The sequence below is a fragment of the Streptomyces sp. NPDC090077 genome (assembly GCF_044747545.1).
Taxonomy (GTDB): Bacteria; Actinomycetota; Actinomycetes; order Streptomycetales; family Streptomycetaceae; genus Streptomyces.
In genome coordinates, this window is the sequence record NZ_JBIVEG010000015.1 from 1 (window position 1) to 41,558 (window position 41,558).

Genomic DNA, 41,558 nt, shown 5'->3' on the forward strand with positions numbered 1-41,558 from the left:
AGCCCGCGTCGTCCGGTGCCGTGCATCGGCGCGTTGGCGGGGCGCCCTTGTACTGGACGTACTCGGGTGCTCCGCCAACGCGGCGAGGTGCGGTGTCGGGCGGCGCGGGTCAGGCAAGATCCGAAAGAGACGACCTAGGCCTTCGGGCGGCGGCGCAGCAGCCGCTTGCCCGCCAGGACCAGGGCCGTGCCGGCCGCGAGGACCAGCGCGCCCTTGGCGAAGCTGTCGGAGTCCTGCCCTGCGGGCGCGCCCTGAGCCCCGGAGGCGCCCGTCGGGGTGCCGCCCGGCTGCTCGGGGGAGCCGGTGCGGGCCGGCCCGGACGGCGCCGCCGCCGGGGCCACCGGTACCGCCACCACCTTGCTGTTCGCGCCCTCCGCCCCGAACATCAGCGTCCTGCCGTCCGGCGCGTACGTCACCGACTCCGCCTGCCCCTGCCACGGTGCGTCCACCCGCTCGCCCGCGCCGTCCGGGCGGCCGTCCCTCCAGGCGTACGTACGGGCCGTGAAGTACCCGCGCAGCGTCAGCCGGGTCCCGTCCGGGGAGAACGCCCCGTCGGTCACCCACGGCACCTCCGCGACCCGCCGGAACACGTTGCGTCCGTCCGCCGACAGTCGCTCGGGCCCCTCGTACAGGCCGCCGCCCTGCTCGTTCTTGCTCGCGATGTACACCCGGCCCGTCACCGGATGCACCATCAGGGCCTCGGCGTTGCGCGGCCCGTCGGCGTAGCCCACCGTGAACTGCTCGGCGCCGACGGTCTGGTCGCGGAGCTCCTTGGGCTCCTGGAAGCGGTAGATCCACACGTGGTCCCAGGTGCCGTCCTTGTTGTCGCCGATGTCCCCGACGTACAGCCGCCCGTCCGGCCCGAGGGAGATCGCCTCCACGTCGCGCGGGGTCCCGATCCCGGTCAGCGTCACCCGCGCGACCGTCTTCCCCGTCGCCGAGTCGACCGCGTACACGTACGGGCCGTCGTCGCTGTCGTTGTGCGTCCAGTACACGCCCGGGTGGATCCGGCTGGCCGCGAGCCCGCTCGACTCCTTGATCCGCGGGTCGGTGATGGTGAACCCGGACGCGGTGCCGGGTGCGGCGGGGGTCTCGGCCGCGAGGGCGGCCCCCGGCAGCAGGGCGAGCACGAGAGCGGCGGGAACGGCGGTCGACCGGGGCAGCAGGCGCATCCCACAAGCCTGCCACCAGGCCCGGCGTGTCCGGCATCACAGGGGCTCCCGGCGCGTGATCCGCGATGATGACCGGATGCGTTTCATGTTCGTCGGCGACTCCATGACCATCGGACGCGCCGGCGACTACACCTGGCGCTACCGGATGTGGCAGCACCTCGGCGCCACCCTGGGCGACGGCTCCTTCGAGATCGTCGGCCCGCGCACCGCGCTGTACGACGCCGGCTCCGACGGCCCCGCGGGCGGGGACTACGCGGCCGCGGACTTCCCCGCGGACGCCCGCCGCCACCTGGCCGGCTGGGGCGAGGGCTGGCAGCACATGGCCCCCCTCGTCGGGCCCGCCGCCGCCGACGCCCGCGCGGACGTCCTGCTCGTCTCCCTCGGCCTGATCGACCTCGGCTTCTACACCAACGCCGAGCAGACCGCCGACAACGTGTGCGCCTTCGTCGCCGCCGCCCGCGCGGCCCGCCCGGCGATCCGGATGGTCTTCCTCCCGGTGATCCCCAACGTCCGCGCCGAGGACGAACCGCCCTTCGCGGCGGAGGTGGTCCGCTTCAACGAACTGCTCGCCAAGGCGGTCGCCGACCTGACCACCGACGCCTCGCCGATCCTGCTGGCCGCCCGCCCGGACGGGTACGACATCCACCGCGACACCTATGACGGCACCCACCCCAACGCCTCCGGCGAGCACCGCCTCGCGGGCGAGTTCGCGGCCGTCCTGCACCAGGCCTGGGGTGTCGGCGGCCCTTACCGCCCCACGCTGACCGGGTAAATCCCGTACTGCGAAAGGGTCTTGCCTGGAGTGCACTCCAAGCAGTTGGCTAGGGCCCCATGAAGTACACGCAGCTCGGACGCACCGGTCTCAAAGTCAGCCGCCTCGTACTCGGCACCATGAACTTCGGCCCCCAGACGGGCGAGCCGGAGAGCCACGCGATCATGGACTCGGCCCTCGACGCGGGCATCAACTTCCTCGACACGGCCAACGTGTACGGGTGGGGTGAGAACAAGGGCCGCACCGAGGAGATCATCGGCACCTGGTTCGCACAGGGCGGCGGCCGCCGCGAGAAGACGGTCCTCGCCACCAAGGTCTACGGCTCCATGTCCCGCGAGGGCGAGACCTGGCCCAACTACGACCGCCTCTCCGCCCTGAACATCCGCCGGGCCGTCGAGGACAGCCTGCGCCGCCTGAAGACCGACCACATCGACGTCTACCAGTTCCACCACGTCGACCGGCAGACTCCCTTCGAGGAGATCTGGCAGGCCATCGAGGTCCTGATCCAGCAGGGCAAGATCCTCTACGCGGGCTCCTCCAACTTCCCCGGCTGGAAGATCGCCCAGGCCAACGAGACGGCCGCCCGGCGCGGCATGGTCGGCCTGGTCAGCGAGCAGTGCCTCTACAACCTCTCCGAGCGGCGCGCCGAGATGGAGGTGATCCCGGCCGCCGAGGCGTACGGGCTCGGCGTCATCCCCTGGTCCCCGCTCCACGGCGGCCTGCTGGGCGGCGTCCTCAAGAAGGAGGCCACCGCCGGCCGGCGCGCCTCCGGCCGGTCCGCGGACGCCCTCGCCAACACCGCCGTACGGGCGCAGATCCAGGCCTACGAGGACCTCCTCGACAAGCACGGCCTGGAACCCGGCGAGGCCGCCCTGGCCTGGCTGCTGACCCGCCCCGGCGTCACCGGCCCGATCGTCGGCCCGCGCACCGCCGAGCAGCTGGACGGTGCCCTGCGCGCCGTGGAACTGGAACTCTCCGGCGAGCTCCTGGCCTCCCTCGACGAGATCTTCCCCGGCCCGGGCCCGTCGCCGGAGGCCTTCGCCTGGTAGGCCCGCCGCCCCCGCACGCAACCGCCCCGCCCGCGCTTCGAGCGCGGGCGGGGCGGGCGGGTACGGGCGTACGCGGAACGGCAGGGGTGCGGAGGGCTACTGGCCCACCGCGGCCGCCACCGCGACGACGACGAACATCAGCACGAGCACACCGGCCATGACACGGTTTCTGGTCTTCGGGTCCACCCGTCGAGACTAACGCGAACCTGCCCACACCCCTCGCCAGGGGCTGCGAGACTTGCGTCATGGTCACCGACGCCCTGCCGCCCGCGCCCGGACTCGACGGACTGCGGGCCGCCGCCCGGGTGTACGCCCGCTACCGGGCCGACCTCAGTTGGGGGGCCCTGCTCGCGGCCACGGCACCCGGCATCGACCTCTCCGAGGCCGCGCACCGCACCGCCCTGCACCGCTGGCTCAACGCCTGGGGCTGCCGCCTGCGCTACCCGCGCCGGGGCGAACCCGACCCGCTGGACGCCGGGCTCGCCGCCTGGTGGGCCCGGCACACCCTGCCCCGGACCCCGATCGCGGCCCTCACCGACGCGGAGGTCGGCGCGCTCGCCGCCGCGTACGGGGAACTGGCCGCCCTGCCGGCGGGCCGCCGCACCCTCGGTCCGACGGCCGCCGCCAAGGCCCTGTTCGCGGTGCGGCCGCACACCGTGATGCCGTGGGACGCGGCCATCGCCGTCACCCTGCACGGCGCCCGCGACGAGCGGGCCTTCGCCCGGCACCTGCACACCGGCCGGGCCTGGGCGCGGGCCGCGCTCGCCGAGAGCGGCCTGGAGGAGCACGCACTCACCGCCTACCTGGGCAGGGAGGACGTCAGCCTGGCCAAGCTCCTCGACGAGTACCTGTACGTCACCCTCACCCGCGGCCGGGAAGGGATGACCCCCTAGACCCCCTGGACCCCCCGGCCCCCCTGGACCAGTGCCGGCTCCTCGCTGACCTGGGCCACGCGCGGCCGTGCCAGTGCCAGGTAGCCGGCGGTGCGCAGGGCCACCGACACGTCGAGGCGGCCCGCGTTGAACCAGATCTCCTCGTGCGCCAGCAGCGTCGGGTCGACGACCACCTCCACGGCCGGGTCGAAGCTCACCGGCATGATCGACCCGCTGACGCAGCCCGTCAGCTCCTCGGCGACCTCGCGGACCGCGAAGGAGGCGTTCGTGCCGCCGTACTCGGCCCGCACCGCCTCCAGGTCCACCCGGCAGTGGCCCGGCACCACGGCGATCACGTAGCGGCGCTGTTTGCGCCCCAGCGCGACCCTGATGACCAGGCATTTGGCGGCCTGTTCGAGGCTGTGGCCGCGTATCAGGCTGGCGAGTTCGGTACGCCCCTCCGGAGCGTGGCGCAGCAGCCGGTAGTCGGCTCCGGCGTCCGCCAGGAGGTCGAGCAGGCGGGCGTAGCTGTCCGCGATCGCGGTCGCAGAGGTCACAACGGTCCTTTCCGGAAACTGGGTCGGTGGTGACTCAGCGGTCGCGCAGCTCCAGGGTGCAGCACTTCACGCTGCCGCCCGCCTTGAGGAGCTCGGACAGTCCGACCCCGACGGGCTCGAAGCCGCGCGCGCTGAGCTGGGCCATCAGGCCGGTCGCCGCCTCCGGCAGCAGCACGTGGCGGCCGTCGGAGAAGGCGTTCAGCCCGAAGACCGCGGCGTCCTCGGCGGTGGCGAGGATCGCGTGGGGGAACATCGTGCGGAGCACGGCCCGGCTGCCCTCGGAGAAGGCGGCCGGGTAGTACATGACCTCGTCGTCGGAGAGCACGGCCAGGGCCGTGTCCAGGTGGTAGTACTCCGGGTCGACGAGGGTCAGGCTCGTCACCGGCAGGCCGAAGAACTCCTGGGCCTCGGCGTGCGCACGCGGGTCGGTGCGGAAGCCGGTGCCGGCGAGGAGCCGGCGGCCGACGGTGAGGAAGTCGCCCTCGCCCTCGTTGATGAACTCGGGCCACAGCACGTCGCGGTAGCCGCGGCGCTCGAACCAGCCCAGGTACGCCGGCCCCTCGGCGGTGCGCTGCGCGTGCCGGAACCGCGCGCCGTAGACCTTGCCGTCGACGACGGTGGCGCCGTTCGCGGCGAACACCATGTCGGGCAGGCCCTCGACGGGGTCGATCTCCTCGACGAAGTGGCCGAGTTCGCGGTACAGGTCGCGCAGCCCCTCCCACTGGCGGACGGCGAGGGCGGGATCGGTGCTGTTCTCCGGATGCATCCAGGGGTTGATCGAGTACGTGACGTCGTAGTGCCGGGGTCGGCACATCAGCAGCCTGCGGCGGGTGGCGACGCGCGCGGTCGCCGTCGTGGCGGCGGTTGCGGTCGCAGTCGGCTCGGTGAGCGGCACGGGGACTCCTTCGAGGGTGGCCGGAGGGACTCCGGACCGTCCCGCGGGGTGGTGGCGGGGCGGCCGTCGGTGCGGTGTCAGCGGGCGGGCGGCTTGCCAGGTACTGGTCCGGAGCATGCCGGGACCGCCTCTACTGCTTCTGTTTCACCGGAATCCGGATTCCGTGCCCCGAAGTACGGGCCACCGGGGGATGAACCGTCCCCGAACGCTCAGCCTCGGAGCGGCCAGGCCTCGACGACCTCGTAGCGGGGCTGTTCGCCGGGGACGCCGGAGGAGGGGAGGTTGCTGCGGACCAGGCTGAGGGCGTCGACCCGCCAGGGCGTGCCCTCGAAGCCGGTGAGGGCGTCGAGGCAGGGCCGCAGGTCGGTGCCGTGGCGGCCGCGGGCGAGGGTGAGGTGCGGGGTGTAGCGGCGGTGGTGCTCCATGGCCACCCCGGCCCGGCGGGCGGCGGCCTCCGCCCGCCCGGCGAGCAGCCGCAGCGCGTCGGTCCCGCCGGCGGCGCCGGTCCACAGGGCGCGGTCGCCGAAGTGGCCGGCGCCGTGGAGGCGGAGCGGGAAGGGGGCGCTGCGGTGGGCTGCGCGGGCGAGGCGGGCGTGGAGGTCGGGGAGGAGGGGGTCGGGGACCTCGCCCATGAAGGCGAGCGTGAAGTGCCAGCCCGCTTCCGCGGTCCAGCGCAGGCCCTCGGGGCGCGGCACCGCGGCGAGGGCTTCCCGCAACTCGGCGACGGCCCGGTCCTCGGGCAGCACGGCGGCGAACAGTCTCACGCTTCCGAAGTTACCCGTCGCTGCCGCGGCGCTGCGCGGGGCGAGGTCCCCGCCCCGCCCTTCGCCCGTTCCCTGGGGCTCCGCCCCAGACCCCGCGCCTCAAACGCCGGCGAGGCTGAATCAGCCTCGCCGGCGTTTGAGGCGCGGGCGCGGTAGCGCCGTACGGGGTCAGGGGCGCAGCCCCTGGGAACGGTGGAAGGGCGGGTAGGGGACCTCTGCCCCGCGCAGCGGCCCACCCACCCGCACCCGCCCACCGGCACCGGCCACCCCACCCGGCCCCGGCCCCGGCGCGTCAAGAAAGGGGCCTACGCGGCGCGGGCCAGCTCGCGCCGCGTCACGGCCGGGACGAAGGCGATGCCGTGGCGGTTCAGGCGGAGCCGGAGGTTGCCGACGCGCGAGAGGACCAGGCCGACGGCCACCGCCGCCGCGAGGGAGATCACGCCGCCCGCGGCCATGCCGAGCCGCGCCCCGTAGGTGTCCGTGATCCAGCCGACCAGCGGGGCCCCGACCGGGGTGCCGCCGGTGAAGACCATCATGAACAGGGCCATGACCCGCCCCCGCATCTCGGGGTCGGTGGCCATCTGGACGCTGGAGTTCGCCACGACGTTGACGGTCAGGCCGAACATCCCGATCGGCACCAGCAGCGCGGCGAAGAGCCAGAAGCCCGGCGCGAACGCGGTGACCAGCAGCAGGGCCGAGAAGAGCACGGCCGCCGCCACCAGCAGCCGCAGGCGGGAGTGCCCGCGGCGGGCCGCCAGCAGGGCGCCGGCCAGGGAGCCGGCCGCGATCAGGGTGTTGAACAGCCCGTACGTGCCCGCGTCCCCGTGAAAGACGTCGTCGGTGAAGGCCGACAGCCAGATCGGGAAGTTGAACCCGAAGGTGCCGATGAAGCCGACCAGCACGATCGGCCAGACCAGCTCGGGCCGGCCCGCGACGTACCGCAGGCCCTCTCTCAGCTGGCCCTTGGCGCGCGGCTGCGGGGTGACGGGGTGCAGTTCGTGCGTGCGCATCAGCAGCAGGCCCGCGATGGGCGCGGCGAAGGACAGGCCGTTCAGCAGGAAGGCCCAGCCGGAGCCGACGGCGGTGATGAGCACGCCGGCGATCGCCGGGCCGACCAGCCGCGCGGACTGGAAGTTCGCGGAGTTCAGGCTGACCGCGTTGGCGAGCTGCGCGGGGCCGACCATCTCGGAGACGAACGTCTGCCGGGCCGGGTTGTCCACGACGGTGACCAGGCCGATCAGGAAGGCGGCGAGGTAGACGTGCCACACCTGGACGTGTCCGGCCAGGGTGAGCGCGGCGAGTGCGACGCCGGTGAGGCCCATCGCGCTCTGGGTGGCGATCAGCAGCGGCCGCTTGGGCAGCCGGTCGGCGAGTACGCCTCCGTAGAGCCCGAAGAGCAGCATCGGCAGGAACTGCAGGGCGATGGTGATGCCGACGGCGGACGCGGACCCGGTCAGGGAGAGGACCAGCCAGTCCTGCGCGATCCGCTGCATCCAGGTGCCCGTGTTCGAGACGACCTGGCCGGTGGCGAAGAGCCGGTAGTTCCGGATCTTCAGCGAGCTGAACATGGAGTTCCTGCTCGCGGCGCGGGTAGGGGTGGATGTATGGCCGGGTGCGGAGTCTGCTCCGGTTCCCGTACTCAAAAGCGTTCGCCTCCTGGCGTCGTTCCTATAGGTGGGCGAGCTTCTCCAGGACGGGTGCGGCCGCGCGGAGCTTGGCCCATTCGTCCTCGGTGAGCTCGGCCGCGAGCCCTGCCAGGAAGGCGTTGCGCTTGCGACGGCTCTCTTCGAGCATCGTTTCGGCCTCCTCGGTCTGGCGGACCACCTTCTGGCGGCGGTCCTCGGGGTGCGGTTCGAGCGTGACCAGTCCCTTGGCTTCCAGCAGGGCGACGATGCGCGTCATCGACGGGGGCTGGACGTGCTCGCGGCGGGCCAGCTCACCGGGGGTGGCCTGGCCGCAGCGGGCGAGGGTGCCGAGCACCGACATCTCGGTCGGGCTGAGCGATTCGTCGACGCGCTGGTGCTTCAGGCGCCGGCCCAGCCGCATCACGGCGGAGCGCAGATCGTTCACGGCGGCGGCGTCGTCGCCATGGGAGAGGTCATGCATGTCTTTAGAGTAACTCATTACTCTTCCTAAGGAAAAACGGTTTCGGGGGCCCCGGAAGACCCTGCAGAACGCTGCCGTCTCACTCGTACGGGTGAGTGGGCGGCCGAAAGTGACACGCGTCCGCACCCTCTGCCCCGACCCTGTCGGGCATGGGGACACATGTGCTGAGCATGCGCATAGACGGGGAGCTGCTGGAACGGCTCCGGCACCATGCCGCCAAACGCGGAATGAGCGTCCAGGACTATGTGGTCCGGACGCTCATTCGCGACGACTTCGACGAGCGGTTCAAGGCCGCCGTCGACGAGACGGAGAAGTTCTACGGGCTCACGTGAGGCCGAGGGCCGGCATCGCGTAGTAGAAGACGAACACCGCGGACACGGCGTACATGGCGGGCGGGACCTCGCGGCCCCGGCCCGTCGCCAGCCGCAGCACGGCGAAGCTGATGAAGCCGATGCCGATGCCGTTGGTGATCGAGTAGGTGAACGGCATCATCACCATGGCCAGGAAGGCCGGGACGGCGATGGTGAAGTCGTTCCAGTCGATGTCCTTGACCGAGCCCGCCAGGATCAGGAAGCCGACCGCCACGAGGGCGGGGGTGGCGGCCTGCGAGGGGACCATCGTGGCGAGCGGGGTCAGGAAGAGCGAGACGGCGAAGAGGCCGCCGGTCACCACGTTGGCCAGGCCCGTGCGGGCGCCCTCGCCGACGCCCGCCGTGGACTCCACGAAGCAGGTGGTGGCGGAGGACGAGGTGGCGCCGCCGGAGGCGACGGCCAGGCCGTCGATGAGCAGGACGCGGTTGATGCCGGGGAAGGTGCCGTCCGGCTGGGTCAGCTTGGCCTCGTCGCCGACGCCGAGGATGGTGCCCATCGCGTCGAAGAAGCAGGACAGCAGCACGGTGAAGACGAAGAGGACGCCGGTGAGCAGGCCGACCTTGCCGAAGCCGCCGAAGAGGCTGACCTGGCCGACGAGCCCGAAGTCGGGTGCGGCCACCGGGTTGCCCGGCCACTGCGGCACGGTCAGGCCCCAGGCCGTGTCGGGCAGGTCGGCGACCAGCTGCACGCCGACCGCGACGACGGTCATGACGACGATGGAGATCAGGATCGCGCCGGGCGTCTTGCGGATCAGCAGCGCGAGCGTGAGCAGCACGCCGACGACGAAGATCAGGACCGGCCAGCCGTGCAGGTGGCCGTTGCTGCCGAGCTGGAGCGGGACCGTGGTGTGCGCGGCGTCCGGGATGCGGGTGACGAAGCCGGAGTCGACCAGGCCGATCAGCATGATGAAGAGGCCGATGCCGATCGCGATGCCCTTGCGCAGGCCCTGCGGGACGGCGTTCATGACGCGCTCGCGCAGGCCGGTGGCGACCAGCAGCATCACCACGAAGCCGGCGAGGACGACCATGCCCATGGCGTCGGGCCAGCTCATGCGCGGGGCCAGCTGGAGGGCCACGACGGTGTTGACGCCGAGGCCGGCCGCCAGGGCGATCGGGACGTTGCCGATCACACCCATGAGGAGGGTGGTGAAGGCGGCGGTCAGGACGGTGGCGGTGACGAGCTGGCCGCCGTCGAGCTGGTGCCCGTACATGTCCTTCGCGCTGCCCAGGATGATCGGGTTCAGCACGATGATGTAGGCCATCGCGAAGAAGGTGGCGAAGCCGCCCCGGACCTCGCGGGCGACGGTCGAGCCGCGTTCGGAGATCTTGAAGTACCGGTCCAGGCCGGTGGTGGGGGCCGCGGCGGGTGCCGAGGTGCTCATGCGGTCCTCAAACGGTTTATTGGGCGGTTCATACGAACGAATCCGGTCGTAGACAAACCGTTTCAGTATGAACACATGAACGAAGGGCCGTCCATCTCCGCGCGTAGACCCCAAAACGAGCCACCTAGACTTGGCCCCATGGCGAAGTGGACTGCGAAGCACGAGGCGCCCGAGCCCCTGGAGGGCCCGGTTGTCGCCACCATCACCGGCGGCACGATCCTCTGGTTCGCCCTGTTCCTCGTCCAGCTGCCCTTCTACGGCTGGTTCGCCGACCGCGACATGCTGTGGTGGGTGTGGACCTGCGCCGCCGGCGGCGGGCTCGGCCTGATCGGCATCTGGTACGTCCGCGGCCGCGACGCCGCCCTCAAGCGCCACGCGGCGGAACAGGCGGCCCGGGCCGCGGCGGACACGGAGGCCGGACCGGCTCCGCAGGCGGGCGGCGGAGCTTAGACCGGGGGACGATTCGGGTCATCCTGAAGTCGGATCTTCCGACTTCTCGGCGGGTGAACCGCCCGAACCGCCCTTACCGTCGAAAGCATGACGCAGCGGGCGAGCATCGACCACGACGGGCCGGAACGGGCCGGCGGCCCCGCCATCGACGCGGGCGCCGAGCTCGACCCCGTCCACCCGGTGAAACCCCCGGCCCCCCGCTTCAAGCCGGGCGGCCTCAGCACCGCCGAGGTCGCCGAACGTGTGGCCCGCGGCGACGTCAACGACGTCCCCGTACGCTCGTCCCGCTCCACCGCCGACATCGTCCGCGCCAACGTCTTCACCCGCTTCAACGCCATCATCGGCGTCCTGTGGGTGATCATGCTGATCGTCGCGCCGATCCAGGACAGCCTCTTCGGCTTCGTGATCATCGCGAACACCGGCATCGGCATCATCCAGGAACTCCGCGCCAAGAAGACCCTCGACGGCCTCGCCGTCATCGGCGAGGCCAAACCCAGCGTCCGCCGCGACGGCACCACCGCAGAGGTCTCCACCTCCGAGATCGTCCTCGACGACGTCATCGAACTCGGACCCGGCGACAAGGTCGTCGTCGACGGCCTCGTCGGCGAGGCCGACGGACTGGAGATCGACGAGTCCCTGCTCACCGGCGAGGCCGACCCCGTCCTCAAGAAGCCCGGCGACCAGGTCATGTCCGGCTCGTTCGTCGTCGCCGGCGGCGGCGCCTTCACCGCCACCAAGGTCGGCCGCGAGGCCTACGCCGCCCAGCTCGCCGAAGAAGCCTCCCGCTTCACCCTCGTCCACTCCGAGCTGCGCTCCGGCATCTCCACCATCCTCAAGTACGTCACCTGGATGATGATCCCGACCTCCATCGGCCTCATCATCAGCCAGCTCGTCGTCAAGGACTCCAACCTCAAGGACTCCATCGCCCGCACCGTCGGCGGCATCGTCCCGATGATCCCCGAGGGCCTGGTCCTCCTCACCTCCGTCGCCTTCGCCATCGGCGTCATCCGGCTCGGCCGCAAACAGTGCCTCGTCCAGGAACTCCCCGCCATCGAGGGCCTCGCCCGCGTCGACGTCGTCTGCCTCGACAAGACCGGCACCCTCACCGAAGGCGGCATGGACGTCACCGAACTCCGCCCCCTCGGCGGCACGGAAGCCGAGTACGTCAAGAAGGTCCTCGGCGCCCTCGGCGAATCCGACCCCCGCCCCAACGCCAGCCTCCAGGCCATCATCGACGCCTACCCCGACAGCGCCGAGTGGCGCTGCACCGAATCCCTCCCCTTCTCCTCCGCCCGCAAGTACAGCGGCGCCAGCTTCAGCGAGGGCGACGGCGAGAACAACACCTGGCTGCTCGGCGCCCCCGACGTGCTCCTGCCCGCCGGGGACCCCGCCCTCGACGAGATCAACGGCCTCAACGAACAGGGACTGCGGGTCCTGCTCCTCGCCCGCTCCACCCGCGAGCTCGACGACCCCGCCGTCGCCACCGGAGTCCGGCCCACCGCCCTCGTCGTCCTGGAACAGCGGCTGCGCCCCGACGCCGCCGAAACCCTGCGCTACTTCGACGAGCAGAACGTCAAGGCGAAGGTCATCTCCGGCGACAACGCCGTCTCCGTCGGCGCGGTCGCCGGCAAGCTGGGCCTGCCCGGCGCGCAGAACACCGTCGACGCCCGCGAGCTGCCCGCCGAACGGGCCGAGATGGCCGAGGTCCTCGACGGGAACTCCGTCTTCGGCCGCGTCACCCCGCAGCAGAAGCGGGACATGGTCGGCGCCCTCCAGTCCAACGGCCACACCGTCGCCATGACCGGCGACGGCGTCAACGACGTCCTCGCCCTCAAGGACGCCGACATCGGCGTCAGCATGGGCTCCGGCTCCGAGGCGACCCGCGCCGTCGCGCAGATCGTGCTGCTGAACAACAGCTTCGCCACCCTCCCCTCGGTGGTCGCCGAAGGCCGCCGGGTCATCGGCAACATCACCCGCGTCGCGACCCTCTTCCTCACCAAGACGGTCTACTCGGTGCTGCTGGCGATCCTGGTGGTGTGCTCGCAGGTCGAATACCCCTTCCTGCCGCGCCACCTCACCCTGCTGTCCACCCTCACCATCGGCATCCCGGCCTTCTTCCTGGCGCTCGCCCCGAACAAGGAGCGCGCCAAACCGCACTTCGTGAAGCGGGTGATGCGCTACGCGATCCCCGGCGGCACCATCGCGGCCGTGGCCACCTTCGTGACCTACCTGGTCGCCCGCGCCCACTACAGCGGCCCGGACGCCCTCAAGGCCGAGACCAGCGCGGCGACGCTCACCCTGTTCCTGACCTCGATGTGGGTGCTGGCGATCATCGCCCGCCCCTACACGTGGTGGCGGGTGGCCCTGGTCGGCGCGATGGGCGGGGCCTTCCTCGTCGTCCTCGTCGTGCCGTGGCTCCAGGACTTCTTCCAGCTCAAGCTGGAGGGCGTGACCATGCCGTGGATCGCGGTCGCGATCGCGGCGGCCGCCTCCGCCGCGATCGAGTTCACCTTCCGATGGGTGGACCGCCGGTTCCCGGCCTGACGGGACCGGCCGGCCCGCCCGGCTAGTCGAACCAGCGGTCCCGGGCCAGCTCCGCCGTCCGGGACGGGTCCTCCAGCAGGGCCGCCACCTCGAAGCGGCGCGGCCACTGGGACGCCGACCAGGCCAGGCCCGCCGCCACGCCCTCCAGGGTCGCCGCGTGCAGCACCCCGTCCGGGGTGAGCCGCCAGTCCAGCTCGGTGCCGCCCGCCACCAGCTCCTCGTGCTCCACGTACGTCGCCGGGGTGGCCGGGCCGAGCAGGACCCGTACCGGCTCCGGGACCTCGTGCTCCTCGCCCGGCGTGCTCACCTCCGCCGGGACCGTCTCCGACAGCCGGCGCACCTGGAACAGGTCCGCCAGGTCCCCCGCACGTGCCGGGGAGACCGGCAGCAGCGGCAGGCCCGCCGTCAGCGGGAGCAGGTCCGGGGCGTCGGCGACGACCGCGTCGGCCGCGTCCACCACGACCACCTCGCCGTCCACCACCGCCCGCAGTTCGTCCGGCAGCGTCACCTGCTCCGGGTCCAGATCGGCCAGCGCCCCGTACAGGCCGTGCAGCTGCTGCCCGGTGACCTCGCGGTCCGGGTCGGCGAGCCGGCCCAGCAGCTCGGCCGCGCCGCCGGGCTCCTCCAGCAGGGCGCGCACGGAGGTGCGTACGCCCAGGGCCCGCAGCACCTGCTCGTCCTCGAAGCCGGTCGCGTCCGCCGGGGTGTACAGGCCCGCGAGCAGCGGATCGCCGCCCGCCGCCCGCAGTCCGGCCGGGCGGCGGCCGTCCAGCACCGGGTGGTCGCGCAGCCACCAGGCGGTGTACGAGCGCACCGAATGCGTGGTGCCGTCCGGGAGCAGGATCCGCACCGGCTGGGTCAGGGCGTCGCGCAGCGGGGGCTGCGCGAGCATCGCCAGGGCCTGCGGCCAGCGGTCGTCGTCGACGAGGTCCAGGTCCCGGACGGCGATCAGCTCGGTCGCCACCGGCGGCACCGGGGTGTCGGGGAACTGGTCGAGGAGGTCCTCGCACCACACGTCGACCGCGTCCAGCAGACCGGCGTCGTCGGGCTCGGCGAAGTCCCCTTCGCGGGGCTCCAGTTCGTCCGGGTCGAGGACCACGTCGGTGGCGCGGACCAGCTGGAACGAGGTCAGCACCCCGCACGCGGCCAGGGTGTCCGCGTCCCAGCGGGCGGCGAACCCGGCGTCCAGGTAAGGGACTTCGTCCTCGCGGAGCACCGAAGCCAGTGGGCTCCCGGCGAGCAGCAGCTCCCCGGCGGGGGTGGGCTCGCCGTCCTCGTCGGGCAGGGCCAGCGCGCCCAGCCAGGGCTCCTCGCCGGGCGTCAGACCGGCCGCGCGGACCAGCGCCAGGACGGTGTCGGCGAGCTCCTCCGGGTCCGGCGCGTCCTCGTCCCAGACCTCGCCCGCGTCCAGGGAGGCGGCCACGGCGGCGCGGACCTGCGGGGTCGTCAGGACGGCGCGCGCGGTGGCGGGGAGCGCGCCCAGCTTCTCCAGCAGCGGGTGCGCGGCTTCCGGGTGGGCCACCTTCAGGCCGAGGCGGGCCAGGTCCGCGGGGGTGTCCGGGCCGGGCAGCAGGACGTGGCGGGGGCCGATGGTGGTGCGGCCGTCGGCGAGCGGCACGGGCAGGCCCGACAGCCGGTCGGGGTCCACGCCGGCCAGGGTGTCGTAGAGGCGGTGCCACCAGTCCGGGGTGCGCTCGATGCCGGCGATCCGCTCGATGGCGTCGCCGAGCGGCAGTCGGCCCACGCCCAGGGTGCGCAGCTCGGCGCGGCGCTCCAGTCCGGCGGGCAGTAGCGTCGGGAGGACCTCGGCGAGGACCCGTACGGTGTCGGCGCCGGCGCCCTCGACGACCTCGGCCTCGAAGGGCCGCAGCGCCGGGAGTTCCTCGGTGGGGGCGGCCGGGGCGAGGAACGCGGTGCGGGGCAGCCGCTGGAGGACGGCGGCGCGCAGGGCGCCGTCGAGGGGGCTCCCGCCGAGCGGGCCGGGCACCAGGTCGACCAGGCCGGTGGTCACCGGGTCCCAGGCGTCCAGGAGTTCGGCGTACGCGTCGGCGGCGCGCTCCACGAGGAAGTCGGTCAGCGGCCCGGGCGCGGGGTGGCGGCGGGTGGTGTCCAGCGGCAGGGAGGCGATGAGCAGGGCGGGGATGCCGAGGGGTTCGTCGGTGGGGGTCGGGGCGTGCACGACGGGCGAGGTGTGGGGGCGCAGGGGTGCGCCGTCGGGGTCGACGGGGGCGGCCCAGGTGACCGTCCAGTCGGGCCGCAGCCGCTCCTCGACGGGCCGGTCGGCGAGCAGGGCGGGGTCGATGGGGCCGGTGTGGCGGACGGTGCGCCAGCGGTGGGTACCGGAGGCGGAGTCCTCGATGACGGTGTACGGGCCGTCCGCGCGGCGGAAGAGCACCCGGTGCCCGGCGGAGGGGGTTTCGACGACGACCTCGCGCAGTCCGGGCAGGGTCAGCAGCAGGGCGTCGTCGATCCCGGCCAGCAGGCGTTCGGCGAGGTCCTCGGCGGCGGCGTCGCGCAGCGGGAGGACGACGACGGTGTCGTAGCCCTCGGGCGCGGTGCCCTCGGCGGGCAGCGGCAGCCGCAGCAGCGGTACGTGGCCGTCGCGGCGGCGCAGTTCGTCGCCGAGGCCGGGGCTGAAGGCGGCGGCCTCCCGGGCCAGTTCGCGGGCCTCGGCGAGGGACCAGCGGACGCCGCCGTGCCGGCCGAGCACCGCCGGCTCGTCGGAGACGGCCAGGACGGCGGCGAAGCCGACGCCGAAGCGGCCCACGGAGCCCTGGTCGTTCTCCCGCTTGGCGGAGGCGCGCAGGGTGCTCAGCGACTCCACGCCCGTCGCGTCGAGCGGGGCACCGGTGTTGGCGGCGGCCAGCACGGCGGGGCCGTCGGGTCCGGCGGGGTGCAGGGTCAGGCGCAGCCGGCCGGGGACCTTGGCGCGGGCGGCGGCGTCGGCGGCGTTCTGGGCCAGCTCGACGACGAGCCGGTCCCGGTAGCCGCCGAGCGCGAGGTCCTCCTCGGCGTTGGCGTCCTCGCGGAAGCGGGCCGGGCCCGCGCCCCACGCGTCGAGCACCCCGCGCCGCAGCCGGGCGGTGCTGAAGGGGTCCATGCCGCTCTGGGCCGCCGTCACTCGCACGTTCACGCCGCTGCCTCCACACGCTGTGCTGCGTACTCCTCTGGAGTGCTGAAGGTATCGCGTGGGCGGCTAGGCCCTGCCCGTGAGGTGGGCGAACACGACGACGTTGGAGTCCCAGTGGCGGTCGGCGGTGAGGTCGCCGCCGCAGGTGATCAGGCGGAGTTCGGCCTTGCCGCGGGTGTCGCCGTAGACCTTGCCGGTGGGGAAGGCGTCCTTCTTGAAGGTGTCGACCGCGTCGACGGCGAAGACGGCGGTGGTGCCGTCGGTGCGGTGGACCTCGATCTCCTGGCCCTGCTTGAGCGTCTTGAGGTTGTAGAAGACGGCCTCGGGGGCCTGCGGGGTGTCCATGTGCCCGACGATCGCGGCCGCGCCGGCCTCGCCGGGGGTGGGGCCGTCCTTGTACCAGGCGGCGTCGTCCGGTTTGGCGAAGTCGGGCTCCTGCATGACGCCCTGGGCGTCGAGGCCGACGGTGTCGAGCGGGGCGTCGACCTTGATGCCGGGGATCTTGATGCGGTCGGGGACGGAGGCGGGGAGGGCGGTGGCGGCCGTCCGCGAGGTGGTCCCGTGCGCTTGGGCGCCCGCCGAGCAGCCGGTGGCCAGGGCGAGGGCGAGGGCCGGGGCCCCCGCCAGGGCGGCGGCGCGGCGTGCGCGGCCGCCCCGGCGGCGGGAGGGGGCGGTCTCAGGCATCGGCGGGGGCCTGGCCGGTGTTCACGGAGCCCTTGGGCGTCTTGTGCTCGGAGGGCTTCAGCGGGGTCACGGGCTTCACGTCCGGGTTGCCCTTGGCCTCGACGGAGAACTTCACCGTGTCGAACTTCTTGCCGCCCGCGAAGGCGTCGACCCCGTAGTAGCCGGTCTTGGTGTTCTTGGCGACCGTGGCGGTGCCGGTGAAGGTGCCGTGGCCGTCGCTCTTGAGGTCGACCTTGCCGCCCGCGAAGGCGTCGGACTTCACGTACGCGTCCTTCGCGGTGGTCTTGACGGTGACGGTGACCTTGTCGCCGGGGCGGCCGAAGTCCGTGGAGAGGCGGAGCGTGGAGGAGGTGGGGGTGGGGGGCTTCGGGGAGTCGCCCTTCTTCACGGTGAGCTGCGCGGTGGCCTGGAGCTTGGTGCCGTCGGGGGCGCTGCCGGTGAGGGAGACGCCGTAGGAGCCGTCCTTGACGTCGGCGACCTTGGCGGTGCCGCTCCAGTGGCCGTCCTTGCCCGGGGTGAGCTTGACGTCGCCGAGGGCGGCGGAGGAGACGGAGAGGTTCGTGGAGCCGGCCGGGGCGGTCACGGTGACGCTGACGGCGTCGCCGGGCTTCACGGGGGAGGAGGGCACCTCCACGCGGGCGGAGGCGGCGGGGTGCGTGCTCGCGGTGGGGGAGGGCGTGGGGGTGTCGACGGCGAACGCGGTGGCGCCGCCGAGGGCCAGCGACGTGGTGAGGGCCACGGCGGTGAGGGTGAGTGCCTTGCGCATGAGTTCCTCCTGAACGGAACGGGCCAGGCCGGGGTCTTTCCCGGCACACCGGACAAGAGGGACATTCGCGGTGTTCGGTTTCAGGGGCCGGGAGGCGCCCGGAGGGCCGGGCCGAAGGTCCCGGAGGGGGGATCCGCAGGTGGGGGCGGGGTGATGGGCGTCCGTTTGCTGTTCTTTTGCCCGGTATTTCAGGACCAAGGTCCCGGGGGGTGGGGGGGGGCACTGGGGGGCCGGAACGCGGGAGCCCCCGGCGCCGGAAAGGCGCCGGGGGCTCCACAGGAACGGGCGTGAGGGGCGGGGCCCCGTCGGATCGTCGGATCAGAGCTGCTCGATCACGTAGTCGATGCAGGCCGTCAGCGCCTGCACGTCCGCCGGGTCGATCGCCGGGAACATCGCGATGCGCAGCTGGTTGCGGCCGAGCTTGCGGTACGGCTCGGTGTCCACGATGCCGTTGGCGCGCAGCACCTTCGCCACCGCCGCCGCGTCGACGTCGTCCGAGAAGTCGATCGTGCCGATGACCGCGGAACGCTTCTCCGCGTCCTGGACGAACGGGCTCGCGTACTTCGACGCCTCCGCCCAGCCGTACAGGTTCCGCGCGCTGGCCGCCGTACGGCCCGTCGTGAACTCCAGACCGCCCTGCGAGTTCATCCACTTCAGCTGCTGGTCCAGCAGGAAGAGGGTCGACAGCGCCGGGGTGTTGTACGTCTGGTTCTTCAGCGAGTTGTCGATCGCCGTCGGCAGCGAGAAGAACTCCGGGATGTGCCGGCCCGACGCGTGCACGCGCGCGGCCCGCTCCAGGGCGGCCGGCGAGAACGCCGCCAGCCACAGGCCGCCGTCCGAGGCGAAGGACTTCTGCGGGGCGAAGTAGTAGACGTCCGTCTCGGTGATGTCCACCGGAAGACCGCCCGCACCCGAGGTCGCGTCCACCAGGACGAGGGACCCGGCGTCCGCGCCCGCGACCCGCTTGACCGGCGCCGCGACACCCGTCGAGGTCTCGTTGTGCGTGTACGCGTACACGTCCACGCCCGCCTCGGCGACCGGCTCGGGGTGCGTGCCCGGCTCGGACGAGATCACGGACGGCTCGTCCAGCCACGGCGCGAGCTTCGCCGCCTTGGCGAACTTCGACGAGAACTCGCCGAAGGTGAGGTGCTGGGACTTCCGCTCGATCAGACCGGCGGTCGCGACGTCCCAGAAGGCGGTGGAGCCGCCGTTGCCCAGGATCACCTCGTACCCCTCGGGCAGGGAGAAGAGGTCCCGGAGGCCCTCGCGCACCGAGCCGACCAGGTTCTTGACCGGGGCCTGGCGGTGGGAGGTGCCGAGCAGGGAGGTACCGGTGGCGGCGAGGGCGTCCAGCGCCTCGGTCCGCACCTTGGAGGGGCCCGCGCCGAAGCGTCCGTCGGCGGGCTTGATGTCAGCGGGAATCTGGATCTCAGCCACGAGCGGAGCGTATCGGGTCCCGGACCGGGCGTCGGAGGCGCGTCCACCCGGTGAGACGGGGAGGGGACGGTTGAGGGGCCGGTTGAGGGGACGGTTGAGGGGCCGGTTGAGGGGCCGGGGGAGGGGCCGGGGGAGGGTGTGTAAGGCAGGACGCTCCGTGATGGGTCTTACGCACCCCTTAGTCTGGATTCATGCCCGCACCATCCTCTTCGTCCCCGACGACCGCCGCCCCGACGACCGCCGTCCCGACGACCGCCGCCCCGGTTCCCGCCCCCGCCCGGGCCTCCCGGTTCGGACCGGTCGCACTGGTGGTCTCGGCCGGGGTGTCGGTGCAGTTCGGGGCCGCCCTCGCGGTGATGGTCATGCCCAGGGTGGGCGCGGCGGGCGTGGTCACCCTGCGGCTCGCGGCCGCCGCTCTGGTGCTGCTGGTGCTGTGCCGCCCGAAGGTGCGCGGGTACGGGCGTTCCGACTGGGGGACGGTCGTCGCGTTCGGCGTGGCCATGGCCGGCATGAACGGCCTGTTCTACCAGTCCATCGACCGCATCCCGCTCGGCCCCGCCGTCACCCTCGAAGTGCTCGGCCCGCTGGCCCTGTCCGTGATCGTCTCGCGGCGCCTGGTGAACCTGCTGTGGGCCGCCCTGGCCCTGGCCGGCGTCGCCCTGCTGGCCGGCCACGGCGGAGGGGGCCTCGGCGGCCTCGACCCGCTCGGCGCGGCCTTCGCGGTGGGCGCGGGCGCGATGTGGGCGGCGTACATCGTCTTCAGCGCCCGTACCGGCCGCCGGTTCCCGCAGGCCGACGGACTGGCCCTGGCGATGGCAGTGGCCGCGGTCATTTCGCTCCCGCTGGGCGTGGCGGAAGTCGGCTCCGACCTCCTCACCCCGAGCACGCTCGCACTGGGCCTCGGCGTCGCGGTGCTGTCGTCGGTGCTCCCGTACACGCTGGAGCTCCTCGCCCTCCGCCGGCTTCCCGCCCCGACCTTCGCGATCCTGATGAGCCTCGAACCGGCCATCGCGGCGACCGCGGGCTTCCTGGTCCTGAGCCAGGCGATGTCGGCCCTGGACGCGCTCGCGATCGCCCTGGTGATCGCAGCCAGCATGGGGGCGGTCCGGTCGCAGAGGGAAGCCGGCTGAGGGGAACCGGGATCCCCCTGGGCGGTCTCAGGGAGGGTTGGGGGTTTCCCGGCAGTCCATCGTCCTTCCGGTTCGCACCGGTCCCTCAAGGGCGCTCCTTCGTCGCGTCGCTACGCGATCGCCTACGGCGACCCTTGACCGACCGGCACGAACCGGAAAGCCGAAAGACTGCCGGGAAACCCCCAAAGAAACGGTCACCGGGCAGAGGCTGGAGGGACGGGCCCGTCAGCGACGAGCGAGGGGCCGGGCGCCGGCCCGCCCGACATCCGAGCCGCCACATCCCCGGTCCGCGGCCGGGGGCGCGGCCACCCGCAGCAGATCGCTACGCGCTCCTCATGTCTCAGCGTCCGGCCACCGCCCTGGGCTGATACCCGCACCAAAGGACGAACAGAGCAGCTCAGGGGCCCGAAGGGCGCGTCAGATCGCTACGCGCCCCTCCCGTCTCAGCGTCTGACGACCGCCCTGGGCCGATACCTGCACCAAAAGTCGATCAGAACAGGCCAGGGACCCGACAGGCGCGACAGATCGCTACGCGCTTCTCCCGGCTCAGCGACCGACGGCCGTCCTGGGCTGATACCCGCACCACAGGGTGATCAGGACGGTGATCAGGGGGCGATGGGGAGCTGGCGCTTGTGCTCGGTGAGGCGGTAGCGGTTGACGATCGTCTCGTAGGCGCGCGCGTCCACCGGCTTGCCCTCCAGGAAGTCGTCGATGTCGTCGTACGTGACACCGAGCGCGTCCTCGTCGGCCTTGCCCGGGTCGAGGGTCTCCAGGTCGGCCGTCGGGACCTTCCACACCAGCTCGGCGGGAGCGCCCAGGGCGTCGGCGACGGCGCGCACCCGGCGCTTGGTCAGGCCGGTCAGCGGGACCACGTCCGCGGCGCCGTCACCGAACTTGGTGAAGAACCCGGAGATGGCCTCGGCGGCGTGGTCGGTGCCGACCACCAGGCCCGCGTGCGCACCGGCGACTGCGTACTGGGCGATCATGCGCTGGCGGGCCTTGATGTTGCCGTGGACGAAGTCCTGGTGGTGGGCGTCGCCGAAGGCGACCCCGGCGGCCACCGAGGCGTCGAGGGCCGCGTCGCTGGCGGGCTTGATGTCCACGGTCAGGACGTGGTCGGCCTGGATGAAGGACAGGGCGAGCTGCGCGTCGTGCTCGTCGGCCTGGACGCCGTAGGGCAGCCGCATCGCGTAGAACCGCGCCTCGTGCCCCGCCGCGCGGGCCCGCTCCACGGCGAGCTGGCAGAGCCGGCCCGTGGTGGTCGAGTCGACACCGCCGCTGATGCCCAGGACGAGGGACCGCAGACCCGTGGAGGTCAGCCGCTCGGTGAGGAAGGCCACCCGGCGCTCGATCTCCCGCTCGGCCTCGAAGGTCTCGGCGACCTGGAGTTCCCGGGCGATCTCCTGCTGCAGGGCGATGCCGCTCACGTCTGCTCCTTGTTCCGGTTCACGATGTGCCGTCCACCCTAGCGGGAAGGCCCGCGAGGAACCGGTGGGCGGCCCGCACCCCTGCCTCGTCCCGCGCCCAGAGTCCCCATTTCGCCAGCCGGTCCTGCTCGAAGAGCTCCGCGAACGTGTGCCACACGTGCACCCGGAACCCGTCGGACTCCCACCACCACTCCGTATGGCGCGCCGGTCGGAGCCGGGCGAGGAACACGTCCTTGTCCACGCCCGGAAAGCGCGCGAGCCGCTCCGCGACCTGCGCATCGTCCGGGTTCTCCACCGTCGGGAACGGAACGGCCCGACCTCGTGCGGACAGGAAGCGTCGCGCCCTGTCGGTCAGCCCTCCGGGGGCGTCGAGTACGTGCGGCATGCCCCCATGCTTCCGCACCTCCCTGATCACCCTGATCACCCTGTGGTGCGGGTATCAGCCCAGGACGGCCGTCGGTCGCTGAGCCGGGAGAAGCGCGTAGCGATCTGTCGCGCCTGTCGGGTCCCTGGCCTGTTCTGATCGACTTTTGGTGCGGGTATCGGCCCCGGGCGGTCGTCGGTCGCTGAGACGGGAGGAGCGCGTAGCGATCTGTGGCGCTTGGGTGGTCCGCAGGGGGATCGGATCGACCTCTCGTGCAGGCAGCCGGCGCCCGGCCCCTCGCCTCATCGCTGACGTGGCCGTCCCTGTTCCTCTGGACCGTGCCGTTTCTTTGGGGGTTTCCCGGCAGTCTTTCGGCTTTCCGGGGCGGGTCGGTCGGTCAAGGGTCGCCGTAGGCGATCGCGTAGCGACGCGACGAAGGAGCGCCCTTGAGGGACCGGCCCGAACCGGAAGGACGATGGGACTGACGGGAAGCCCCCAACCCTCCCTGAGACCGTCCCAGGGCGTACCGCTCCCTCAGACCCCCTCCAGGAACCGTGCCACCGCCGCTGCGAAGGCCTCCGGCTCGGCGGTGTACACGAAGTGGTCGGTGTCGAGTTCCGCCAGGGCGGTGCCGGGGCGGCGTTCCGTCATGGCCCGGGCCTGGTCGGCCGGGATGACCCCCTTGGTGCCCCGCACGAGCAGGGCCGGGCAGGTGGAGGCCGTCCAGTCGGCCCAGTGGTCGCCGTGGACGTGGTGCTCGGAGTCGTACATCTCCCGGGGGCGGAAGGGCAGGCGCCAGCTGCCGTCGGCGTTCTCCCGGAGCCGGTCGGAGAAGTACGGTGCGGCCGGCCCGAGGGCCGCGACCAGTGCCTCGCGGGTCGGGGCCTCGTAGGGCAGCTGCAGCAGGAAGGCCAGCGGGTTCGGGCCGTCCAGTCCGAGCGCGGCCGGGCCCTCGGCGTTGACGAGGGCGCTCACGCGCTCGGGGTGGCGCGCCGCGAACTGGTAGGCGTTGACGGCTCCGAGGGAGTGGCCGAGCAGGACGACGCGCTCCAGTCCGAGGTGGTCCAGCAGGGCGCCGACGTCGGAGAGGTAGCCCTCCCGCGTGTAGTCGGCCGCACTGTCGGATTCGCCCTGGCCGCGCTGGTCGGGGGCGATCACCCGCCAGTCGGGGCCGAGGGCGCGGGCGAGGTCGGCGAACGTGGCGCCCTCGGACAGGTGCCCGTGCAGCGCGACCAGCGGGCGGCCGGTGCCGCCGAAGTCGAGGTACGACAACCGGCGGCCGTCGACGGTCAGTTCGGAGCGGGTGGCGGTGGTGGGGGTGGTGTCGTGCGCAGCCATGGTGGATCCCTTCGCGGTTCGTTCTCGCCTTGACGTGAAGAACCATAACCAGAATCCATACGCTCGTTCAATACGTCCGTCTAAAACAACCGTACAGATTTCTCGCCCTCCACCCCTCACCCCTCACCCCCTCCACCCCTCACCCCTCACCCCTCACCCCCCCACCCCTCACCCCACCGGCACCTCCAGATAAGAAGGCGTCGGCTCGGGCGAGGTGAACGCCAGCGTCGCGCGCGGCAGGTTGGCGTCCCCGTAAAAGGGGTCGCGCGCGGCCGCCACCAGCAGGAGGCGGTGCCCGCGCGGGACGTCGTACGCCGTGGCCTGGAGGTCGATGTCCGCGCTGATCAGGCTGTCCGGCGGGGACTGCAGGTCGCTGAACGGGGCGTGCGTGATCAGCCGGGCCGAGCCGTCCGGGGCCAGGTCCATGAGGTACGCGACGAAGGTGGAGCCGGAGTTCGCCGCGCGGTACGTCACCCGCAGGCGCGGGACGCCCCGTACGCGGAGGGTCTCCTCGGCGGGGTCCCCGGACCAGGCGGCGGTGACGGACGCGGCCGCGGCGGCGCCGATCTCGGCGCCCGGGTACGGCTTCGGGCGGCCCGCCATCTCCGCGTACCCGGACCGCACCACGGCGTCGGCCACGGCCGCCGGGGTGTCCACCCCGCACAGCACGCCCGCCGCCCAGCCGTGCTCGGGCTCCGCCGCCAGCCCCCCGACGCCGCCCGGCCCCCCGCCCCCCGTGAGGTACAGCCGGCGGACGCTCCCGCCCGGGGTGGGGAGGCCGGTGGAGGGTTCCAGGGCGCGGCTCCACATCACCTCGGAGCGCACCTCGTCCTCACCCTCCACCCCGTTGGCGGCGCCGCACAGGTGGTGGTCGAACCAGCGGTGCGCGTCCGTCCACACGGGGCTCGGCAGTCCCAGCAGTCCCGCGCTCTCGGGGCCGCCGTGGTCGCCGACGGACAGGTCGAGCCGTTTGGGGCCGGTGAGTTCGCCGAAGAACCCGAGGGTCTGGTTGGCGGGGAAGACCGTCTCGTGCCAGGCGTGCGAGAGGAAGACCGCCACCCGCCTGCGGTTGAACTCCTTGACGTGGCCGAACGGCGAGCGCTGCTGCGCCCACCGCAGGGCGCCCTCCGCACCCCGGTCGGCGAGGACGTCCTCCAGGGCCCGCTCCGTCTCCGGGCCCAGCCGGGCCCGGCCGGCCGATGCGAGGAGGGCCTGGACGGCGGCGGCGCGGCGGGTGGAGTTCTCGTACAGGACCTCGCCGAGGTCGCCCCATCCGCCGAGCGCCGCCACCGCGTCGACCCGGGGGTCGTGCGCGGCGGTGAGCAGGCCGATGCCGGCGCCGTACGAGACGCCGAGGAAGCCGATCCTGGTGACCGGGCCGGCGGCGCGCTCCAGGAGGTGGTCCAGGGCGCGTCTGCCGTCGGCGACGTCCAGTGGCCCGGCGAAGTCGGCCTGGCCGTCGGAGCGGCCGAACCCGCGGACGGTGTAGGCGAGTACGTCGTAGCCCCGCGCCGCGAGCGCGGCGGCCTGGACGGCGTACGAGGTCCAGCCCAGGCCCGTCCAGGGCGATGGCATCACGACCGCCGCCCGCGGCCCGGGGCCGGTGTGCCGCCAGAGCGCGGCGTCGAGCAGGTCCCCGCAGGTGCCGGTCACCTTGCCCCGGCTGAAGGCGGCCGCGGCCCGTGCGGCCCGCACCTCGGCGGCGCGCGCGGGCGGCAGGCCGGTGGGGTCGCCGCTCTCCAGGGCGGTGGCGAAGGCGGTGAGGGCGGTGGCGTCGAGTTCGGGGTAGAGGGAGTGGAACGCGGCTGGGGCAGCGGGATTCACGGCGGACCGTCCTCGTCGTCGGTGGCGTGGAGGGGCGCGTGGAGGGAGGGGGGTGCGCGGCCCGGTGCGGCGGCTGCGCGGGCGGTGAGCCCCCAGTATCGGCGCACGGCGGGTGCCGCCAGGGCGCATCGGCGGCGTACGGCCGGAACCGCACCTGACCGTTCCGGGTGCGTGGCGGCGGGTTCCCGCCGTTCCCCCCGGCCGGGCCTTGCCGGATGCCGGATCCGGATCAAGTGCCCTTCCATGGAGCGGAATTGGCGCGCATGGCGGGAACCGGACGCGGAACCGGAGCGGAACCGGACGCGGCCCGTAAAAATAATGCAAGCACGCTTGATTGTTTTATCGGAGGCTGCCAGGCTTCCCCCCACGCCGAGAGGGGAGCACGCCGTGCCCGATCCGTCCGTCGAAGACCGGTCCGTCGCGGCCGCGACCTCAACCGCCGCCGTCTTCACCGCACTCCGCGCCGACCTCCGCGAGGAGGGCCGGGAACTCGACTCGCTGGTGGGGGAGTTGCCGGATCCGGTCTGGGCGCGCCCGACGCCCGCGCCCGGGTGGAGCATCGCCCACCAGATCGCCCACCTGCACTGGACCGACCGGGCCGCGCTGCTCTCCCTCACCGATGCCGAGGGTTTCGCCCGGATGGTGGAGGAGGCGCTCAAGGCCCCCGAGTCCTTCGTCGACGAAGGTGCCGCGGAAGGCGCCGCGCTGGAGCCCGCCGAGCTGCTCGCCCGGTGGCGCGCGGGCCGAGCCGCGCTCGACGCGGCGCTCGCGGCGGCCTCGCCCGACGCCCGGTTCCCCTGGTACGGGCCCCCGATGAAGGCCGCGTCCATGGCGAGCGCCCGGCTCATGGAGACCTGGGCGCACGGCCAGGACGTGGCCGACGCGCTCGGCGTGCCGCGTACCCCCACCGCCCGGCTGCGGCACGTCGCGCGGATCGGGGTGCGGGCGCGCGACTACGCGTACGCGGTCCGGGGACTGCCCGCGCCGGAGGGGGAGTTCCGGGTGGAGCTGACGGCTCCGGACGGGGCCGGGGTGTGGGCGTACGGTCCGGCGGACGCACCGCAGCGGATTACCGGGCCGGCCCTGGACTTCTGCCTGCTGGTCACCCAGCGCGCCCACCGCGCCGACCTCGCCCTCACCGCGGCCGGAGCCGACGCCGACCGCTGGCTCGACATCGCCCAGGCCTTCGCCGGTCCGGCGGGCCAGGGCCGCAAGCCCGGGGCGAGCGGGTGGTGACCCGCCGGGCGCTGCGCATCGGCAACGCGTCCGGTTTCTACGGGGACCGGTCCGACGCCGTGCGCGAGATGCTGACGGGCGGCCCGCTGGACGTGCTGACCGGCGACTACCTCGCCGAGCTCACCATGCTCATCCTCGGCCGGGACCGTCTGAAGAACCCGGACCTCGGCTACGCCAAGACCTTCCTGAAACAGCTGGAGGAGGGCCTCGGGCTCGCGCACGACCGGGGCGTGCGGATCGTGGCGAACGCCGGCGGGCTGAACCCGGCCGGGCTGGCGGCGGCGGTGCGGGCGCTGGCGGCGAAGGTGGGGGTGCCCGTCTCCGTCGCGCACGTCGAGGGCGACGACCTGATGCCGTACGGGCAGGACGCGCTGACCGCCAACGCCTACCTGGGCGGCGCCGGGATCACCGCCTGCCTGCGGGCCGGCGCGGACGTGGTGGTGACCGGCCGGGTTACGGACGCGGCGCTGGTCAGCGGGCCGGCGGCCTGGTGGTTCGACTGGGGCCCGCAGGAGTACGACCGGCTGGCGGGGGCGGTGGTCGCGGGCCACGTCCTGGAGTGCGGTGCGCAGGCCACCGGCGGCAACTACTCCTTCTTCACCGGCCACGACGTCCGGCGGCCCGGCTTCCCGCTCGCGGAGGTCTCCGAGGACGGCTCGGCGGTGGTCACCAAGCACCCGGGCACCGGCGGCGCCGTCACCCCCGGCACGGTCACCGCCCAGCTCCTGTACGAGACCCAGGGCGCGCGGTACCTCGGCCCCGACGTCACCGCCCGCCTGGACACGGTCCGCCTGACCCCGGACGGCGACGACCGGGTCCGGATCAGCGGGGTCCGGGGGGAGCCCCCGCCCGCCACCCTGAAGGTGGGCGTCAGCCGCGTCGGCGGCTGGCGCAACGAGGTGGTGTTCGTCCTGACGGGCCTCGACGTCGAGGCCAAGGCCGCCCTGGTGCGGGCCCAGCTGGCGGGGGCGCTGGACGGGGTGGAGTCCGTCCGCTGGACCCTCGCCCGCACGGACCACGAGGACGCGGACACGGAGGAGGCGGCGAGCGCCCTGCTGCGGCTGGTGGTCCGTGATCCCTCCCCGGACCGGGTGGGCCGGGCCCTGACCTCGGCCGCGGTCGAGCAGGCCCTCGGCAGCTATCCCGGGTTCCACGTGACGGCCCCGCCCGGCCCGGCACAGCCCTACGGGGTGTTCGCCTCGGACCTGGTCCCGGCCGGCTCCGTCCCGCACGCGGCGGTGCTGGAGGACGGCACCCGCCTGCCGGTCCCGCCACCACCACCCCCGGCCGCCGTCCCGCCCGCCGTCCCGGATCCCGCCACACCGCCGCCCCCGGACCCTGCGCCCACGCCCACCGTGCGCGCCCCGCTGGGGGCGGTGGCCGGGGCCCGGAGCGGGGACAAGGGCGGCGACGCGAACGTCGGGGTGTGGGTGGAGGGCGAGGAGGCCTGGCGGTGGCTGCACCGCACCCTCACCGTGGAGGTCTTCCAGGAACTGCTGCCCGAGACGCGGGAGCTGGCCGTCGCCCGCCACGTGCTGCCGAACCTGCGCGCCCTGAACTTCACCGTCCCCGGCCTCCTCGGCGACGGCGTCGCCTCCGGCCACCGCTTCGACCCGCAGGCCAAGGCCCTCGGCGAATGGCTGCGCGCCCGCCGGCTCGACGTCCCGGCCCACCTCCTGCCCGACCCCCGGCCCCCGGGCCGGCTCCTCCCGGACAGCCCGCCACCCGCACCTGAGGGGACCCGATGACCCGCCTCGGAACCACCGTCGACCCGCTCTCCGCCGAGCACGCGAAGGCCCGTACCGCCGCCCTGGAGCGGCTCGCGGAGCTCGACGCCGAGCACGCCAAGGCCCTCGCCGGCGGCGGGGAGAAGTACACCGCCCGGCACCGCGACCGCGGCAAGCTGCTGCCCCGCGAGCGCGTCGAGCTGCTCCTCGACCCCGACACCCCGTTCCTGGAGCTGTCCCCGCTCGCCGCCTGGGGCAGCGACTACCCGGTCGGCGCCTCGATGGTCACCGGCATCGGCACCGTCGAGGGCGTCGAGTGCCTGATCACCGCCAACGACCCCACCGTCCGCGGCGGCGCCAGCAACCCCTGGACGCTGAAGAAGGCGCTGCGGGCCAACGAGATCGCCCTCCGCAACCGGCTCCCGTGCATCAGCCTCGTCGAGTCCGGCGGCGCCGACCTGCCCTCGCAGAAGGAGATCTTCATCCCCGGCGGGGCGGTCTTCCGCGACCTGACCCGGCTCTCCGCCGCCGGCATCCCGACCGTCGCCGTCGTCTTCGGCAACTCCACCGCCGGCGGCGCGTACATCCCCGGGATGTCCGACCACACCGTCATGATCAAGGACCGTTCCAAGGTCTTCCTGGGCGGCCCGCCCCTGGTCAAGATGGCCACCGGCGAGGAGAGCGACGACGAGTCCCTCGGCGGCGCCGACATGCACGCCCGCGTCTCCGGCCTCGCCGACCACTACGCCCTCGACGAGTACGACGCCATCCGCCAGGCCCGCCGCATCGTGGCCCGGCTCAACCACCGCAAGCCGCACGCCGAACCGCCCCGGGCCGAGGAGCCGCTGTACGACCCCGAGGAGCTCCTCGGGATCGTCCCGCCGGACCTGAAGACCCCCTTCGACCCGCGCGAGGTCATCGCCCGCATCGTCGACGCCTCCGACTTCGACGAGTTCAAGCCCCTCTACGGACCCAGCCTGGTCACCGGCTGGGCCACCCTGCACGGCTACCCCGTCGGCATCCTCGCCAACGCCCAGGGGGTCCTCTTCAGCGCCGAGTCGCAGAAGGCGGCCCAGTTCATCCAGCTCGCCAACCAGCGCGACATCCCCCTCCTCTTCCTCCACAACACCACCGGCTACATGGTGGGCAAGGAGTACGAGCAGGGCGGCATCGTCAAACACGGCTCGATGATGATCAACGCGGTGTCCAACTCCCGGGTCCCGCACCTGTCCGTGCTCATCGGCGCCAGCTACGGAGCCGGCCACTACGGCATGTGCGGACGCGCCTACGAGCCCCGGTTCCTCTTCGCCTGGCCCAGCGCCAAGTCCGCCGTCATGGGCCCCCAGCAGCTCGCCGGGGTCCTCTCCATCGTCTCCCGCCAGTCCGCCGCCGCCCGCGGCCTGCCGTACGACGAGGAACAGGACGCCGGGATGCGGGCCTTCGTGGAGGCCCAGATCGAGTCCGAGTCCCTGCCCATGTTCCTCTCCGGCCGGCTGTACGACGACGGCGTCATCGACCCGCGCGACACCCGCACCGTCCTCGGCCTGTGCCTGTCGGCCGTCCACAACGCCCCCGTCGAGGGCGCCCGCGGCGGCTTCGGCGTCTTCCGGATGTGAGCCCCAGATGACCGCACCGATCACCTCCCTCCTCGTCGCCAACCGGGGCGAGATCGCCGTCCGGATCTTCCGCACGGCCCGCGACCTGGGCCTGTCCACGGTCGCCGTCCACTCCGACCCCGACGCCGACGCCCTCCACGTCCGCCACGCCGACGTGGCCGTCCGCCTGCCCGGGGCCGCCCCCGCCGACACCTACCTGCGCGGCGACCTGCTGATCGAGGCCGCCCGCGCGGCCGGCGCGGACGCCGTGCACCCCGGGTACGGCTTCCTCTCCGAGAACGCCGGCTTCGCCCGCCAGGTCCTGGCCGCGGGCCTGGCCTGGATCGGCCCGCCGCCCGAGGCCATCGAGGCCATGGCCTCCAAGACCCGGGCCAAGGACCTCGTACGCTCCGCCGGGGTCCCCCTCCTCGACCCCGTCGACCCGGCCACCGCCACCACCGCCGACCTGCCCCTCCTCCTCAAGGCCGCGGCGGGCGGCGGCGGACGCGGGATGCGCGTCGTACGGGACCTCGACTCCCTCAAGGAGTCCCTGGAGGCGGCCCGCGCCGAGGCCCTCTCCGCCTTCGGGGACGACGAGGTCTTCGCCGAGCCGTACGTGGAGCGCGGCCGGCACGTCGAGGTGCAGGTCCTCGCCGACGCGCACGGCACGGTCTGGGCGCTCGGCACCCGCGACTGCTCCCTCCAGCGCCGCCACCAGAAGGTCATCGAGGAGGCCCCGGCCCCCGGCCTGCCCGAGCCCCTGCGCCAGAGCCTCCACGCCGCCGCCGTGGCCGCCGCCCGCGCGGTCTCCTACCGGGGCGCGGGCACCGTCGAGTTCCTCGTCGGAGCCGACGGCCGCCCCTACTTCCTGGAGATGAACACCCGCCTCCAGGTGGAACACCCCGTCACCGAGGCGGTCTTCGGCCTCGACCTGGTGGCCCTCCAGCTGCGCATCGCAGAGGGAGAACCCCTGCCCCCCACCCCGCCCGAGCCCTCCGGCCACGCCGTCGAGGCCCGTCTCTACGCCGAGGACCCGGCCCACGACTGGCGCCCGCAGACCGGGGTGCTGCACACCCTCGACCTCCCCGGCCACGTCCGCGTCGACACCGGATTCACCGCCGGGGACACGGTCGGCATCCACTACGACCCCATGCTCGCCAAGGTCGTCGCCCACGCCCCGACCCGCGCCGAGGCGGTCCGGATCCTCGCCGACGCCCTGTCCCGGGCCCGGATCCACGGGCTGACCACCAACCGCGACCTCCTCGTACGCTCCCTGCGCCACCCGGAGTTCACCGCCGCCCGGCTCGACACCGGCTTCTACGAACGCCACCTCGACACCCTCGTCGAAGCCGCCCCGGACCCCGCGCTCGCCTGCCTGGCCGCCGCGCTCGCCGAAGCGGCCCCGGCCCCCGGCGCCCCCCTCGCCGCCCGCCTCGGCGGCTGGCGCAACCTCCCCTCCCGGCCCAGGACCCGCCGCTACACCGTGGACGGCGCGGAGTACGAGGCCCAGTACGCCCCGCCGGCCGACCCGGACGTCCGCGTCCTGGCCGCCGGCCCCGAGGCCGTCACCCTCGAAGTCGCCGGTGTCCGGCGGATGTTCCACGTGAAACACAAATCGAACACGGTCTACGTGGACTCCGTGCTCGGCTCCCACGCCCTCGTGCCCGTACCCCGGTTCCCCGATCCCCAGGACCGCACCGCACCGGGCTCCCTGCTCGCCCCCATGCCCGGCACCGTCGTCCGCGTCGCCGAGGGCCTCGCCCCCGGCAGCACCGTCACCGCCGGGCAGCCCCTGCTGTGGCTGGAGGCCATGAAGATGGAGCACCGCATCCTCGCCCCCGCCTCCGGCACGCTCACCGCGCTCCACGCCGTCACCGGCCACCAGGTCGAGTTCGGCGCCCTGCTCGCCGTCGTCCAGGAGGACCAGCAGTGATCGAGACCGAAGAGCACCAGGCCCTGCGCGCCGCCGTCGCCGCCCTCGGGCGGCGCTACGGCCGCGACTACCTCGCCCGCGTCGCCCGCGAGGGCGGCCACCCCGACGAGCTGTGGGCGGACGCCGCCAAGCTCGGCTACCTCGGCGTCAACCTCCCCGAGGAGTACGGCGGCGGGGGCGGCGGCATCGCCGAACTCTCCCTCGTCCTCGAAGAACTGGGCGCCGCGGGCTGCCCCCTCCTCATGATGGTGGTCTCACCGGCCATCTGCGGCACGGTCATCGCCCGCTTCGGCACCGACGCCCAGAAGAGCACCTGGCTCCCCGGCCTCGCCGACGGCAGCCGCACCATGGCCTTCGGCATCACCGAACCCGACGCCGGCTCCAACTCCCACCGCATCACCAGCACCGCCCGGCGCGACGGCGACGACTGGATCCTCACCGGCCGCAAGGTCTTCATCTCCGGCGTGGACATCGCCGACGCCACCCTCGTCGTCGGCCGCACGGAGGACGCCCGCACGGGCCGGCTCAAGCCCTGCCTGTTCATCGTCCCCCGCGACGCCCCGGGCTTCTCCCGCTCGGTCATCGACATGGAACTCCAGGCGGCGGAGAAGCAGTTCGAACTCCTCCTGGACGAGGTCCGCCTGCCCTCCTCCGCCCTGGTCGGCGACGAGGACGCCGGCCTCCTCCAGCTCTTCGCGGGCCTCAACCCGGAGCGCATCATGACGGCGGCCTTCGCCATCGGCATGGGCCGGTACGCCCTGTCCAAGGCGGTGGACTACGCGAAGACCCGCCAGGTCTGGAAGGACCCGATCGGCGCCCACCAGGCCATCGCCCACCCCCTGGCGACGGCGCACATCGAGCTGGAACTCGCCCGCCTGATGATGCAGAAGGCGGCCGCGCTGTACGACGCGGGGGACGACATGGGGGCCGGTGAGGCGGCGAACATGGCGAAGTACGCGGCGGGGGAGGCGTGCGTCCGGGCGGTGGACCAGGCCGTCCACACCCTGGGGGGCAACGGGCTCACCCGCGAGTACGGGCTCGCCTCCCTGATCACCGCGGCGCGGGTGTCCCGCATCGCCCCGGTGAGCCGGGAGATGATCCTCAACTTCGTCTCCCACCAGACCCTGGGTCTCCCCAAGTCGTACTGATTCCTTCTGAACGCGCCGCAGCCTCCGGCCGTCGGACCGGGGGCGGGGCCGGTTCGGGTGGCGGGGGTGGGTGGGCCGTCTGCGGGTGCGTTGCCGCTGCGCGGGGCTGGGTCCCCTACCCGCCCTTCCACCGTTCCCAGGGGCTCCGCCCCTGACCCGATACGGCGCTACCGCGCCCGCGCCTCAAGCGCCGGCGGGGCTGAAGTTGCCGGCGGGGCTGAAGTTGCCGACAGGGCCGGAGTTGTTGGCAGGGCCGGAGTCGTTGGCGGGGCCAGAGTCGTTGGCGGGGCCGGACTTGTCAGCCGACCGGTCGGGGGTGGGGACGGGGTGGGGTGTCGTCCGGGACTAAAACGAGATGACTTCGGCGCGCGGTACCCCGTACGCATGCAATCCGGAACAGGCGCCGAACATCGAAGCCCGTCCCGGACGGCACCCCACCCCGTCCCCACCCCCGGCCCTCGCAGCACGCCCCCGACACCCCGCCCGTCAGGGCGGCCCCGCCCGGGCCCCGCAGCCGTGCGTACCGTCCCGCCCACCGGGACCCCGCCCACCGGGACCCCGCCCATCGGGACCCCGCCCACCAGGGCAATCCCCCGCCCCGCAGCCACACCGCCCGGCCAGGGCAAGGGCGTAACCTGCCCCCGAGGGGGGCCGGCCGGGTCCGCCCGCTGACCCCTCCGGAGGAGAAGACATGCCCCCACTCGTGCACGCCGCCCCGGCGGCGACCGGCATCACCACCCTCACCCTCGACTCCCCGGCCAACCGCAACGCGCTCTCCGCGCAGCTCGTCGCCGAGCTCCGCGCGGCCCTCGCCGACGCGGCCGCCGACCCCGCCACCCGGGCGGTGCTGCTCACCCACACCGGCAACACCTTCTGCGCCGGCGCCGACTTGAAGTCCCCCTGCGACCCCGACGACTTCCTCGCCCTGCTCCGCGAGGTCACCGCGCTGCCCAAGCCCGTCGTCGCCCGTGTCACCGGCCACGTCCGGGCCGGCGGCCTCGGCCTGCTCGGCGCCTGCGACATCGCCGCCGCCGGGCCGCAGTCCACGTACGCCTTCACCGAGACCCACCTCGGCCTCGCCCCCGCCGTGATCTCCATGACCGTGCTCCCGCGCCTCGACCCGCGCGCCGCCTCCCGCTACCTCCTCACCGCGGAGGCCTTCGACGCCCCCGAGGCCGCCCGCATAGGGCTGCTGACGCTCCACGCGGCGGACGACGTCGACACCGCCCTGGCCCCCGTCCTCGACGGCCTGCGCAAGGCGTCCCCGCAGGCCCTCGCCGAGACGAAGGCCATGGTCGCCGCCGGCGTACGGGAGGCCCTGGACCGCGACGGCGCCCGCCTGACGGAGCTGTCGGCGCGGCTGTTCGCCTCCGCCGAGGCCCGCGAGGGCATCACCGCCCGCTTCGAGCGCCGGGACCCGTCATGGGTACGGTGACCGGCGCCGTCCCCAAGCAGGCCCGCAGCCGCGTCACCCGGCGCCACCTGCTGGAGTCGGCCGTGTCCTGCCTCGCCGAACACGGCTGGGCGGGCTCCACCGTCGCCGTCGTCGCCGAACGCGCCGGCGTCTCGCGCGGTGCGGCCCAGCACCACTTCCCGACCCGCGAGGCCCTCTTCACCGCCGCGGTCGAGTACGTCTCCGAGGAACGCTCCACCGCCCTGCGGGAGCTCTTCCAGACCACCCCGGCCCCGCGCCCGCGCGCCGCGGTCGTCGAGGCCCTGGTCGACCTGTACACCGGTGCCCTGTTCCGCGCCGCCCTCCAGCTGTGGGTGGCCGCGTCCAACGAGGAGCAGCTGCGGCCCCAGGTCGTCGAGCTGGAGGCCCGGGTCGGCCGCGAGACCCACCGGATCGCCGTCGAGCTGCTGGGCGCGGACGAGTCGCGGCCCGGCGTGCGGGAGACCGTGCAGGGCCTGCTCGACATGGCCCGCGGGCTGGGGCTGGCCAACGTCCTGACCGACGACAGGGCCCGCCGGGACCGCGTCGTCGCCCAGTGGTCGCAGGTGATCGACGCCGCCCTGGGGTGAACCGCCGGGAACGTGCGAGGGCGCCGCACCCCCTACGGGATGCGGCGCCCTCGCAGGACGGGGAGGCCTCAGGCGGTGGCGGTGATGTCCGCGTAGCCCCCGATGTCACGGGGGTCCCGGCGGCCCGGGCCCACGTACCGCGCCGACGGCCGCACCAGGCGGCCCGTGCGCTTCTGCTCCAGGATGTGCGCCGACCAGCCGGCGGTGCGGGCGCAGCTGAACATGGACGTGAACATGTGCGCCGGGACCTCCGCGAAGTCCAGCATGATCGCGGCCCAGAACTCCACGTTGGTGGCGAGCACCCGGTCGGGGCGGCGGGCGTGCAGCTCCTCCAGGGCGGCCTTCTCCAGGGCGGCGGCGACCTCGTAGCGCGGGGCGTCGAGTTCCTTGGCGGTGCGCCGCAGGACGCGGGCGCGGGGGTCCTCGGCGCGGTAGACGCGGTGGCCGAAGCCCATCAGCCGCTCGCCCTTGTCGAGGGCCTTCTTCACGTAGGCCACGGCGTCGCCGGTGCGCTCGATCTCCTCGATCATGCCGAGGACGCGCGAGGGCGCGCCGCCGTGCAGCGGGCCGGACATCGCGCCGACGGCGCCCGACAGGGCGGCCGCGACGTCGGCGCCGGTGGAGGCGATGACGCGGGCCGTGAAGGTGGAGGCGTTCATGCCGTGCTCGGCGGCGGAGGTCCAGTAGGCGTCGACGGCCTTGACGTGCTTGGGGTCGGGCTCGCCCCGCCAGCGGATCATGAAGCGTTCGACGACGGACTCGGCCTTGTCGATCTCGCGCTGCGGGACCATCGGCAGGCCCTGGCCGCGGGCGGACTGGGCGACGTACGACAGCGCCATGACGGCGGCCCGGGCGAGGTCGTCGCGGGCGGTCTGCTCGTCGATGTCCAGCAGCGGTTTCAGACCCCACACGGGAGCGAGCATGGCCAGCGCGGACTGCACGTCGACGCGGATGTCGCCGGAGTGCACCGGGATGGGGAAGGGCTCGGCGGCGGGCAGGCCGGGGTTGAACGCACCGTCGACCAGCAGGCCCCAGACGTTCCCGAAGGAGACGTGGCCGACCAGGTCTTCGATGTCCACCCCCCGGTAGCGGAGCGATCCGCCTTCCTTGTCAGGCTCGGCGATCTCCGTCTCGAACGCGACGACCCCTTCGAGTCCGGGTACGAAATCGGACATCAGGCGGCTCCTCAGGTAGTGCGAACACGCGCGGCTCCCGGCGTGATTCGCGGTCCGGCGCGGTCATCCCCGTTGATGCCCGGCACGGTCGAAGGTCATCCGTGCGGGGACCCTCGGACCGGCCCCAAGATTTTGTCCGTTCCGGTGGGCCTGCGGAAGCGTGACATACGGCACACCGGTACCCGGTGCGCTGCGGCAGGATGGCGGTGTGACCGATCAGGACATTGACCCCGCCGTCATGCGCAAGCAGTACCGCTCCGAGATCGTCGAGGAGGCGGGCCTCGCCGACGACCCGATGGCGCAGTTCGCCCTGTGGTTCCAGCAGGCGGCCGACTCGCACCTCTTCGAGCCCAACGCGATGGTCGTCTCGACCGCCACCGCCGGGGGACGTCCCAGCTCGCGCACGGTGCTGCTGAAGCAGTTCGACTCGCGGGGCTTCGTCTTCTTCACCAACTACGGCTCCCGGAAGGTGCGGGAGATCGACGAGAACCCGTACGTCTCGCTGCTGTTCCCCTGGCACCCGATCGCCCGGCAGGTGATCGTGACGGGCCGGGCGGAGCGGATCGGCCGGGACGAGACGGCCGCCTATTTCCGGTCGCGCCCGCACGGTTCGCAGTTGGGCGCGTGGGCGAGCGCCCAGTCGACGGTGATCGGTTCGCGAGCGGAGCTGGACCGGCGCTATGCCGAGCTGGAGGCGCGGTATCCGGAGGGGGAGCAGGTGCCGGTGCCGCCGGAGTGGGGCGGGCTGCGGGTGCTGCCCGACGCGCTGGAGTTCTGGCAGGGGCACGAGAACCGGCTGCACGACCGGCTGCGGTACGTCCTGGACGGGGGCGAGTGGCGCCTGGAGCGGCTCTGCCCGTAGCGGTGGCGCCGGTGGCGGCTCCCGGCTTCCGGCGGAGTCTGAACGCAGGCGACCCGCGGTCTCGGGTTCCTCTCCTGCAGTGAGAGGAGCCGGCCGGACGTGCCGGCGAGACCGCGGGTCGGGTGACTGCTGGGATTGGCGCCGGGCGGTTCCGCCGGGCACCGCACTGGGTGCGTTGCTGACGACGGGCCCTTAGCCCGCAGCCACCTCACGCGTCCGGTTTCCGTACATTTCGGGAACCACCTCCCTTCTCGTGTACGGCAGAGCCTAGATCGGCGTCCCGGAGCCCTCAAGCGATTTAATGCGCGGGTTTCCGGGCGGACATTCCGGGAGGTATCCGGGAGGATTCCGGGAAGCGCGTGTGGCCTGGGTCACGTTCCAGTTCAATGATCTGACGTGCCGCACACGCGAACACCTGCAGGGGGTGCCGGGTGAGTGCTTCCGGACGCGGTGAGACCGCCGACGATCTGCTCGCAGCGCTGCTCGACGGCATGGACGCCGCGCTGTGCGCGTTCGACTCCGACGGGGTGATCACCCACTGGAACCGCGAGGCCGAGCGGATCCTCGGCTGGAGCGCCGCCGAGGCGGTGGGGCGGCGCGGTTTCGCGGGCTGGGCGGTGCGCGCCGCCGACGCGGACGACGTGCAGGACCGGCTGATGTCCGCGCAGGACGCGCCGGGCCGGCAGGTGCACGAGTTCGCCCTGCTGACCAAGGACGGCGGGCGGATCCTCGTACGGACCCAGTCCGCCGGGGTGCCCGGCGCCGGCGGGAAGCCGGCCGGGGTCTACTGCGCCTTCAGCGAGGTCCACGCCCAGATCGACCTGGAGCGGTCCATCGCCCTGAGCGAGGCGCTGATGGACGACGCCTCCTGGGGGGTCGTCCTCGTCGACGTGGACCTGCGCCCGGCGGTGGTCAACGCGCACGCCGCCCGCGCCTTCGGGGCGGGGCGCAGCGCGCTGCTCGGGCGGCCGCTCGGGGATCTGCTGGAGCAGGGCGTCGAGGAGCTGGAGGGCGCGCTCCAGCACGTGCTGGCCGAGGGGGCGCCGCCGTCGCCGCTGGAGCTGTGGGTGTCGGTGCGGACCCCGGAGGGGGTGCGGCGGCGCTGCTGGCGGTGCGGGTTCCTGCGGCTGGGGTCGCCGCTCGCGGAGGAGCCGGTGCCGCTGGGGGTGGGCTGGCTGTTCCAGGACGTCACCGAGGGCCGGCAGGCCGAGCTGGACACCGGGCAGCTGCGGTTCCGGGCCAACCAGCTGTACCGGGCGGGGCGGGCCGCCGCCGAGTGCGAGGACCCGGCGGAGGCGGCCGCCGTCCGGCTGGACTTCGCTCTGGCCGGCTTCGCGGAGCACGCGCTGCTCGACGTACTGGAACCCGGGCCGGGCGGGCGCCTGGTCCGCTCGGGGGCGTCCCCGTCGGGGCTGGCCCTGCTGCTGCCGGGGCCGGGTGCGATCCCGGTGCGCTACGAGCCCGCGCACCCGGCGCTCCAGGCGCTGGAGCGGATCGGCCCGGTGCGGGCCAGCGCCCCGGCCGGGGAGGCGGCCGACGGGTGGGCCCGGGCCCGCCGGTGGCCCCCGGGCGCCACGCACGCCCTGTGCGCGGTCCTCCGCAGCCGCGGCCGCACCCTGGGCGCCCTGACCTTCCTCCGCGGCCCCTCCCGTCCCGCGTTCGAGCGGGCGGACGCCCTGTACGCGGAGGAGGTCGCGGCCCGCGTGGCGGCCGACCTGGACCTGGCCCGCCACCCGCTCTGACCGGCCGGGCCGGGCCGGGCCGGTGCGGCCGGTGCGGGGCGGTGCGGCCCGCGGCCCCTAGTGCCGGAAGAAGATCCGGTCCCCGTACTCCTGCATGACCCGGCCGTTCCACTCGTGCCCGCCGTCGACGTTCCCCGACCGCAGCAGCGGCGGCTCCACCCCGCGGGACACCAGCTCCCCGGCGGCGGCGGCCATCACGGCCTGCATGATGGCGCTGGTCACCACCGTCGACGCGGGGGCGAACGGCGCGTCGATGCCGTCCACCGACAGCTCGGCGTCGCCGACCGCGATCTTGCTGTCGAGCACGATGTCGCAGTGGTCCTTCAGGAAGCTGCCCGAGACGTGCCGCGACTTCGTCCCCGTCGCATAGGCCAGGGACGTCACGCCGATGACCTTCAGGCCGATCGCGCGCGCGTTCATCGCCATCTCCACGGGCAGCGAATTGCGCCCGGACAGCGAGATGATCACCAGGACGTCCCCCGCCGAGGCGGGGCTGCTGTCCAGGACCGCCCCGGCGAGCCCGTCGACCCGTTCCAGCGCGCTGCCGAGCGTCGCCGGCATCACGTCGACGCCGGCCGTGCCCGGGACGGCGAGGAAGTTCATCAGCGCGAGCCCGCCGGCCCGGTAGACCACGTCCTGCGCGGGCAGCGAGGAGTGTCCGGCGCCGAAGGCGAAGAGCCGGTTCCCCGAGGCGACGGCCTCGGCGATGACGGTCCCGGCCTCGGTGATCCGTGAGCCCTCCTCGTCGCGGACCCGCTCCAGCAGGCCGATGGCGGCGTCGAAGAACTGCCCGGCCAGCTTGCTCTCGCTCATACGCCGTGGGCCCTTCCAGGGTGTGGGGTGCGCGGTGGCTGCGTCGTCGATGTCCGCCGACACCGTGCGGTCTGGACCAAGGGCGTGTCAATACGGCCGTCAATCCGGACGTGGACGCGCTCCCGCCGGATGTCCCGTACATGCCTTGACGCTCGGGGCGGGACGGTTGTCGGCCCGATGCGTCAGAATTGGGGACAGGGCCAGCGCACGCAATCCGAGGGGCACGAATGTCCGGACTGATCGACACCACGGAGATGTACCTCCGCACCATCCTGGAACTCGAAGAAGAAGGTGTGGTCCCCATGCGCGCCCGGATCGCCGAGCGGCTGGACCAGAGCGGCCCGACGGTGAGCCAGACCGTGGCACGCATGGAGCGGGACGGGCTGGTCGCGGTGGCCAGCGACCGGCACCTGGAGCTGACGGACGAGGGCCGCAAGCTCGCGACCCGCGTGATGCGCAAGCACCGCCTCGCGGAGTGCCTGCTCGTCGACGTCATCGGCCTGGAGTGGGAGCAGGTGCACGCCGAGGCCTGCCGCTGGGAGCACGTGATGAGCGAGGCGGTGGAGCGGCGGGTGCTGGAGCTGCTGCGCCACCCCACCGAGTCGCCGTACGGGAACCCGATCCCGGGCCTGGAGGAGCTGGGGGAGAAGGCCGAGGCGGACCCGTTCCTGGAGGACGGCATGCTCAGCCTGTCGGACCTGGAGCCGGGCACCGAGGGCAAGACGGTGGTGGTCCGCCGGATCGGGGAGCCGATCCAGACCGACGCCCAGCTGATGTACACGCTGCGCCGGGCGGGCGTGCAGCCCGGTTCCGTCGTGAGCGTGACGGAGTCCCCGGGCGGGGTGCTGGTCGGCAGCGGCGGCGAGGCCGCGGAGCTGGATCCGGAGATCGCCTCGCACGTGTTCGTCGCCAAGCGCTGAACCCGTCAGGCCGACGCCCGAGGGTGTTGACGGCCGGAGGCCATGTGTCTCCGGCCGGCCGGAAGCAAGGCGGTCCCGGCGCCTTTCGACGCCGGGACCGATCCTCCCCTTGCTGACCTGGAGCCCCGAGCTCTCAAGGTCATCCCCTTCGGACCGTCTTCCCCGAGCGGCCCGCCTCCCTGTTGAAAGGATCTCCATCGGCAGCGGCGGCCAATCCTTGAGCAAGGTCACTCGAAAGAGCGGTGTTGTCGGCGAGACGCCCGTTTTCGAATGCGGGTTCGATAGTCTGGCCGGGAGCTAAGGGGGTGCATCTCCGGTGGTACAGCGCATCGATGTCACAGGTGCCGACGGCGTACGCCTGGCCGCCTGGGAGTTCCGGGACCCGCCCGCGGAGCCACGGAAACCGGCGGTCCTGTTACTCCACGGCCTGATGGGCCGCGCCCTCCACTGGGCCGGCACCGCGCGCTGGCTGGGCGAGCACCGCCGCGTCATCGCCCTCGACCAGCGCGGGCACGGCCACAGCGGCCACCCCGCGCCCGGCCCCGACCGGCCCGCGCGCCTGGGCCGCGAGGCCTTCGTCGCCGACGCCGAGGCCGTCATCGAGCAGCTCGGGCTCGGCCCCGTGATCCTCATCGGCCACTCCATGGGCGCCCTCACCGGCTGGCAGCTCGCCGCCCGCCGCCCCGATCTGGTCCAGGCCCTGGTCATCTGCGACATGCGGGCCTCCGCCCTCGGCGAGGCCTCGCAGCAGGAGTGGCAGGAGTGGTTCCGCCGCTGGCCGGTCCCCTTCCCCACGCAGGACGCCGCCCGCCGCTGGTTCGGCGAGGACGACCCCCGCGTGGAGCGCCCCGACCCCGGCCGGGGCGCCTTCTTCGCCGAGGTGATGCACCAGGCGCCGGACGGCTGGCGCCCGCTCTTCTCCCGCAGCCAGATGCTGACCGTCCGCGAGACCTGGGTGCACGACGCGCACTGGGAGGAACTGGCCCAGGTCCGTTGCCCCACCCTCGTCGTGCGCGCCCTGGACGGCGAGCTGGGCCGCGCCGAAGCCCAGGAGATGGTCCGCGTCCTCCCCGCCGGCCAGTACGCCGAGGTCCCGGACGCCGGGCACTACGTCCACTACGACCAGCCGGCCGCGCTGCGCACCGCCCTGGAACCCTTCCTGGAAGGGGCCGCCGTGTCGTAGCGGCCGGCCGGGGTCACTCCCCGGCGGCCGGTCTCGGCAGCGGAAGAGGGGGGGGGGGGGCCCCCCCCCCCCCCCCCCCCGGGCGGGGGGGGGGGGGGCCGCCCCCGCCCCCCCCCGGGGGGTTTACGGGGGGGTGGGGGGGGCCCCCCGGGGGGGCCCGCGGGTGCCC

35 protein-coding genes are annotated in these 41,558 nt (G+C 73.6%); 18 read left to right on the top strand and 17 right to left on the bottom strand.

Features of this window, described 5'->3' with window-relative positions; genetic code table 11:
- Positions 1–134 precede the first annotated feature (134 nt).
- Positions 135–1,172: a WD40 repeat domain-containing protein gene (locus tag ACIPW5_RS23630; protein ID WP_401248223.1), complete on the bottom strand. Its 1,038-nt coding sequence runs from the start codon at positions 1,170–1,172 to the stop codon at positions 135–137.
- A 76-nt stretch (positions 1,173–1,248) separates the two neighbouring features.
- Here ACIPW5_RS23630 and ACIPW5_RS23635 point away from each other — a divergent pair, with 76 nt between their 5' ends.
- The 3 genes from ACIPW5_RS23635 (at position 1,249) to ACIPW5_RS23645 (ending at position 3,886) form a co-directional block, all read left to right on the top strand.
- Complete coding sequence (locus ACIPW5_RS23635) at positions 1,249–1,944, top strand: GDSL-type esterase/lipase family protein (protein ID WP_401248226.1); 696 nt, start codon at positions 1,249–1,251, stop codon at positions 1,942–1,944.
- Between the two features lie 59 nt (positions 1,945–2,003).
- On the top strand, positions 2,004–2,993 hold the full coding sequence (locus ACIPW5_RS23640) for an aldo/keto reductase (RefSeq protein WP_401248229.1): 990 nt from the start codon (positions 2,004–2,006) through the stop codon (positions 2,991–2,993).
- A 245-nt stretch (positions 2,994–3,238) separates the two neighbouring features.
- Positions 3,239–3,886 (top strand): hypothetical protein, encoded by a 648-nt coding sequence (locus ACIPW5_RS23645; protein ID WP_401248232.1) that lies wholly within the window; start codon positions 3,239–3,241, stop codon positions 3,884–3,886.
- Here the strand turns inward: ACIPW5_RS23645 and ACIPW5_RS23650 are convergent.
- The 5 genes from ACIPW5_RS23650 to ACIPW5_RS23670 form a co-directional block, all read right to left on the bottom strand.
- A complete protein-coding gene (locus tag ACIPW5_RS23650; RefSeq protein ID WP_401248235.1) occupies positions 3,883–4,422 on the bottom strand; it encodes a YbaK/EbsC family protein in 540 nt (179 codons plus the stop codon). The two genes, ACIPW5_RS23645 and ACIPW5_RS23650, sit on opposite strands and share 4 nt — an antisense overlap.
- 34 nt (positions 4,423–4,456) lie before the next feature.
- A complete protein-coding gene (gene ddaH / locus ACIPW5_RS23655; RefSeq protein ID WP_401248238.1) occupies positions 4,457–5,317 on the bottom strand; it encodes a dimethylargininase in 861 nt (286 codons plus the stop codon).
- 209 nt (positions 5,318–5,526) lie between these two features.
- On the bottom strand, positions 5,527–6,081 hold the full coding sequence (gene thpR, locus ACIPW5_RS23660) for an RNA 2',3'-cyclic phosphodiesterase (protein ID WP_401248241.1): 555 nt from the start codon (positions 6,079–6,081) through the stop codon (positions 5,527–5,529).
- Between the two features lie 305 nt (positions 6,082–6,386).
- Positions 6,387–7,724, bottom strand: a complete 1,338-nt coding sequence (locus ACIPW5_RS23665) for an MFS transporter (protein WP_401248244.1) — start codon at positions 7,722–7,724, stop codon at positions 6,387–6,389.
- 25 nt (positions 7,725–7,749) lie between these two features.
- Positions 7,750–8,187: a MarR family winged helix-turn-helix transcriptional regulator gene (locus ACIPW5_RS23670; protein WP_401248247.1), complete on the bottom strand. Its 438-nt coding sequence runs from the start codon at positions 8,185–8,187 to the stop codon at positions 7,750–7,752.
- Between the two features lie 149 nt (positions 8,188–8,336).
- Between ACIPW5_RS23670 and ACIPW5_RS23675 the strand changes: the two genes are divergently transcribed.
- On the top strand, positions 8,337–8,519 hold the full coding sequence (locus ACIPW5_RS23675; RefSeq protein WP_007265601.1) for a hypothetical protein: 183 nt from the start codon (positions 8,337–8,339) through the stop codon (positions 8,517–8,519).
- On the opposite strand, the gene ACIPW5_RS23680 is transcribed toward ACIPW5_RS23675, so the two are convergent.
- Entirely contained in the window at positions 8,512–9,939 is a 1,428-nt protein-coding gene (locus ACIPW5_RS23680) for an NCS2 family permease (protein WP_401248250.1), read from the bottom strand. The two genes, ACIPW5_RS23675 and ACIPW5_RS23680, sit on opposite strands and share 8 nt — an antisense overlap.
- A gap of 138 nt (positions 9,940–10,077) precedes the next feature.
- Here ACIPW5_RS23680 and ACIPW5_RS23685 point away from each other — a divergent pair, with 138 nt between their 5' ends.
- Positions 10,078–10,389 (top strand): DUF2530 domain-containing protein, encoded by a 312-nt coding sequence (locus ACIPW5_RS23685; RefSeq protein ID WP_401248253.1) that lies wholly within the window; start codon positions 10,078–10,080, stop codon positions 10,387–10,389.
- A gap of 87 nt (positions 10,390–10,476) precedes the next feature.
- Entirely contained in the window at positions 10,477–12,933 is a 2,457-nt protein-coding gene (locus ACIPW5_RS23690; protein ID WP_401248256.1) for an HAD-IC family P-type ATPase, read from the top strand.
- 22 nt (positions 12,934–12,955) lie between these two features.
- Here ACIPW5_RS23690 and ACIPW5_RS23695 read toward each other — a convergent pair whose 3' ends face one another.
- The 4 genes from ACIPW5_RS23695 to serC form a co-directional block, all read right to left on the bottom strand.
- The gene (locus ACIPW5_RS23695) at positions 12,956–16,033 is read right to left on the bottom strand and encodes a sacsin N-terminal ATP-binding-like domain-containing protein (RefSeq protein WP_401248616.1); all 3,078 of its coding nucleotides are present in this window, start codon (positions 16,031–16,033) and stop codon (positions 12,956–12,958) included.
- A gap of 96 nt (positions 16,034–16,129) precedes the next feature.
- Complete coding sequence (locus ACIPW5_RS23700; protein ID WP_401248259.1) at positions 16,130–16,747, bottom strand: class F sortase; 618 nt, start codon at positions 16,745–16,747, stop codon at positions 16,130–16,132.
- Positions 16,740–17,513 carry a hypothetical protein gene (locus tag ACIPW5_RS23705; RefSeq protein ID WP_401248262.1) on the bottom strand — a complete coding sequence of 258 codons (774 nt, stop codon included), beginning with the start codon at positions 17,511–17,513 and terminating at the stop codon, positions 16,740–16,742. Before ACIPW5_RS23705 ends, ACIPW5_RS23700 begins: the two co-directional genes overlap by 8 nt.
- Before the next feature lie 318 nt (positions 17,514–17,831).
- On the bottom strand, positions 17,832–18,950 hold the full coding sequence (serC, locus tag ACIPW5_RS23710) for a phosphoserine transaminase (protein ID WP_362472982.1): 1,119 nt from the start codon (positions 18,948–18,950) through the stop codon (positions 17,832–17,834).
- 191 nt (positions 18,951–19,141) lie between these two features.
- Between serC and ACIPW5_RS23715 the strand changes: the two genes are divergently transcribed.
- On the top strand, positions 19,142–20,080 hold the full coding sequence (locus ACIPW5_RS23715) for an EamA family transporter (RefSeq protein WP_401248266.1): 939 nt from the start codon (positions 19,142–19,144) through the stop codon (positions 20,078–20,080).
- Between the two features lie 605 nt (positions 20,081–20,685).
- On the opposite strand, the gene nadE is transcribed toward ACIPW5_RS23715, so the two are convergent.
- From nadE to ACIPW5_RS23735, 4 genes are all read right to left on the bottom strand, one after another.
- Positions 20,686–21,507 (bottom strand): ammonia-dependent NAD(+) synthetase, encoded by an 822-nt coding sequence (gene nadE, locus ACIPW5_RS23720; RefSeq protein ID WP_401248269.1) that lies wholly within the window; start codon positions 21,505–21,507, stop codon positions 20,686–20,688.
- Between the two features lie 19 nt (positions 21,508–21,526).
- Positions 21,527–21,892 carry a hypothetical protein gene (locus ACIPW5_RS23725; RefSeq protein WP_401248272.1) on the bottom strand — a complete coding sequence of 122 codons (366 nt, stop codon included), beginning with the start codon at positions 21,890–21,892 and terminating at the stop codon, positions 21,527–21,529.
- A gap of 513 nt (positions 21,893–22,405) precedes the next feature.
- Positions 22,406–23,209 (bottom strand): alpha/beta fold hydrolase, encoded by an 804-nt coding sequence (locus ACIPW5_RS23730; RefSeq protein ID WP_401248275.1) that lies wholly within the window; start codon positions 23,207–23,209, stop codon positions 22,406–22,408.
- 168 nt (positions 23,210–23,377) lie between these two features.
- Entirely contained in the window at positions 23,378–25,033 is a 1,656-nt protein-coding gene (locus tag ACIPW5_RS23735) for an alpha/beta fold hydrolase (protein ID WP_401248278.1), read from the bottom strand.
- Positions 25,034–25,420: 387 nt separating this feature from the next.
- Between ACIPW5_RS23735 and ACIPW5_RS23740 the strand changes: the two genes are divergently transcribed.
- The 7 genes from ACIPW5_RS23740 (at position 25,421) to ACIPW5_RS23770 (ending at position 34,694) form a co-directional block, all read left to right on the top strand.
- Positions 25,421–26,269, top strand: a complete 849-nt coding sequence (locus ACIPW5_RS23740; protein WP_401248280.1) for a TIGR03084 family metal-binding protein — start codon at positions 25,421–25,423, stop codon at positions 26,267–26,269.
- Positions 26,270–26,337: 68 nt separating this feature from the next.
- On the top strand, positions 26,338–28,017 hold the full coding sequence (locus tag ACIPW5_RS23745; protein WP_401248619.1) for an acyclic terpene utilization AtuA family protein: 1,680 nt from the start codon (positions 26,338–26,340) through the stop codon (positions 28,015–28,017).
- Complete coding sequence (locus tag ACIPW5_RS23750; protein WP_401248283.1) at positions 28,014–29,612, top strand: acyl-CoA carboxylase subunit beta; 1,599 nt, start codon at positions 28,014–28,016, stop codon at positions 29,610–29,612. Before ACIPW5_RS23745 ends, ACIPW5_RS23750 begins: the two co-directional genes overlap by 4 nt.
- Positions 29,613–29,619: 7 nt before the next feature.
- Positions 29,620–31,524: a biotin carboxylase N-terminal domain-containing protein gene (locus ACIPW5_RS23755; protein ID WP_401248286.1), complete on the top strand. Its 1,905-nt coding sequence runs from the start codon at positions 29,620–29,622 to the stop codon at positions 31,522–31,524.
- Entirely contained in the window at positions 31,521–32,672 is a 1,152-nt protein-coding gene (locus ACIPW5_RS23760) for an acyl-CoA dehydrogenase family protein (RefSeq protein ID WP_401248288.1), read from the top strand. The genes ACIPW5_RS23755 and ACIPW5_RS23760 overlap by 4 nt, the downstream gene beginning before the upstream one ends.
- A gap of 691 nt (positions 32,673–33,363) precedes the next feature.
- Positions 33,364–34,107, top strand: a complete 744-nt coding sequence (locus tag ACIPW5_RS23765) for an enoyl-CoA hydratase family protein (RefSeq protein WP_401248291.1) — start codon at positions 33,364–33,366, stop codon at positions 34,105–34,107.
- Complete coding sequence (locus tag ACIPW5_RS23770) at positions 34,095–34,694, top strand: TetR/AcrR family transcriptional regulator (RefSeq protein WP_401248294.1); 600 nt, start codon at positions 34,095–34,097, stop codon at positions 34,692–34,694. Before ACIPW5_RS23765 ends, ACIPW5_RS23770 begins: the two co-directional genes overlap by 13 nt.
- A 68-nt stretch (positions 34,695–34,762) precedes the next feature.
- On the opposite strand, the gene ACIPW5_RS23775 is transcribed toward ACIPW5_RS23770, so the two are convergent.
- On the bottom strand, positions 34,763–35,869 hold the full coding sequence (locus tag ACIPW5_RS23775) for a citrate synthase 2 (protein WP_401248297.1): 1,107 nt from the start codon (positions 35,867–35,869) through the stop codon (positions 34,763–34,765).
- Positions 35,870–36,107: 238 nt separating this feature from the next.
- On the opposite strand from ACIPW5_RS23775, the gene pdxH reads away from it, so the two are divergent.
- Together pdxH and ACIPW5_RS23785 are read left to right on the top strand one after the other, a co-directional pair.
- A complete protein-coding gene (pdxH, locus tag ACIPW5_RS23780) occupies positions 36,108–36,731 on the top strand; it encodes a pyridoxamine 5'-phosphate oxidase (RefSeq protein WP_401248621.1) in 624 nt (207 codons plus the stop codon).
- A gap of 431 nt (positions 36,732–37,162) precedes the next feature.
- On the top strand, positions 37,163–38,473 hold the full coding sequence (locus tag ACIPW5_RS23785; protein ID WP_401248300.1) for a PAS domain-containing protein: 1,311 nt from the start codon (positions 37,163–37,165) through the stop codon (positions 38,471–38,473).
- A 57-nt stretch (positions 38,474–38,530) separates the two neighbouring features.
- Here ACIPW5_RS23785 and ACIPW5_RS23790 read toward each other — a convergent pair whose 3' ends face one another.
- On the bottom strand, positions 38,531–39,286 hold the full coding sequence (locus ACIPW5_RS23790; protein WP_401248303.1) for an SIS domain-containing protein: 756 nt from the start codon (positions 39,284–39,286) through the stop codon (positions 38,531–38,533).
- Between the two features lie 227 nt (positions 39,287–39,513).
- Here ACIPW5_RS23790 and ACIPW5_RS23795 point away from each other — a divergent pair, with 227 nt between their 5' ends.
- A complete protein-coding gene (locus ACIPW5_RS23795; RefSeq protein WP_401248306.1) occupies positions 39,514–40,206 on the top strand; it encodes a metal-dependent transcriptional regulator in 693 nt (230 codons plus the stop codon).
- 316 nt (positions 40,207–40,522) lie between these two features.
- Positions 40,523–41,389, top strand: a complete 867-nt coding sequence (locus ACIPW5_RS23800) for an alpha/beta fold hydrolase (RefSeq protein ID WP_401248309.1) — start codon at positions 40,523–40,525, stop codon at positions 41,387–41,389.
- The last annotated feature ends 169 nt before the right edge of the window (positions 41,390–41,558 follow it).

Excerpts from the sequence above, each read along its gene's own strand:
- ACIPW5_RS23630 (WP_401248223.1), bottom strand. The coding sequence starts at position 1,172 with ATGCGCCTGCTGCCCCGGTCGACCGCCGTTCCCGCCGCTCTCGTGCTC.
- ACIPW5_RS23635 (WP_401248226.1), top strand. The coding sequence starts at position 1,249 with ATGCGTTTCATGTTCGTCGGCGACTCCATGACCATCGGACGCGCCGGC.
- ACIPW5_RS23640 (WP_401248229.1), top strand. The coding sequence starts at position 2,004 with ATGAAGTACACGCAGCTCGGACGCACCGGTCTCAAAGTCAGCCGCCTC.
- ACIPW5_RS23645 (WP_401248232.1), top strand. The coding sequence starts at position 3,239 with ATGGTCACCGACGCCCTGCCGCCCGCGCCCGGACTCGACGGACTGCGG.
- ACIPW5_RS23670 (WP_401248247.1), bottom strand. The coding sequence starts at position 8,187 with ATGCATGACCTCTCCCATGGCGACGACGCCGCCGCCGTGAACGATCTG.
- ACIPW5_RS23675 (WP_007265601.1), top strand. The coding sequence starts at position 8,337 with ATGGGGACACATGTGCTGAGCATGCGCATAGACGGGGAGCTGCTGGAA.
- ACIPW5_RS23680 (WP_401248250.1), bottom strand. The coding sequence starts at position 9,939 with ATGAGCACCTCGGCACCCGCCGCGGCCCCCACCACCGGCCTGGACCGG.
- ACIPW5_RS23685 (WP_401248253.1), top strand. The coding sequence starts at position 10,078 with ATGGCGAAGTGGACTGCGAAGCACGAGGCGCCCGAGCCCCTGGAGGGC.
- ACIPW5_RS23690 (WP_401248256.1), top strand. The coding sequence starts at position 10,477 with ATGACGCAGCGGGCGAGCATCGACCACGACGGGCCGGAACGGGCCGGC.
- ACIPW5_RS23695 (WP_401248616.1), bottom strand. The coding sequence starts at position 16,033 with ATGGACCCCTTCAGCACCGCCCGGCTGCGGCGCGGGGTGCTCGACGCG.
- ACIPW5_RS23700 (WP_401248259.1), bottom strand. The coding sequence starts at position 16,747 with ATGCCTGAGACCGCCCCCTCCCGCCGCCGGGGCGGCCGCGCACGCCGC.
- ACIPW5_RS23705 (WP_401248262.1), bottom strand. The coding sequence starts at position 17,513 with ATGCGCAAGGCACTCACCCTCACCGCCGTGGCCCTCACCACGTCGCTG.
- ACIPW5_RS23715 (WP_401248266.1), top strand. The coding sequence starts at position 19,142 with ATGCCCGCACCATCCTCTTCGTCCCCGACGACCGCCGCCCCGACGACC.
- ACIPW5_RS23725 (WP_401248272.1), bottom strand. The coding sequence starts at position 21,892 with ATGCCGCACGTACTCGACGCCCCCGGAGGGCTGACCGACAGGGCGCGA.
- ACIPW5_RS23730 (WP_401248275.1), bottom strand. The coding sequence starts at position 23,209 with ATGGCTGCGCACGACACCACCCCCACCACCGCCACCCGCTCCGAACTG.
- ACIPW5_RS23745 (WP_401248619.1), top strand. The coding sequence starts at position 26,338 with ATGCTGACGGGCGGCCCGCTGGACGTGCTGACCGGCGACTACCTCGCC.
- ACIPW5_RS23750 (WP_401248283.1), top strand. The coding sequence starts at position 28,014 with ATGACCCGCCTCGGAACCACCGTCGACCCGCTCTCCGCCGAGCACGCG.
- ACIPW5_RS23755 (WP_401248286.1), top strand. The coding sequence starts at position 29,620 with ATGACCGCACCGATCACCTCCCTCCTCGTCGCCAACCGGGGCGAGATC.
- ACIPW5_RS23765 (WP_401248291.1), top strand. The coding sequence starts at position 33,364 with ATGCCCCCACTCGTGCACGCCGCCCCGGCGGCGACCGGCATCACCACC.
- ACIPW5_RS23770 (WP_401248294.1), top strand. The coding sequence starts at position 34,095 with ATGGGTACGGTGACCGGCGCCGTCCCCAAGCAGGCCCGCAGCCGCGTC.
- ACIPW5_RS23775 (WP_401248297.1), bottom strand. The coding sequence starts at position 35,869 with ATGTCCGATTTCGTACCCGGACTCGAAGGGGTCGTCGCGTTCGAGACG.
- pdxH (WP_401248621.1), top strand. The coding sequence starts at position 36,108 with ATGCGCAAGCAGTACCGCTCCGAGATCGTCGAGGAGGCGGGCCTCGCC.
- ACIPW5_RS23790 (WP_401248303.1), bottom strand. The coding sequence starts at position 39,286 with ATGAGCGAGAGCAAGCTGGCCGGGCAGTTCTTCGACGCCGCCATCGGC.
- ACIPW5_RS23795 (WP_401248306.1), top strand. The coding sequence starts at position 39,514 with ATGTCCGGACTGATCGACACCACGGAGATGTACCTCCGCACCATCCTG.